Source organism: Serratia sp. 121840015-1 (assembly GCF_053627655.1).
On the sequence record NZ_JBSEYF010000005.1, the window covers coordinates 171,329 to 227,883 of the forward strand.

Genomic DNA, 56,555 nt, shown 5'->3' on the forward strand with positions numbered 1-56,555 from the left:
AAGGCATCTGCGTGGTGTTCGTCAGCCACCGGCTGGACGAGGTGCTGGAAATTTCGGATCGCGTCACGGTGATCCGCGACGGCAACAAGATCGGCACCTGGCCGGCGGCGGAGATCACCGGCGATCGTCTGACCGAGTTGATGACCGGTCTGAAGCTGGACTATCGCCTGAAGTCACCGAGCATGAATAAGGATCGGGTGATGTTGGAGGCGGATCGCCTCAGCCGCACCGGGCAGTATCAGGACGTGAGCTTCCGGCTGCATCAGGGCGAGGTGCTCGGTCTATGCGGCCTGCTCGGCTCCGGGCGCACCGAGCTGGCGCTGAGCCTGTTCGGCATGACCCGGCCGGACAGCGGCAAGCTCTACCTCGACAGCAAACCGGTGCGCTTTCGCGGCCATGAGGACGCGATCAAGGCCGGTATCGGCTACGTCTCGGAGGATCGCCTGACGCTCGGCCTGGTGCAGCAACAGTCGGTGGCGGACAACGCGGTGCTGACCATTCTCGATAAGCTGCGCGGGCGTTTTCGCCTGATTGACGACTACCGCAAGAATCGCATCGTCGCGGAGTGGATCGCCAAGCTTGGCGTGCGGGTGGCGGATCCGGAGCAGGCGGTTTCGACGCTGTCCGGCGGCAATCAGCAAAAGATCGTGTTGGCCAAGTGGGTGCTGACCCAGCCGCGGATCTTGATCCTCGACTCGCCGACCGTCGGCGTCGACGTTGGCGCCAAGGCCAGCATCTATCAACTGATCCATCTGCTGGCGCAGGAGGGGATCGCCATTTTACTGATCTCCGACGAGGTGCCGGAGGTGTATTACAACTGCGATCGGGTGCTGCACTTCAGCGGCGGCAGCGTGATCGGCGAATACCTGCCGGGGCAGGTGAGCCAGCAACAGCTGGCGGAGGCGGTCAATGCGTAGATTCAGCCTGAAACCGCGCGGCAACGAAGGCTACCTGGCCTGGGTACTGCTGCTGACGGTCATCGTTTTTTCGCTGCTCAGCGATCGGTTTTTGACGGTGCAAAACCTGCTCGATCTCAGCGAAAGCTATGCGGTGAGCGGCATTTTCGCCCTCGGCCTGTTCGTGGTGCTGGTGACCGGCGGTATCGATATCTCCTTCGCGGCGGTGGCCTCGGTGGTGCAGTACCTGATCGCCACGCTGGCGACCCACTACGGGCTGGCCAGCCCGGTGGGCAGCATTCTGCTGGCGTTGGCGATCGGCGCCGCGCTGGGCATGGTCAACGCGCTGTTGATCTACTGCCTGCGCATCGTCTCGATCATCGTCACCATCAGTATGCAGGCGTTGTTGTTCGGCATGCTGATGTGGCTGACCAACGGCCGCAGCCTGTACGCGCTGCCGGACTGGTGGACGCTGCCGCGCAGCGTGCTGCCGTTTCAGCTGGGTGAGCAGAGCTATCAGCTCGGTTTGCCGACGCTGGTGATGCTGGCGGTGGCGCTGTTGACCTGGCTGCTGCTGAACAAGACGCACCTCGGGCGTCAGCTGTTTGCCGTCGGCGGCGATGCGGAGTCGGCGCGGCGCATCGGCATCCGCGTCGGCCTGCTGCACCTGTTCGCCTATGGCTATCTGGGCGTGATGGCGGCGATCGGCGGCCTGGTGCAGGTGTACCGCATGGGGGAGGTGGTGCCCAATGCGCTGGTGGGCGGTGAGCTAGATGTACTGGCGGCGGCGGTGCTGGGCGGCGCCAGCCTGAACGGCGGCAAGGGTAGCGTGATCGGCACGCTGATGGGCGTATTCCTGATCGGTGTGCTGAAAAACGGTCTCAACCTGATCGGCGTGTCCAGCTACTTCATGAACGTGGTGATCGGCCTGGTGATCGTCGCGGCGATTACCGTCACCCACTACAAGAAACGCAAAGAAACCGACGTCGGTTTCGCCTGAGGAGCGCCTGATGGGCAACTACCTGAAATTTCGTCCGGACGGCACTGCCGTCGGCCTGTTGGCGCTGCTGGTGGCGGTGGTGCTGGCCTTCAGCCTGCTGATGCCGGGGCGCTTCTTCAGCGGCGCCACCTTCACCAGCGTGGCGTTCCAGCTGCCGGAGCTGGGCCTGCTGACCCTGGCGATGTTCATCCCGATCCTCAGCGGCGGCCTGAACCTGTGCATTATCGCCAGCGCCAACCTGACCAGCCTGCTGATGGCCTGGCTGTTCATCAGCTATCTGCCGCCGGACGCCGGGCTGGGGCTACAGGCGCTGTGGCTGGTGTTGGCGCTGGCGGCGGCGATGCTGCTGGCCGTGATGATCGGCGCGGCGACCGGCGCGTTGGTGGCCTACGTCGGCGCGCATCCGATTCTGGTGACGCTGGCCACCATGACCACGGTCAACGGCATCGGTATCTATCTGACGCGCGGTGCGGCCCTGAGCGGCATGCCGGAGATCGTGCGGTTTATCGGCGCCGAGCGCGTGCTGGGCGTACCGGTACCGCTGTGGATCTTCCTGGCGGTTGCCGTGCTGCTGGCGCTGTTCTTGCAGAAAACCCGGCTCGGCAAATGCATCTACATGAGTGGCAGCAACATCAACGCCACCCACTTCAGCGGCGTGAATACCCATCGGGTGTTGATCGCCATTTACACCCTCTCCAGCCTGCTGTGCGTGATCGCCGGGCTGGTGATGATGGCGCGCTTCAACTCGGCGCGCATGGGCTACGGCGACTCTTATCTGCTGCTGACGGTACTGGCGATCATTTTGGGCGGCACCGATCCGTTCGGCGGTTTTGGTCGGGTCAGCGGCGTGGTCCTGGCGCTGGTGGTGTTGCAAGTGATCGCCACCGGTTTGAACCTGATGAACGTCAGCCCGCATTTCAGCCTGGCGATGTGGGGCGCGGTGCTGATCGCAGTGCTGGCGCTGAAGTTTTTCCGCCATCGCTATCGGCAGCGGCGGGCGATGCGCCGCAGCGCGGCCCAGGCCAGAGCCGCAGCGGGCCACTGATCCTTTTCCCTTTTGCGCAGGATAACGCTAATGAAATACCAGATTTCACCTTCACTGATGTGCATGAACCTGATGGATATCCGCCAGCAATTGGCGGTGCTGAACCGCCGCGCCGATATGCTACATATCGACATCATGGACGGGCACTACGTTAAAAACATCACGCTGTCGCCGTTCTTTATCGAACAGATCCGCCCGCACACCTCGTTGCTGCTGGACGTGCATCTGATGGTGGAGAACCCGACCGATTTTATCGACCCGATCGCCCGTGCCGGCGCGGACTTTATCTGCCCGCACGCCGAAACCATCAACCGCGATGCGTTCCGGGTGATCAACCAGATCCGCGCGCTGGGTAAAAAAGTGGGGGTAGTGCTGAACCCGGCTACGCCGGTGGAGTTTATCCGCCACTACCTTCATCTGCTGGACAAGATCACCGTGATGACCGTCGATCCGGGCTATGCCGGGCAGCCGTTCATTCCCGAAATGCTGGAAAAGATCCGCCAGTTGCGCGATCTGAAACGCCAACAAAACCTGAGCTATCTGATCGAGATCGACGGATCTTGTAATCAGCGCACCTACCGCGATCTGATGGGCGCCGGCGCGGAAGTCTTGATCGTCGGCAGCTCCGGGCTGTTCAACCTCGATCCGGATCTGGAGACGGCATGGGAAAAAATGCTGGATCAGATGCGGCAGGCGGCCTGAGGCGGGGGACATGATGCGGCATTTTCTTGGCGTAGACGTCGGCGGCACCAATACCCGCCTGCTGTTGATGGATGATGACGGCGAGTTCAGCGGGTACCGCAAGATAGCGACCGCCGATTGGGCACGGCAGGCCGATCCGCTGGTGGCGTTGGGCCGCCTGATCGCCGGGCATTGCAAAGATCGTCAGGTGGCGCAGGTGATGCTCGGGCTGCCGGGGATCCTCAGCCGGGATCGCTCGCGGGTGCTGTCGCTGCCGTTCATTCCGGCGCTGGACGCCCAGCCGGTGGCGGCGCTGTTGGCCGATGCGCTGGCGCTGCCGGTGCGGATGGATAAAGACGTCAATCACCTGCTGTGGTGGGACTTGCAGCAGCTGCCGGCGCTGCCGCAGGTGGCGGTGGGGCTGTATCTGGGCACCGGCATGGGCAACAGCCTGTGGCTGAACGGCGACTTTTATCACGGGGCGCACGGCGCCGCCGGTGAGCTGGGGCACATTCCCTGGCCGGGCCATCAGGGTGAGTGCCCGTGCGGTAAACGGGGCTGCGTCGAGAGCCTGACCTCGGGCCACTGGCTGACCGGCTGGGCGCGCGCCAACACGGCGCAAACGCCGTTCGAACGGCTGTTCGAACGCCACGGCGAACATCCGGATCTGCGGCGCTTCGTCGAACGATTGGCGCAGACCATCGCCATCGAAATGAACGTGCTCGATCCCCAGCAGTTGATCCTGGGCGGCGGCGTGATCGCCATGAGCGGTTTCCCGTTGGCGCGCCTTGAGCAGGAGATCCGCCGCCATTTGCGCGGGCCGCAGCCGGCGCAGGGGCTGGCGATCTCCATCAGCCGCCTGACCGATGAAACCGGCAGCAAAGGCGCCTGCCTGGCCGCCCGGCGCCACCTCCAATTGAGCAGGGAGTACCCGCAATGAAAGGCAAAGTCTGCGTGTTCGGTTCGTTCAACCTGGATATCGTCGCCGGCATGGCGCGCTTTCCGCAGCCCGGCGAATCGCTGATCGCCCGCAACAGCATGATGGGCGCGGGCGGTAAGGGGGCCAACCAGGCCACCGCTGCGCTGCGCGCTGGGGCAAGGGTGCATTATATCGGCAAGGTGGGGCGCGATGACTTCGGCACCTTCGCCCGGCGCCACCTCGCCGCCGCTGGTTTCGATGCGGTGACGCTGTTCTCGACCGGCGATTGCCCGACCGGCAATGCGCTTATCTACGTTGCCGGTGAGGAGGCGGAGAACATGATCGCCGTCGATCCCGGCGCCAACCTGACGGTCAGCGAAGACGAGGTGCGCCAGTGTCGGCCGGCGATCGCCGCGGCGGACATTCTGTTGACCCAGCTGGAGAACAATCTGCCGGCGATTGAGCAGGTGATCGCCATCGCCCGTGAGGCGCAGACGTTCATCATTCTCAACCCGGCGCCGTTTCAGCCGGTGCCGGACAGCCTGCTGGCACAGGTCGATATGCTGACGCCCAACGCCACCGAGTGTACGTTGCTGACCGGCGTGCCGGTGCGGGATGTGGCTTCGGCGCGCCAGGCGGCGCAGGTGCTGCATGCCAAAGGCATTCGCTTACTGATCGTGACCTTGGGCACGCAGGGGGCGTTGTTCTCGGACGGGGAAAACAGCGAGCTGATCCCGGCGTTTCCAGCGCAGCCGAAAGACACCACCGGCGCGGGCGATGCGTTTAACGGCGCCCTGGCGGCGCAGCTGGCGAATCAGGTGCCGCTAGCCGATGCGGTGCGCTTTGCCGCCGCCTACGCGGCGGTCTGCGTGGAGCGCGCCGGGGCGGCGGGGTCGATGCCGAGCTATGAGGAGGCATTGGAACGCCAACGGGCGTTCGCTTGACGTTGAAGGGCTGCGGCGGCAGCCCGGTTCACTTACTTCAACCAGCCTTTACGCTGCGCATCCCGCAGGTGTTGCTCCATGTGGTGCCACAGCTCGGGGTGCACGTCGGCGATCGATGCATTGCGCGCCAGCACCTGCTCCAGGCTGATGCCGTTCTCTACCCAGCTCTGGCCTTCATTGTGCAGGTTCATCAGCATCGGCATGGTGCGATCCAGCAGCAAAGCGAAGCGTGCATCGGCGCTTTCGCCATCTTCATATTCCTGCCATAAAGCGGTGAAATACTCGCGCTGAGCCTCCGGCAACATGCCGAACAGACGGCGCGCCGCCGCCACTTCCTGATCGTGGATCGCCGCGCGGGCCGCCAGATCGTAGACCAGCACGTCGCCGGCGTCGATTTCCACGATGTCATGCAGCAGCGCCATCTGGATCACGCGCTGAATGTCTACGTCATCACCGGCGTAGGGCGCCAGGCTCATGGCGGCGATGGCGAAATGCCAACTGTGTTCGGCGGAGTTTTCCTGGCGCTGGGTGCCCAGCACTTTGGTGCGGCGTTGCACGCCTTTCAACTTATCGATTTCCATCAGGAACTGGATGACCTGGGTCATTGAGCCGAAATCTAACGCGGGTACAGCGGATGACATGGTGTAAACCTCAAGGTGGGTGGGTTGAAGCCTGACGATTGTAGACCACCGGACGGGCGATTTCGATGGTTACACGCGTTCACATTTTTATTTTAGCGTACACGTGTACACTGGAATTATTCTCAGTTAAGCTGCTTTGCGTTAATTTCGCACAAAGTAGGGCATTTTGAGGGGTTGCGCGTTATGGGGAAAACGGACGTAGTGAAAGCCGGAAACAATAAGATTGTCGCCGCGGCTTATCCGTGGGCGGAAGAGATCGCCAACAGCATCAGCCACGGCATCGGGCTGGTGTTCGGTATCGTCGGCCTGGTGTTGCTGTTGGTGCAGGCGGTGAATACCGGCGCGGATGCGACGGCCATCACCAGTTACAGTCTGTACGGCGGCAGCATGATCCTGCTGTTTCTCGCTTCCACGCTGTACCATGCGATCCCGCATCAGAAGGCCAAGCATTGGCTGAAAAAATTTGACCACTGCGCCATTTATCTCCTGATTGCCGGGACTTACACCCCGTTTTTGCTGGTGGGGCTGGATTCGCCGCTGGCGAAGGGCCTGATGGCGGTAATCTGGGGGTTGGCGCTGCTCGGCGTGCTGTTCAAGCTGGCCTTCGCCCACCGTTTTGAAGCCCTGTCGCTGGTGACCTACCTGACGATGGGCTGGCTGTCGCTGATCGTGATTTATCAGCTGGTTACGCGGCTGGAGGCCGGCGGTGTCACGCTGCTGGCGATAGGCGGGGTGGTCTATACCCTCGGCGTGATTTTCTACGCCTCCAAGCGCATCCGCTTTGGCCACGCCATCTGGCACGCCTTCGTGCTCGGCGGCAGCGCCTGCCATTTCATGGCGATCTATCTCTACGTCTAAACGTTATCGCTACGTCTGAATGCGTATTGAACAGGCGCCTCTTTTGTTTTAAAAAAGAGGCGCTTGCTTCTTTCGGGTATCCAGCAAGCCCGTTCTTTCATTTCTGAGCCCGCATACTCTTTCTCTTAACTTTGTTCAGGACTCATCACGATGATCGTTCGCTTATCCAAAGCGCTGCTGGTCTGCGCTATCGCTTTGTTCGCTTCGCTGGTGGCCTTCGGCAATATCACCGATTACGGCTCCAACTTCGCCTTTGTGCGCCACGTCTTTATGATGGACACCATTTTTCCCGACGCCACCATTGGCTACCGTTCGATACAGACGCCGTGGCTGCATCACGCCGGCTATATCTTCATCATCGCGCTGGAGAGCCTGACCGCGCTGCTGTGCTGGATCGGCGGCCTGCGCCTGCTGTGCGGCCTGAAACTGCCCGCTAAAACCTTCAACGGCCGGAAAAAACTGGCGGTAGTGGGGCTGACGCTGGGCTTCCTCACCTGGCAGGTCGGCTTTATGTCGATTGGGGGAGAGTGGTTTGGCATGTGGATGTCGAAACAATGGAACGGCGTGCCCGATGCGTTTCGCTTCTTCGTCACCATCATCCTGGTGCTGATCTATCTGGTGCAGCGCGACGGGGAATTGGACGAGTAACGAAGACGGCCGCAGGCAGGGCGCCTGCGGCCGATGGATTATTTCTCTTCGGCCAGCGAGTACGGCAAAGGTTTGATCGCCAGCTGGCTGGCGGCATCGTCGCGCACCCGCAGCTTGCTGTCGGCGTCCAAATCGTTGTTCATCACCACCTGTACCCACAGCGTGCCGTCGGCCAGTTGGCTCGACGCCAGTACGGTGCCGGTGCGGCGCCAGTTTTCACCCAGCTGCAGCTCCAGATCTTCCGCCGCCTGCGGGGCGCGGGCCGCCTTACCTTCCAGCCAGTAGAGCGCACGCTTGTTGGCACCGCGGAATTTGGCGCGCGCCACCATCTCCTGACCGGTATAGCAGCCCTTGCTGAAGCTGATGCCTTCCAGCGCCTGCAGGTTGGTGGCCTGCGGGATCAGCTGCGCGCTGTTGGCGGCGTCGATAACCGGATAGCCGGCTTCGATCTCCAGCGCCAGCCACTGGCCGCTGTCATTCAGTTCCGCCTGGTCATGCAGTTTGCCGATCAGCTGTTCGGCCACGGCGGGGCGGGTCACCAGCAGAAAACGTTCCGCCGGTGCACTGAAGTGCAGAATCGTAGTCTCGCTGTCCTGCACCACCGGGTGTTCGGCATCCGGCAGCGTAGCGAACAGGCCCGCCAACGCAGCGCGCGCCTGGAAACCGGCGACGCCCAGCAACACCGCATCGTTATCGGCGGCGATGGTGACTTTGGAGAATACCGCGTATTTTTTGATTTCAGCCAGCTGTCTGTCCAGCACGCTGCGGCGTTCCAGATAGGCGAAGCCTTCGCCACGGTGGAACAGGCGCAGGTTGCTCCACATTTTGCCTTTGGCGTCGCAGTGGGCGCACAGCACGTGCCGATCGGCCGCCAGCGCGTCGATGTCCGCCGTCACCTGGCCCTGGAGATACTTCACCGTGTCCGGCCCGTTCAGCGTCACCAGCGCCCAATCTTCCAGCGAGATCAGCGTCAGGGGCAGATGGGTGGAAGCGGAGGGCTGACGGGGTGGGAATGGAATGTTATGCGCCATAGTAAGTTCCTGCTCAACGTTTAGCTTACCTGAAGGGTATTGAACCCATGGTAAAAGAGGCGGCGGGCTTTGCAAACTGTTATTCGCGCCGTGGGGCCGGGGTGCGCTTTTTTTGGCATTTTGCGCTTTATTACGTTTTCCGCAGCAAAGCGCCTTCCCGGCGTGTATGTCAAATTGTTACTCTATAGGCTTGCGGCCTGGGCACCCTTGCAGACAGATCCCCGGCTGATGGAATTATATTGCGACGGCGTTGCCATACAGTGTGTCATTTGAACCCTGCGCTGGCGCTGCCGCGCTGAAAAGAGGTGAGTCATAACAACATGGATATTAACAACAAAGCACGTATTCACTGGGCTTGCCGCCGTGGCATGCGCGAGCTGGACATCTCCATCATGCCGTTCTTCGAATACGAATACGACAGCCTGAATGACGCGGACAAGGCGTTGTTCATCCGCCTGCTGGAGTGCGACGATCCCGATTTGTTCAACTGGCTGATGAATCATGGCGCGCCGCAGGACAGCGAGCTGCAGAGAATGGTGACCCTGATCCAAACGCGAAATAAAGACCGTGGCCCAGTGGCGATGTGATATCCGCATTTCCTGGCGCACTCAGCTGTTTTCCCTGTTGACCCACGGCGTTCTGATCCTGCTGATCCTGATTTCGCCCTGGCCGGAAGGCTTGGGCCCGCTCTGGCTGGTGTTGCTGACGCTGGTGGTGTTTCAGTGCATTCGCAGCCAGAAGCGCATCGCCGCGGTGCAGGGCGAGCTGCGGCTGCTGGCGGACCGGCGCTTCAGCTGGCACGGCCGCGAGTGGCGGCTGGCGAAAAAACCGTGGATGCCGGGTTACGGCATGCTGCTGACGCTGCAGCCGACGGAGGGCAAAAAGCGCCGCCGGCTGTGGCTGGCTTCCGACTGCATGAGCAAAGAGGAGTGGCGCCACCTGCGGCAGCTGTTGCTGTATCCGCCGGCGGGTGACGGCGAGGAGGCCTGATGAAACCCGTACTCTGGTTGGTGGAGGATGAACCCAGCATTGCCGATACGCTGGTTTACACGCTGGAGAGCGAAGGCTTCGAGGTGCGCTGGTTCGAACGCGCGGAACCGGCGTTGCAGGCGCTGGCGCAAGGCGCGCCCGCGCTCGCTATCCTCGATGTCGGTTTGCCGGATATCAACGGCTTTGAATTGTGTCGCCGCCTGCTGGCTCAGGCGGCCGATCTGCCGATTCTGTTTCTTACCGCCCGCAGTGATGAAGTAGATCGCCTGATCGGGCTGGAGATCGGCGCCGACGACTATGTCGCCAAGCCGTTCTCCCCTCGCGAGGTTAGCGCACGGGTGCGCACCATTTTGCGCCGCCTGTATAAGCAGCAGCGCTTGCAACAGAGCGCGCGCTACCATTTCGGCGCTTTCACGCTCGACGAAGACGCGGCCACCATCTCCTACCATCAGCGGCCGCTGCCGCTGACCCGTTACGAATACCTGCTGCTGAAGACTCTGCTGTTGGCGCCCGGACGGGTGTTCTCGCGGCAGCAACTGATGGAAAGCGTTTGGGCGCAGGCGGAAGAAAGCCTGGATCGCACCGTCGACACCCACATCAAAACGCTGCGCGCCAAGCTGCGTGCGGTGGAACCCGGTGAGCCGCCCATCCACACCCACCGCGGATTGGGCTACAGCGTGAGCCGCCAGCCATGAAAATTGGCCTGCGCCTGCTGCTGGGATATTTTCTGATCGTGGCGGTAGCCGGGTACTTCGTGTTGAGCATTTTCGTCCAGGAAGTGAAGCCCGGCGTGCGGCGCGCTACCGAAGGCACGCTGGTGGACACCGCTAACCTGCTGGCGCAGATCGCCCGTCAGGACATGCAGCGCGGCGATGCGGCGCATGGTCAACTGGCGCAGGCGTTTACGCAGCTGAACCAGCGCCCGATCGGCGCCAATATCTCCGGCATCCGCAAGGATCGCAGCGAATACCACGTCTATCTTACCGATACCCAGGGGCGAGTTATCTTCGATTCTGCCGGCCGTGCGCAGGGGCAGGACTATTCGCGCTGGAATGACGTTTATCGGACGCTGCGCGGCCAGTACGGCGCCCGCAGTACCCGCAGCGACCCGCAGGATGAAAACAGTTCGGTGATGTATGTGGCTGCGCCGGTGATAGAACAAGGGCGTATTATCGGCGTGCTCACCGTGGGCAAACCCAACAGCACCATGGCGCCGGTGATCAAACGCAGCGAACGGCGCATTCTGTGGGCCGGCGCATTGCTGCTGGGGATCGCGTTGCTGATCGGGGCGGTATTCGTCTGGTGGATCACCCGTTCGATAGGCCGGCTGGTGCGCTATGCCGACGGGGTGGCGCAGGGAGAAAACGCGCCGCTGCCCAAAGTGGGCGGCCGGGAACTGACGCAGCTGGCGCAGGCGCTGGAGAGCATGCGACTGAAGCTGGAAGGCAAAGCATATATCGAACAGTATGCACATACCCTGACGCATGAGCTGAAAAGCCCGCTGGCGGCGATCAGGGGCGCGGCAGAGCTGTTGCAAGAGTTGCCGCCGCCGGAGACCGCCCGGCGTTTTCTCACCAATATCGAGCAGCAAAGCGCACGCATCCAGCAGCTGGTGGACAAACTGCTGGTGCAGGCGCGGCTGGAGAGTCGGCCAGACATGGAGACCGCGCCCATCGCGATCGCGGCGCTGGTCAGCCAGACGGTGGCGGGCAAAGAGGCGCAGGCGACGCAGCGCGGCGTCAGGTTACAATTGGAGGCGCTGGCAGAGGTGACGCTGAACGGCGATGCGTTGCTGATCAGCCAGGCGCTGACCAACCTGCTGGACAACGCGATCGACTTTACCCCGCCGGGTGGTTGCGTCAGCGTACGAGGCGAACGGCGGGAACAGCACTACTGCATCAGCGTTTGCGATGACGGCAGCGGCATTCCGGACTATGCGCTCGATAAGGTGTTCGAACGTTTTTATTCGCTGCCGCGCGCCGAACGGCCAAAAAGCAGCGGGCTGGGGCTGAACTTCGTGCAGGAGGTCGCCCGCCTGCATCATGGCGGCATTCACCTGCGCAACCGCCGGCCGCACGGGGTGGAAGCGACTTTCAGGTTATCGCTGTGACTTCACCTTCCCTTCACATAACCACATTCTGATTTCACCTGCGGGTTTTATCGTGGCCTCATTACCCATGAGGAGCGAGCATGATGAAATCGGTACTTTTCTGGAAAATAACCACGCTGCTGGGATTGATGGTGGTGATGTTGATCCCCATCGCCCAACTGATGAGCGTGATCGACGAACGCAGCGGCTATCGGCAAAGCGTGGTCGGGCAGGTAAGCGAAAGCACCAGCGGGGCACAGCGCGTGCTCGGCCCGTTGATTGTCATTCCCTACGTCGAACGAGAAGAGAAGAAAGACGAGAAAGGACAAACGGTAGTGCAGCGAGTGCAGCATTACCGCTATTTGCTGCCGGAGTCGCTTCAGGTGCTGGGGGCGCCGAAAGTAGAGGTGCGTAAACTGGGCATTTATCAGACGCAGGTTTACCAGGGGCCGCTGAACTTCAAGGTGCGTTTCGGCCAGCCGGAACTGGCGGATTTGCAACGTGCCAACGTGACCCTCGGCCAGCCGTTCCTGCTGGTGGCGCTGAGCGACTCTCGCGGCATCAAGAGCATTTCTCCTCTGGAAATACCGCAGCCGGTGGCGTTTGAACCGGGCACCGGCGTGGGATCGTTGCGTCAGGGGATCCACGCACCGTTGACGCTGGCGGCGCTGCAACAAAAAGAGGGGCTGAACGCCGACTTCACCCTGACGCTGGCGGGCACCAGCAGTCTGTCGCTGGTGCCGCTGGGGCGCAGCAGCGAGCTGCAGCTGCAAAGCAACTGGCCGCACCCGAATTTCCTCGGCAACTTCCTGCCGGATGAACGCAAGGTGACGGAGCAAGGGTTTAGCGCTCGCTGGCGCAGCACCTGGTTCGCCAACAATATCAACAGTGCGTTCCATTACGACGATGGCATTATCGACGAGGACAAGCTGCCGGCCTTCAGCGCCAGCCTGGTCGAACCGGTCGATCACTATCAGCTGGCCGAGCGCGCGGTCAAATACGCGCTGCTGTTTATCGGGCTGACGTTTATGGCGTTTTTCCTGTTCGAAACCCTGACCGGGCTGCGGGTGCACCCGATTCAGTACCTGTTGGTGGGCGCGGCGCTGGTGTTGTTCTACCTGATTCTGCTCGCCTTCTCCGAACACCTGGGATTCGCTCTCGCTTACCTGGCGGCCAGCATCGCCTGCAGCGGTCTGATCGGCTTCTATCTGAGCGCCGTACTGCGCGGCAAGCTGCGCGGTGCGCTGTTCGCCGCGAGCCTGTTGCTGTTGTACGGCGTGCTCTATTTGCTGTTGCAGTCGGAGGACAATGCGTTGGTGCTGGGGGCAGGGCTGCTGTTCACCATTCTGGCGGGCATTATGCTGTTGACGCGCAAACTGGACTGGTATCAGGTAGCCGATCCGGCGCGGTTGACCAAGGAAACGCCGGCCGGGGAAGAGGAGCCACGCTTCCGTCTGTGGAAATAAGCGGGGAAATCGGGCGCGTTCAGCGCCCGACAGCGGCTACAGCAGCGGTTCCATCTCCAACAGGATCTGCTCGCACCATTGCTGCAGGCGCTCTTCGCTCAGATCGTATTGGTTGACCTCATCGAGCGCCAGGCCAACGAAGTGTTTGCCGTCGGCGCTCAGCGGTTTGGGGCTGGTGAACTCGAAGCCGTCGGTCGGCCAGAAGCCGACGAACTGCACGCCCAGCGGCGCGATCTGATCGTGCAGCATACCCAGCGCGTCGAGGAACCACTCACCGTAACCGAGCTGATCGCCCATGCCGTACATGGCGACGATCTTGCCTTTCAGGTCCAGCGCAGGCAGCTGCGGCCAGATCGCTTCCCAGTCTTCCTGCAGTTCGCCGAAATCCCAGGTCGGGATACCGAGGATCAGAATGGAATAGTCCTCCATCAGCTTGGGAGAGACGTCTTTCAGGTTGTGCAGGTCGACCAGGTCTTCACCCAGAATCTCACGGATTTTTTCTGCCGCCATCTCGGTGTAGCAGGTGCTGGAGCCGTAAAACAGACCAATCTTCATGTGTAAACCGTTACGTTGCTGTTTAGAGAATTGCAGCGAGTATACCTGATTTGCGTCGGCTTAAGGCATAATGGCGCGGGTGGAAATGCAACAAAGAGAGGACCGCGTGCAACAGCAAGACAATGCGCTGATTGAACAATTCCTGGATGCGCTGTGGCTTGAGCGCAATCTGGCGGAAAATACGCTGGCCTCCTACCGGCTGGATTTGCAGGCCCTGGGCACCTGGCTTGGCCATCAAAACACCGCCTTGCTGCAGGCGCAGGCGTTGGATCTGCAGGCCTTTCTCGCCGAGCGGGTGGACGGCGGCTACAAGGCCACCAGCTCCGCGCGTTTGCTGAGCGCCATGCGCCGCCTGTTTCAGTACCTGTATCGCGAAAAACTGCGCGCCGACGATCCCACCGCGCAGCTGGCGTCTCCCAAACTGCCGCAGCGTTTGCCGAAGGATCTGAGCGAGGCGCAGGTCGATGCGCTGCTGCAGGCGCCCTGCGTCGATCAACCGCTGGAACTGCGCGACAAGGCGATGCTCGAAGTGTTGTACGCCACCGGGCTGCGGGTTTCCGAACTGGTGGGGCTGAGCATCAGCGACGTCAGCCTGCGCCAGGGCGTAGTGCGGGTGATCGGCAAGGGCAACAAGGAGCGGCTGGTGCCGCTGGGCGAAGAGGCGGTCTACTGGATCGAAAATTATCTGGAACACGGCCGTCCGTGGCTGGTCAACGGCCAGACGCTGGATGTGTTGTTCCCCAGCACCCGTTGCCAGCAAATGACCCGACAGACGTTCTGGCATCGCATCAAACACTATGCCATCCTTGCGGGCATCGACAGCGAACGTCTGTCGCCGCACGTGTTGCGGCACGCGTTCGCCACCCATTTGCTGAACCATGGGGCCGATCTCCGTGTCGTACAGATGTTGTTAGGGCACAGCGATCTCTCGACCACGCAAATTTATACTCATGTAGCGACCGAACGACTGAAACAGCTACATCAACAGCATCACCCGCGCGCCTGAGCGGCGGGTTCGAAAGGATTGGAACAATGAAAAAAGGTTTAATGCTGCTCTCTCTGCTGGTGGCTTCGGTGACCGGTGCCGCCCATGCCGATGATGCGGCGATCAAAAAAGCGCTCGCCAGCCTGGGCATCCAGCAGGCGGACGTGCAGCCTTCGCCGGTTAACGGCCTGAAAACCGTGCTGACCGACAGCGGCGTGCTGTACGCCTCCGAAGACGGCAAGCACATCCTGCAGGGCCCGCTGTTCGACGTCAGCGGCAAAGAGCCGGTCAACGTGACCAACCAACTACTGAGCAGCAAGATGGACGCGCTGAAAGATCAAATGATCGTCTACAAAGCGCCGAAAGAGAAACACGTGATCACCGTGTTCACCGATATCACCTGCGGTTACTGCCATAAGCTGCACCAGCAGATGAAAGAGTACAACGATCTGGGCATCACCGTGCGTTATCTGGCGTTCCCGCGTCAGGGGCTGGCTTCCCAGGCTGAGAAAGACATGAAGTCTATCTGGTGTACCGCCGACAAGGCCAAGGCGTTCGACGCCGCCATGAAGGGCGACGCCATCTCTCCGGCCACCTGCAAAACTGACATCAGCAAGCATTACGAGCTGGGCGTGCAGTTCGGCATTCAGGGCACGCCGGCGATCATTCTGGAAAACGGCATGATGATCCCGGGCTATCAGGGGCCAAAAGAAATGGCCGCCATGCTGGATGCGCACCAGGCCGCCACCAAAGCCGGTGGTTAATCGCCGGTGAGTATTAAAACGCAACTACGCCGCCGTCCGGCGGCGGACGACACGCATCTGCCCGCCAGTTTGCCGCCGCTGCTGCGCCGGCTTTACGCCCTGCGCGGCGTGCAGGGTGAGCAGGAGCTGGAGCGCGGCGTCAAGGGCATGCTACCCTGGCAACAGCTGGACGGCATCGACGACGCCGTCAGCCTGCTGCAACAGGCGCTGGCCGACGGTCGCCGCATCATGGTGGTGGGCGATTTCGACGCCGACGGCGCCACCAGCACCGCGCTGACGGTGCTGGCGCTGCGCAGCATGGGCGGCGCAGCCGTCGACTACCTGGTGCCGAACCGCTTTGAAGACGGCTACGGCCTGAGCCCCGAAGTAGTGGAGCAGGCGGCGGCGCGCGGCGCGGAGCTGATCGTCACCGTCGATAACGGCATCTCCTCGCACGCCGGCGTCGACGTGGCGCACGCCAAGGGCATGCAGGTGCTGGTGACCGATCACCACCTGCCGGGCGAGACCCTGCCGGCGGCCGAAGCGATCGTCAATCCCAACCTGCGCGGCTGCGCCTTCCCGTCCAAATCGCTGGCCGGAGTGGGCGTCGCGTTCTACCTGATGCTGGCGCTGCGCGCCCGACTGCGGGACAGCGGCTGGTTCGAGCAGCGCGCGCTGGCGATGCCCAATCTGGCGGAACTGCTGGATCTGGTGGCGCTCGGCACCGTGGCCGACGTGGTGCCGCTGGACGCCAACAACCGCATTCTGGTGTATCAGGGGTTAAACCGCATCCGCGCCGGCAAATGCCGTCCGGGCATCCGCGCGCTGCTTGAGGTGGCCAACCGCGATGCCCGCCAGCTGGCGGCCAACGATCTCGGTTTCGCCCTCGGCCCGCGTCTCAATGCCGCCGGCAGGCTGGACGACATGTCGATCGGCGTGGCGCTGCTGCTGAGCGACGACATCGCGCAGGCGCGTATGCTGGCCAACGATCTCGACGCGTTGAACCAGACGCGGCGCGAGATTGAGCAGGGCATGCAGGTGGAAGCCCTGCAGCTGTGCGATCAGCTGGAGCGCACCAGCACCGAGCTGCCTTACGGGCTGGCGATGTATCACCCGGAATGGCACCAGGGCGTGGTGGGTATCCTCGCCTCGCGTATCAAAGAGCGTTTCCACCGCCCGGTGATCGCGTTCGCGCCGGCGGGTGACGGCATCCTGAAAGGCTCCGGCCGTTCGGTGCCCGGCCTGCACATGCGCGACGCGCTGGAGCGGCTGGATATGCTGAACCCCGGCCTGATGATGAAGTTCGGCGGCCACGCGATGGCGGCCGGGCTGTCGCTGGAAGAGGCCAGGTTCGACGAGTTCCGCCAGCGCTTCGGCGAGCTGGTGGGAGAATGGCTCGATCCGGCGATGCTGGAAGGGGTGATCTGGTCCGACGGCGAACTGGCGATGCAGGAGCTGTCGCTGACGACGGCGGAGCTGCTGCGCGAGGGCGGCCCGTGGGGCCAGGCGTTCCCGGAACCGACCTTTGACGGCAAATTCCGCATCCTGCAGCAGCGGCTGGTGGGCGAGAAACACCTGAAGCTGATGGTGGAACCGCTCGGCGGCGGCCCGCTGCTCGACGGCATCGCGTTCAACGTGGACACCACGCTGTGGCCGGACAGCAGCGTGCGCGAGGTCGAACTGGCCTACAAGCTCGACGTCAACGAGTTTCGCGGCAACCGCAACGTGCAGCTGCTGATCCAGCATCTTTGGCCGCGCTGAGGCGAAATTGAACACAATTCGGGGATTGGGCTCTCCAATCCCCTGCATCCTTCCCGATCGCCACAAAAACTGACCAACTCGCTATAAACTGCCGCCCGGATCCGTTAGAATTAGCGGTTCCAATGGCATTCCGCCATCGACGACATCAACGTAAAAGAACGAAACCATGTTTGAAATTAACCCGGTAAAAAACCGAATTCAGGACCTGTCCGAGCGGACTGCGGTTCTTAGGGGGTATCTTTGACTATGATGCCAAGAAGGAACGCCTAGAAGAGGTCAACGCCGAGCTGGAGCAGCCGGACGTTTGGAACGAGCCGGAGCGCGCACAGGCGCTCGGCAAAGAGCGCGCCGCGCTGGAAGCCATCGTTGAAACCATCGATCAGCTGGAGCAGGGCGGCGAAGACGTCGGCGGGCTGCTGGAACTGGCGGTGGAAGCCGACGATGAAGAGACCTTCAACGAAGCGGTCGCCGAGCTGGATCAACTGATGAGCAAGCTGGATCAGTTGGAATTCCGCCGCATGTTCTCCGGCGAATACGACAGCGCCGACTGCTACCTGGATATCCAGGCCGGCTCCGGCGGCACCGAAGCGCAGGACTGGGCCAGCATGCTGCTGCGCATGTACCTGCGCTGGGCTGAAGCCAAGGGCTTCAAGACCGAAGTGATCGAAGAGTCCGACGGCGACGTCGCGGGCCTGAAGTCTGCCACCATCAAGATCATCGGCGACTACGCGTTCGGCTGGTTGCGCACTGAAACCGGCGTTCACCGCCTGGTGCGCAAGAGCCCGTTCGACTCCGGCGGCCGTCGCCACACCTCGTTCAGCTCGGTGTTCATCTACCCGGAAGTCGACGACGATATCGATATCGAAATCAACCCGGCGGATCTGCGTATCGACGTGTACCGCGCCTCCGGTGCGGGCGGTCAGCACGTCAACAAAACCGAATCCGCCGTACGTATTACTCACCTGCCAACCAACATCGTGGTGCAGTGCCAGAACGATCGTTCTCAGCATAAGAACAAGGATCAAGCGTTTAAACAGCTGCGAGCCAAGCTGTACGAGTTTGAGATGCAAAAGAAAAATGCTGATAAGCAGACGATGGAAGACAACAAGTCCGACATCGGCTGGGGCAGCCAAATCCGTTCTTACGTGCTGGATGACTCCCGCATCAAGGATTTGCGCACCAACGTCGAAACGCGTAACACGCAGGCCGTACTGGATGGCGACCTGGATAAATTCATTGAGGCAAGTTTGAAAGCCGGGTTATGAGGAATAGAAATGTCTGAACAACAAGTACAGGGCGCCGATCAGGCGCTGGATCTCAATAACGAACTGCAGTCCCGCCGCGAGAAACTGGCCGGCCTGCGCGAGAACGGCATTGCGTTCCCGAACGACTTCCGTCGTGACTCCACCTCCGACAAACTGCACGCCGCGTACGGCGATAAAGACAACGAAGAGCTGGAAGCGCTGGGCGTAGAAGTGACCGTCGCCGGCCGCATGATGACCCGCCGTATTATGGGCAAGGCATCCTTCGTCACGCTGCAGGACGTGGGCGGCCGCATTCAGCTGTACGTCGCGCGCGACGATCTGGCTGAAGGCGTGTACAACGACCAGTTCAAGAAGTGGGACCTGGGCGATATCCTCGGCGCACGCGGCAAGCTGTTCAAAACCAAGACCGGCGAACTGTCGATCCACTGCACCGAGCTGCGTCTGCTGACCAAAGCGCTGCGCCCGCTGCCGGACAAATTCCACGGCCTGGCGGATCAGGAAACCCGTTACCGCCAGCGTTACCTGGACCTGATCGCCAACGAAGAATCGCGCAACACCTTCAAGGTGCGTTCTCAGGTGATGTCTGCTATCCGCAACTTCATGGTGGAACGCGGCTTCATGGAAGTCGAAACCCCGATGATGCAGGTGATCCCGGGCGGCGCGTCCGCGCGTCCGTTCATCACGCACCACAATGCGCTGGATATCGACATGTACCTGCGCATCGCGCCGGAACTGTATCTGAAGCGTCTGGTGGTCGGCGGCTTTGAGCGCGTGTTCGAAATCAACCGCAACTTCCGTAACGAAGGCGTTTCTCCGCGTCACAACCCAGAGTTCACCATGATGGAACTCTACATGGCTTACGCGGATTACAAAGACCTGATCGAGCTGACCGAGACGCTGTTCCGCACCCTGACCGAGAAAGTGCTGGGCACCTCTCAGGTACAGTACGGCGACGAAGTGTTCGACTTCGGCAAGCCGTTCGAGAAGCTGACCATGACCGAGGCGATCAAGAAATACCGCCCGGAAACCGATCTGGCTGACCTGGCCGACATGGGCAAAGCGGTGGCCATCGCCGAATCCATCGGCATCAAGGTTGAGAAAAGCTGGGGCCTGGGCCGCGTCGTGACCGAGATCTTCGAAGAAGTGGCGGAAAGCCATCTGATTCAGCCGACCTTCATCACCGAGTACCCGGCTGAAGTGTCGCCGCTGGCGCGCCGTAACGACGTTAACCCGGAAATCACCGACCGCTTCGAGTTCTTCATCGGCGGCCGTGAAATCGGCAACGGCTTCTCCGAGCTGAACGACGCCGAAGACCAGGCTCAGCGCTTTGCCGATCAGGTGAACGCCAAAGACGCCGGCGACGACGAAGCGATGTTCTACGACGAAGACTACGTCACCGCGCTGGAGCACGGCCTGCCGCCGACCGCCGGTCTGGGCATCGGTATCGACCGTATGGTGATGCTGTTCACTAACAGCCATACCATCCGCGACGTGATTCTGTTCCCGGCGATGCGCCCACAGAAATAATTCCGTTTAGCGTGAAACCACCGGTGCAGGCAACTGCGCCGGTTTTTTTTCGCCCACCGGACTTAACCGCTTAAAACATCGACAGTTACGTGCCATCTCCGCTTGCCCGCCGCCGATAACCGGTTATAATGCCTGTCGCACACCGATGCGGGTGTAGTTCAATGGTAGAACGGCAGCTTCCCAAGCTGCATACGAGGGTTCGATTCCCTTCACCCGCTCCAGTACTCCCTCCTGAAAATATCCTGATTCTCCGAAAGATTACCCCAACCCAATCCTTTGCCCCTGTAAGCGTTATCACTGGTTGTCCGCCATCCCACCAGCATCATCAGCGCCGTGGTGAGGAAAGCAGGGCAAAAAAATGCCGCCCCGGGGGACGGCATGTTGGCCTTCAGCGCACCAGATGCAAGAAATGCAGGTGTTTTTCGTACTGGTCGAGAATATCGTTGATCAACTGCTCCTGATTCCAGCCCATGACATCGTAGTTTTGGCCGCCTTCTTTCAGGTAGATCTCCGCGCGATAATACTTGTGCTGCTCGGCTTGCTGTTCATCGTTATCCAGCCCGGCCAGAGCGAACGTCGGCGAACTGTAGCCGCGCAGTCTGACTTCATAGATAAAGTTAAGCTCATCGCCCAAATCGACCTCGAAACGAATGCGGTCTTCCGCAGTGGCGTTGATACTGCTGAGCGTGTTTTGTTTACTCAGCTCTTCCTGCACCAGCGTCATGGCCGGTTGGATAACCTCATCCATAAAGCGCTTAACCAGCGAGCGTTTTGGCAGATAGGCGATATTGCGCAGCCTGCGCTGCCAGGGAATGGGATTGCGGGCGGCGGTGGGGGCGATGGTGGCCATATTTTGGCTGTCGCGCTTGGTCAGGTCGCGGCGCAGCGCTTTAAGCAAACCGTAAATGGATATCAGCAAGATGGCCGAGAACGGCAATGCGCTGGCGATGGTGACGGTTTGCAGCGCGCTGAGCCCCCCGGCGATCAGCAAGGCGATGGCGACGATGCCCATCAGCGACGCCCAGAAAATGCGTTGCCAAACCGGCGTGTTGCTGGAGCCGCCCGAAGCCAGCGTATCTACGACCATGGCGCCGGAATCGGCGGACGTGACAAAAAAGACGATCACCATCGCCATGGCGATAAACGAAAGCACGCTGGAGAACGGGAAATGCTCCAGGAAGTTAAACAACGCCAACGCCACGTCTTGCTGTACCGTAGTGGCGAGGTCTGTCGCGCCCTGTTCCATGATGAGGTAAATGGCGCTGTTGCCGAACACCGTCATCCACATGAGGGTGAAGCCTGCCGGGACGAACAGCACGCCCGTGACAAATTCGCGGATGGTTCGGCCGCGGGAAACCCGAGCGATGAACATACCGACGAAAGGCGACCAGGAGAGCCACCACCCCCAGTAGAGCAGCGTCCATCCGCCTAACCAGTTGCTGGATTTTGGCTCGTAGGCATACAGATTGAACGTCTTGCTGACCAGCTCGGACAGATAGCCGCCGGTATTTTCCACAAAGGATTTCAACAGCAGGACGGTTGGCCCCAACAGCAAGACCAGGGCCAGGAGCAACAGCGCCAGGCCAAGGTTCAGCTCTGACAGAAAGCGTATGCCTTTCTCCAGCCCTGAAACCACGGAAATGGTGGCCAGCCCGGTAATCACCACGATCAAGATCACCTGAACGGTTTCGTTGATCGGCACGCCAAACAGGTGGTTAAGCCCGGCGTTGACCTGCAACACGCCATAACCCAGCGAGGTTGCGACCCCGAATACGGTGCCGATGACGGCGAAGATATCGACGGCATGGCCGATAGGGCCATAAATACGTTCGCCGATGATCGGATAAAGCGCAGAGCGCAGAGTCAACGGCAGGCCATGCCGATAGCTGAAGAAGGCCAGAATCAACGCCACGATGGCGTAGATCGCCCAGGCGTGCAGCCCCCAGTGGAAAAAGGTCAGGCGCATGGCCTGTTTGGCCGCCTCGACGCTCTCGGGCGTGCCGACCGGTGGCGAGAGATAGTGCATAACCGGTTCTGCCACGCCGAAGAACATCAGGCCGATGCCCATCCCCGCTGAAAACAGCATGGCAAACCATGAGTGGTAGCGAAAATCGGGTTGCGCATGATCGGGGCCAAGTTTGATGTCGCCGTAGCGGGAAAGCCCCAGAAACGTCACGCTGAGCAAAATCAGCGCCACGGCCAAAATATAAAACCAGCTGGCGTTGGTGAAAATTTGTTGCTGCAGAAGCTTGAAGTTCTTGTCAGCGACGTCGGGGAAAAAAGCGGCGAACGCGACCAGAAGAAAAATGAGGACTGCAGAGGTGAAGAATACCGCTTTGTTGATATGGCTCTGCGGCTTTTTTAGGGGGGTGTCTTTCTCACTCATAAATTGATTTATTCCATTTGTTTGATTATCGCCCTGAATGGAGGAGAGGTGTAACCTGTTATATCGTAGCAAAATAGTCAGGCTGTCGGTGTCGATCAATAGGGCGGAATTACCGCTGCCTGAGTGCGGTAATTTCGAGTTATTCCGTGTTGCCGTTAGTTAAATAAAAATGCCAATAATCCCGTCACCTTATTTTTATTTTCCCATCCTTCCAATTTCATGCAGGCATTAACGAATTCTGTTCTGCGCATTTCATTGCTGTCCGAGGGGAAAGCGCCGCCACCGGCGTTGGGGATCTCCGTGCCGTTGATCGTCATGGAGGAGAAGGTCGGCGAGCTGGCGTGCAAAGACAGGTTCACGGGATAGCGCTGTTCGGCTTCTTGCCGGCAGTGGGTTCTGGCCGCGTCAAGGGGCGTTGGGGTTGCCGTTTGCGCTTCCCATTTCTCCGGCGTGGCACAGGAAGACATCATCAATGCGGCGGCGATAACTGCATATTTTCGCAAAATAAAAATCCATTTCTAAAATAAAATCCCCTTGATTCTACCCCCAGCGTGCCGCGATGGCCCGCTCAATAAGGTAAGCGGGCCGATGTGGCGAGTTAACTGAGGATATCTTCGGCGATCACCTTAAACAGCGTGTCTATTTCGCCTTGGGTGTTGTAGTGCATCATGCCGATGCGCAGCACGCCGCCGTCTTGCAACCCCAACTGCTGGATCAGGCCCAGCGCATAGAAATGCCCGCTGCCGGCGCAGATGTTGTGCTGCCCCAGGCGGCGGGCGATCGCGTCAGGCGTCTGGCCGCTGAAGGTCAGGGCGAAGGTTGGCGTGCGGCGCGTGCTGTCCGCCTGTGAATGGCCGTAGAGCCGCACGCCGTCGAGTTGCTTCAGCCGTTGCAAAAAGTGGCGGCACAGCGCCTCTTCATGCCGGTGGTAGGCGGCGAAACTCTCCTGCAAACGCTGCCTTAACGGCGCGCCCGGCGTCCCCCACTGCGCCAGATAGTCGATCGCCGCCGCGACGCCGGCCAGCGCCTCGAAGCTTTGCGTGCCGGTCTCGAAACGGCCGGGGCCGACATCGGTGGCCGGCTCGACTTTGTACGGCCGCAGGCGTTGCAGCCACTGCGGCGCGATATAGGCCATGCCGACGTGCGGGCCAAAGAACTTGTAGGCGGAGCACACCAGGAAATCACAGCCCAGCGCCTGCACGTCAATCAGGTTATGCGGCGCATAGTGCACGGCGTCGACATACACCTGCGCGCCGACCCGATGCGCAGCTTCGACGATGGTTTTGATATCGACGATGCTGCCGGTGACGTTGGAAGCGTAGCTGACCGCCACCAGGCGGGTATTGGCGTTGATGCGCTCACACACCTTTGCGGCGTCCAATGCGCAGCCGGCGCTCTCCAGCGGTATCTGATGCACCACGGCCCCTTGGTCTGCGGCGGCCTGCTGCCAGCTGGAGACGTTGGCGTAGTGATCGAGCGCGGTGACGATGACCTTATCGCCGGCTTGCCAGTCGCGGCTGATGATGCGACTGAGATGGAAAGTCAGCGTGGTCATATTCATGCCGAAAACGATGTTGTCGGGCGAAGGCGCATTTAACAAGGCGCGCACCGATTCTCGCGCCTGGCCCATCACTTCGCCGGTGACTCGGCTGGAGAAGTAGTGGCCGCCCAGGTTGGCGTTGTATTTCCCCAGGTAGTCCGTCATCTTTTCCAGCACGCCCCGTGAAACCTGTGCGCCGCCGGGGCCGTCGAAAAAGATCGCCGGCTTGCCGTCGATGTGCTGGGACAGGGCGCTGAACTGGGCGCGGGCGAGCTCGGGCGTAAAGGTCATGCTTTCTCTCCCCGCGCGGTGAGGACGAAGAGATCCAGATAGCCTTCTTCTTTCGGGCTTACGGCGTTGATCGGCGTGGCGTTGTGCCACAGTTTGCTGTCTGCCAGCAGCACGGCCTCACCGTCTGCCAGCGCTTTTTTAAAGAAGGGATCGTGGTGGCTGTCGTCGTACAGCATGATTTCACCGCCGACGATGTTGTGCCGGTGAATGGCGATCATGGCGATATGGTCGAAACCGTCCTGGTGAATGCCTTCCGGCGCCACCAGCGTATCTTTCTGGATGGCGACCACGCGCATTTGGTGGATCTCTATCTCGGCACCCTCCGGCAGTTCGTTATTTTCGGCAAACAGGTTGCACATCTCCGCCATGCCGGCGCTCTGCAGCACGGCACTGTCGATAGGCTCGAAGCGGCGCACCACGTTGCCTTGGAAGTGGTTGATCTGATCGGACTGCATGAAGGTGCGCGGCCCCACTTCGGCGACGTTGGGGTTGAGGTATTTGACGACCGAATAACGGCGCAGGCGATATTTGCCGTCGGCGTGTTGCGTGTGGGGCAAGGAGGAAAACGAAGGCATCAGTTGTTGGGTGGCTTGCGGGCTTAGCACAGTCATACTTATTACGTTTTCGTGTTTCTGTAACATAATCACCTCTAATAATAATAATTTCTGATGTTGTAGGGGGTAATTCGATTGAATTGTAGACGACTCTATAACCAACGCAATTTGGCGGTGGTGAGGTGTGACGGCGGTCGTAAAGTGGGGTGAACAGTGGGAGCGTTGTATGCCGGCGGCGATGCGTTAAAGTAGCGAGCTGACTGCAGAGCAATGGTTAGCGCCAGGGTGAATGCTGGAGTTCGCCGCTTACTTCTACTGGGATACCGTTATGATTGAAATACGCGAGATTAACCGCGATAACCTGTTTGACGTGTGCGAACTGACGTCGAATCAAGACGGCGTTGGCACCGTGTTCGAGGCGTTTATTTGCTGTAACGCCATCTCTATTTCCGAGGCGGCGTTTTTTCCGGAATGCCAGCCCCGCGCGCTTTACCGCGACGGCGAGCTCATCGGTTTTTTCATGTACAAGTGCTGGCCGCATAACCCACATGAGGCCGAGCTGTGTCGCTATATGCTTGACCATAAGTTTATGGGGCAGGGATTGGGGCGTGAGAGCTTCGCCGCGATACTCGCGGATTTTAGGTTGCACGGCATAGAGCAGGTGACGCTAATGATTGATGAACATAATCTCGTCGCCAAAAGCCTGTATCTCACCTTCGGCTTTCGCTTTACCGGCAAGATTGAAAAGGAAGAACATTACTACAGTCTGGCGCTTTAGCTGCCCCGACAAAGGCGGGGTCAGAACGTCTCGAAATACAGCTCGCGCAACAGCCAGGATATTTCGTTGTTGGTGCGATTAAGCGTCTCGATTCGGCGAACCCCTTTCGCTTCGGCGCGCAGATCGAGCAGCAAGTTGCGAATCTGCTGGAATAACGGGGTTTGCGGGCTGGGTTTGGCTAACTGTTGCCCGCATAGTTTGATACCGGCGTCGCAGCCGGTGGCAATGTCCGTCAGGCAGCATGGGCAGGTGGTTTTTTGGCGCGCCATATTGCGGCATTGTTGCCCGATTACCTGATTGAAGTGGCGTAATTGCAGGCAGACTTCCCGCGAGTTCAACGGGTTGGAATGGGTTGTCATCGGTTTCAGCTCCCTTGTCTGCGCCTATATTGGCACTTACCGATGAAGATAACCACGGACAAGCAGAGGGGGTATCGCCTTGTTTTGTCTGGAAACAACGAAAGCGATGAGGCCCGCGGCGGCGGGCCGGTAGCGTCAGGCGCGTTTAAACAGATTCGCCGCCTGGAACAGCGCAAAGGAGCTGACCAGCATCTCGATGCCGACGATGGCCGTCACCAGCGTGACCGATGCCGCCGGGCCTGAGCCGATCAGCATCCAGGCGATGATCAAGTCGAGCACGCCGATAACGAACTGCAGCCAGTTGCCCGGCAGCCCGCGGCGCATGTAGCCCGCTGCCAGGCGAGCGATGCCGCCAAGCGCGAACAGCACGGCGAGGTACACCGCCAGCGCCAGAATGCCCGCCAGCGGACTGGTGATGAACACATAGCCGATAATCAGGTAGGCCACGCCCAGCAAAATGCCGCCGATCATCGGCCAGGTATTCTGTGCCCGGTTAGCGATCATGGCGATAATCAGCCCGGCGCCGCTCAACAGCAGCAGGATGCCGACCACGATGCTCAGCGCTGCGCCGGAGGCGAAAGGATTGACCAGGCACAGTATCCCGCCCGCCAGCAGCAGGAAGGCGATGATCAGCAGGGTGGTGCGTTGCTTTTTGAGCAGTTCTTCGCTCAGGAGGGGCAGATTATTGCGGTCGAGGTTCAACATGACAGTACTCCATTTCGTCGTTGGGTAATTAATCAGTCATCCTTACCTGTTTAGCATAGACCGTCTGGGGGTTTTTGACTGACCCGGCGCAAATGTTACACTGTGCGGCTGACGCGTATCAGAACCGAAACGACGACTGAGGACTGGATTTGAGCACAGGAAGCAAATGGGCTGGGTGGCGCCGCATCGCGGTGTGTCTGACATTGGGGCTGTTGTTGGCCGGGTGTTCGGGTAAAAACACCTACAACCGCGATTACGACAAACTGCCGAAGGGCAGCTACACCGGCAAGTCCTACACCGTCAAACGGGGCGATACGCTGTACTACATTGCCTGGATCACCGACAGCGAAGTCAGCGATCTCGCCAGAATCAACAAGATACGCCCGCCCTATAGCCTGGAAGTGGGGCAGAAACTGCGGCTGAGCGGCAGCGCACCGACCAAAACCGCCGCAACGCGCCGTAAAACCTCTTCGTCTTCCGCCGCGATCGCCAAGCAAACGCCGCCGCCGGGCGCTGCCCGCTGTTGGCGTTGGCCGACCAGCGGCCGGATCGTGCAGGCCTACTCCAATTCAGATGGCGGCAACAAGGGCATCGACATCGCCGGCAAACGCGGCCAGCCGATCTACGCTTCCGCCAAGGGCAAAGTGGTGTACGTCGGCAACCAGCTGCGCGGCTACGGCAACCTGATCATGATTAAGCACGGCGAAGACTTCATTACCGCCTATGCGCACAACGACACCACGCTGGTGCGCAACGGCCAGGATGTGAAGGCGGGGCAGAAGATCGGCACCATGGGCAGCACCGGCACCGATTCGGTGTTCCTGCATTTCCAGATCCGCTACCGCGCCACCGCACTCGATCCGCAGCGCTATCTGCCGCCGCAAGGTTCGTCGCCGTCCTGTTAACGTCAATCTGGCTCCTTGCGGAGCCAGATGTCAGTTACTTCAGCGGCAGGTAAAGATCGGTCACCAGTTCATATTCCGCCACTTCGTGCACGAAGTTGTGGTAGTGGAAATAGAGCGGAAAATCGCGCAGCTCCTCGCCGCTGGCCGGCAACCACTCGCGGTACAGATAATGGGCACTTTCCGAGAGCCCATCCAGCGAGCCGTGATGGCGCAGCAGCGCGCAGCGCCCGGCTGGCAGCGTACTGTTCACCACGCCGAAGGCATTGTCCTCGGGGATCGGCGCAGTAACCTCGCCGCAAATGAAGAAGCGGAAGTCCTGCGCTTCGGTGGTGGCCGGATCGTGCGGTGCGATGCCGAAAGTACGGCTGCTTCTGACCGGCGACAGGCCGCTGGTTTTGCGCCACTCGATAAAGCGCGCGGCGGTTTCGTTGACCAGCGCGGACGGGCCGCGATGTTCGATCATCGCCACCGGCGTGGCCGGGAAGTCGACAATGTCTACCTTCATGGGTTGTTTCCTTTTGTGTTTCGGCTCGGGAAAGCGCTGCTGCCAATCGATCCAGGCCGGCCGTTTGCGAAACTGGCTTGGCGTTTGGCTGAACGCCTGTTTGAAGGCGCGGCTGAAGGACTCCGGGTTTTGAAAACCGGCGTCCAGCGCGATGTCAATCACCGGCTCCAGCGGGTTATACGCCAGGCGGTACGAGGCGCGTTTGAGCCTCATCCACTGGATATAACGCCACACCGAGATGCCGCAATACGCGCTAAACTGGCGTTGAAAGTGAAAGCGCGAAAAGTGGGCCACTTCGCTCAGTTTTTCGACGGTGAGCGCCTCGTCCAGGTGGCGATCGATATAGTCAAAGACCTGCGCAAAGCGCTTTGCATACGTCTGGGTCATGTGATTGTCTCCTCCATGCCTGAACTTTGCCCGAGCCGCCGCCGCTTCTCCTGACGGATGATGCTGAGTTGCCGCCGCAGGACAACGGGATGGCTGCGGCGTTTGCCGCCGGCCAGGCCAAACTCATAACCCCCGCGCGGCCGTGTGCCGCGATCCCGACCGAGAAGATGAATATTACATGATGGATCGTTCCCGTTTGCTGAAATTCCTGCTGCCCTACCTGTGGCCGAAAGACAACCCGCGCCTGCGGGGGTATCTGGTGGTGGCCTTCGTGTTCATGGTGGCGGCCAAGGTCAGCACCACGCTGGTGCCGCTGGCCTACAAAGCGATGGTCGATGCGCTGAGCGGCGAGACGGCGAAAATGCTGGCGGTGCCGCTGGGGCTGATCGTCGCCTACGGCGTGGCGCGGGTGGGCGGCGCGCTGTTTGAGGAACTGCGCAACGTGATGTTCATCCACGTCAGCCAGAACGCCACGCGCCTGCTGGGCGTGCGGGTGTTTCGCCAGCTGCATGCGCTGAGTCTGCGCTTCCATCTGGAGCGCCAGACCGGCGGGCTGTCGTTGTCCATCGAGCGCGGCACCCAGGCGGTGTCCACGGTGCTGTCGCGGCTGCTGTTCTCCATCGTGCCGATCCTGTTCGAGCTCTCGCTGGTCACGGCGATCATGTGGCATATGCTGAACGGCTGGTTCGCGCTGGCTATCCTGACGACGGTCGGCTGCTACATCCTGTTTACCGTGCTGGCGGTCAGCTGGCGCACCCGCTTTCGCCGCGAGCTCAACAAGGCCAACGCCGACGCCAACAGCAAATCCATCGACAGCCTGCTGAACTATGAGACCGTAAAGTACTTCGGCAATGAAGAGTTCGAGGCCGAGCGTTTCGACCTGTCGCGCCGGCTGTACGAATACGCGGCCATCAAGAACCAATTCAGTTTTACGGCGATCAACCTGGGGCAAACCGCCATTATTTCGATCGGACTGATCGTGATGATGGCCATGGCGGCGCAGGGCATTACGCAGGGGACGATGACGGTCGGCGACTTCGTGCTGGTCAACGCCTACCTGCTGCAGCTGTATCAGCCGCTGAACTTCTTCGGCTTTATTTATTCCGAGGTGCGCCAGGCGCTGATCGACATGGAGAACATGTTCGATCTGCTGCAGGAAAAGCGTGAAATCGTCGATAGCCCGGATGCGCAGCCGCTGCGCCTCGATCGCGGCGAAGTGCGGTTCGATGCGGTCAGCTTCGGTTACGACACGCGCCGGCCGATCCTCAAGCAGGTGAGTTTTACCATTCCGGCGGGCCACACGGTGGCGGTGGTCGGCGCCTCCGGCGCGGGCAAGTCCACGCTGTCGCGCCTGCTGTTTCGCTTCTACGACGTGCAGAGCGGCGCCATTACCCTCGACGGCCAGGACATTCGCCAGCTGACCCAGGCCAGCCTGCGGCAGGCGATCGGCATCGTGCCGCAGGATACGGTGCTGTTCAACGATACGCTGCGCTACAACATCGGCTACGGCAAAACCGGCTCCAGCGATGAAGAAATCGAGCGGGCGGCGCGGTTGGCGCATATCCATGATTTTATCGTCGGTCTGCCCGACGGTTACGACACCCGGGTGGGTGAGCGCGGGCTGAAGCTGTCGGGCGGTGAAAAGCAGCGGGTGGCGATCGCGCGCACCATTCTGAAAAATCCGGCCATCCTGGTGTTTGACGAGGCGACCAGCGCGCTGGATACCCAGACCGAACGCGAAATCCAGGGGCACCTGCGCGAGGTGAGCCGCAACCACACCACGCTGGTGATCGCCCACCGGCTATCCACCGTGGTGGACGCCGATGAGATCATCGTGCTGGAAGCAGGGGCGATCGTCGAGCGCGGGGGGCACGAGGCGCTGCTGGCCGCGAACGGCCGCTACGCCGCGATGTGGCAAACCCAGTACAGCGAAGAGCAGGAATCGCGCTGACGAGGGCGTTCACCCCAGCGGCTGCGCGGCATTGAGCCGCTGTGCCACGTAGTCGCAGGCGATGCGGCAGTCCTGCTTCAGGTCTGTCTCGTCGCCGGCCAGGCTGCCGCGCAGCCAGAGCCCATCGATCATGGCCGCCAGCCCGCGCGCGGCATCACGCGCCTGCCGCAGCGGCAGCTCGCGGCGGAACTGGCAGCAAATGTTGGAATAGAGTCGCCGATCGTTGGCGCGCTGCAGGCGGCGCAGCACCGGCTGGTGCATGCTGGCGGCCCAGAAGTCGAGCCAGGCGCGCATGGACACGGCGTTGGTTTGGCTGGGATGGAAGTTGCCCTGGATAATGGCGAACAGCTGTGACTGGCTGTCGCTCGCCGCCTGCGCGCGGCATTCGGCCACTGCGTCGCGCAGATCGCGCAGGATTTTGCGCATGGTGGCGCTCAGCAACCCCTCTTTATCGCCAAAATAGTGGCTGACGATGCCGGTCGACAGCCCGGCTTCTTTCGCCACCTGAGACAGGGTGACGCCGGCCAGCCCGACGACGTTAATGGTCTCGAAGGCGGCGTTAATCAGCTGCTCCTTACGCTGCTCCGGAATATCTCTGCGGTACATATTTTCCCCAACTGATAGGCCAATCACACTTTGGATTTGATTGATTGAACGGTCAATCAATACTCTATATGCTGCAAAAATGTCAAATAAATGACGATAAAATGTTAACTGAAGGTTGCATTGAAATCGTCTGTCTTTCGCACCATGGAAGCCTGCCAATGACAACAAAAACTCCTCCATCGCTTGACGAAGAACCTGTCAGATTGAATGCTCCGGTATTTTTCGGCTCGGCGGCGGTGATCCTGCTGCTGGGATCGCTGGTCGTGCTGTTTCCCTCCGCCAGCAAACTGTGGCTGAACGCCGCGCAAAGCTGGGTCGCCGACGTGTTCGGTTGGTACTACATGCTGTTGATGGTCGCCTGTATGGCATTCGTCTTCTGGCTGGCGCTGTCGCGCTTCGGCCATATTCGCCTCAGCCAGGATGACGAGCCGCCGCAGTTCAGCTATCCCTCGTGGGTGGCGATGCTGTTCTCGTCGGGCATCGGCATTGCGCTGGTGTACTACGGCGCTTATGAACCGCTGGATCATTTCCTGTCGCCACCGGAAGGCAGCGGCGGTACCGTGCAGGCGGCGCGACAGGCGATGGCGCTGACCTTTTTGCACTGGGGGCTGCACGGCTGGGCGCTGTATGCGCTGATCGCCACCGCGCTGGCCTATTTCGCCTATTGCCGCGGCCTGCCGCTGGCGCTGCGCTCTGCGTTATACCCGATCTTCGGCGAGCGCACCCACGGCGGCGTCGGCCATCTGGTGGACAGTTTCGGCATTCTGGTGACGGTGATCTCGATGGTAACTAACCTGGGGATCGGCGCGCTGCTGGTGAACTCTGGACTGTTTTATCTGTTCGATATTCCGCAAAGCACCGGCGTGCTGCTGGCCCTGATCGTGGTGATGATGGTGGTGGCCACGCTGGCGGCGGTCACCGGCGTCGAGAAGGGCATCGCCATGTTGTCGAACATCAACGTCGGCTTCCTGTGCCTGCTGCTGCTGTTCGTGTTTCTGGCCGGGCCGACGCTGAATCTGCTGAACGGCATGTTGCAGAACCTCGGCGATTATCTGACCTCGCTGGTCAGCCGCAGCTTCGATATGTATCTGTACGGCAAGGCGCGCCAGTGGCAGGGCGCCTGGACGCTGTTCTACTGGGCCTGGTGGGTGGCGTGGGCGCCGTTCGTCGGGCTGTTCATCGCGCGCATTTCCAAAGGACGCACCATTCGCGAACTGATTTTCGGCGTGCTGCTGATCCCGCTGGGCTTCACGCTGGCGTGGCTGTCCATCTTCGGCAATACCGCCATCAGCCTGGTGCTGGAAGGCGGACAGGCGATCCTGGGGCAGGTGGCGCAAAGCGATCCGCCGATGGCGGTGTTCAAGCTGTTCGAATACTTGCCCTATACCCAGCTGACCGCCGGCTTTGTGGTGGTGATAAGCTTCGTGCTGTTCCTGACGCCGGTCGATTCCGGCACGCTGATGATAGCGAACCTCTCCTGCCAGGGCGGTTCCGCCCATGATGACGCGCCGGCCTGGCTGCGGGTATTCTGGGCGGCGGTGACTACGCTGGTATGCGCCGGCCTGCTGTATGCCGGCAGTTTCAGCGCGATGCAGACGGCGGTGGTGCTGTGCGGCCTGCCGTTCTCGGCGGTGATCGTGCTGTACATGGTCAGCCTGCGCAAGGATCTGTGTCGTTACGCCATGAAGCCGGTGCTGCCCTGAGGCGGTTTATTCGTCTGCACGCGGCCGGTGATGCACGTACTCGACAGTCGTGCCGTCCGGCAGGCGCGCATTGAAACAGGCGCCGGTGGGCACCTCCACCGGGCCGAAGAAAATCTCTGCTCCGGCGGCCAGCAGCCGCTGGTGGTAGGGATAAATGTCATCGACCAGCAGCGTGCCGACGGTGCTGCGGAAAGGGCGCAATTGCTCTTCCGCCCCCTCCAGGATCAGAAACGGCCCCACCGCCGCCAATACCAGCCGATGCTCGGGAAAATCGAAGCGCATGTCCGCCGTTACGCCGTGCAGCTGCTCGTAAAACGCGATGGTGCGATCGATTTCGCCTTCGCCAACGTAGACCCGAATCAGCACGCGTGGCTCACGCAGCGATGAAGAGTCGGCGGTTTTGCGCCAGAAACCGGCTTTTGTCAGTGCTGTCGTCATGTTCATCTCCTTGCTGGTTACCTGCCGCTTATCATGCCGCCGTTTTTTCATCCGGGGTTGGATCGAGTTGGCATAAGCTAGCCGCGCCGGTAATAACCCATTCACAGGGCGTTAAAGGGCGTTCTGTTTGTGATTCCTGTCACGGCCTACGCTTTTATTATTATTCAGCATTGATAATGTCATGACGTGATTATTGATTAACACAATGGAGTTAATCATTCGCGCCATAACCGCGATAAAGCAAACGGATTCAAATAATAAAGCGGGTGGGGTAATACGACCGATGAAAAGGGAAATAGCGTCAATTTATAAGGTAAGGTTAAGTTTTATTTATTAACCTGTTTATAAATCACGGCATTTTGGCTTTTTCAATAAAAGTAAAAAGTGCCGGGTAATTTTATTTAAATCAGTAAAAACATAATGTTGATTTATTTTCATGTCATTCGCGCTCTGTGAAAAATACCTGATTTGCCACCCGGTCGTCGTTTTCAACGGCCGTTTGACATGCCCGTTACTTGAGATAAGTTTATATCGTTAACATGTTAATGAGTTGTTATCGTGACCGATGGCCAATGCTTCTCTTGGCTGCGCGCTTAACCGACTTATGCCATGGCCGCTCGCCATTCATAAGTTAACTTATGGACCAATGACGCTATGAATAACTCGCCAGGGCAGCGCTCGCGATTGAGCGAAGAGAACCGATTGTTGATTATTTTATTCTTCGTGTTCGGCTGCGTGTTCGTCGATCGCCTGACTATCTCTTTCCTGTTTCCGATGATCGCCGCCGATTTGAAGCTGAGCAACGTGCATCTTGGCACGCTGTCGGCGGTGCTGGCATTGACCTGGGCGCTGTCCGGGGCGGGGCTGGGGGCGATTGCCGATCGCTTCAATATCCGTAAACCGATGCTGATCCTGTCGATCCTGGTGTTTTCGCTGTTCTCCGCGCTGTCGGGGCTGGTCAGCGGCTTTGCCATGTTATTGATCTTCCGCGCGCTGATGGGGATCGCCGAAGGGCCGGTGCTGCCGATCGCGCAATCGCTGATGGTGGAAAAATCGCAGCCGCAGCGCCGTGGCTTCAACATGGGGCTGATCCAGGGGGCGGCGCCGGGGCTGCTGGGCGGCATTATCGCGCCGCCGTTGATCATCTATCTGGCGCAGAAATGGGGCTGGAGCATGGCGTTTCATCTGACCGCCGTGCCGGGCATCATTCTGGCGTGGCTGATCTATCGCTATGTGAACGGCAAGAAGGATCCCGCTTTCAGCGCCGCGCCGGCGGCCGGCAAGGCGGCGAACAAAGCCGCTTACGGCGAGCTGTTTAAAATCAAGAATGTGGCGCTGTGCATTCTGATCTCCTGCGTGTTCGTCACCTGGTTCATGATCATCATTACCTTCACCCCCAACTTTTTGGTGACCGACCGCGGCTTCGGCGAAGGCACGATGGGCGGCATCATGAGCGCCATCGGCGCCGCCTGGGTGTTCTGGGGCGTGGCGGTGCCGGCGATTTCCGATCGCCTCGGCCGCAAGCCGACGCTGATCTTCTTTTCGCTGCTGGCGGTGTGCTGCCCGCTGTTCCTGAGCTACGTCGATAACCCGTGGCTGCTGGGCGTGCTGGTGTTCCTGTCTTATACCGGCCTTGGCTGCTTCACGCTGTTTATGGCCACCATCCCGTCGGAAACGGTATCGCCGGCCCGTATCGCCACCGCGTTGGGGCTGGTGATGGGGATTGGCGAGGTGATTGGCGGCTGTCTGGCGCCGTTTATCGCCGGGCTGATCGCCGATCGCTACGGGCTGGTCAGCGTGATGTGGCTGGCGGCCGCGGGCGCCGTGTGCGCCGGCGTACTGAGTTGTTTTCTCGATGAAACCGCCCCCGCGGTGGTGAGCCGCAGAGCGGTGAAACCGGCGAGCGTCGCCGACGTTTGAGGCGGTTTTCATCCCATTCAATCAAGGAGAGCGAAGATGTCAGCAGAACAATCCGTACTGAATCAAAATGCCGAGCCGGACTGGAAGAATTACGACGATTTCGCGCGCGGTATCGACACTAACCGCCTGCCGGGCACCCAGGACTGGCGGGGCAAAACGCTGCAGATCGCCTTTGACAACGACGGGGAAATCACGCTGCGCTTCAGTGCCGATCGGCAACGGGTGCTGTGGGCCTGGGGAGGGGAGAGCGGTGAGGACGCTTACGAAGAGGTGCAAACCTCCGCCGCACGCTATTTCTTCAATATTCCGCTGCAGTCACCGGGCAACGAGTGCCTGACGCTGGTACTCAATCGTGACAGCGGCCGGGCGCTGCTGGTGCGCAGCACGCTGTTGCCGGAACAGACGGTGGAAAAGGGCTCGCGCCTCAAGCAAAGCTTCCACGTCGGCCGGATTGTCGGCGTCACGCCGAGTGGCGTCGCGCCGCATCTGACCCGCGAGCTGATCGGCTATCGTACGCTGAATGTCTACAGCCCCAACCACTATTACGAACACTTCTACGTCAATACCGAGCGCTATGCCTGGCAAAACCTGCGCGGCGAGCAATTCGGCCACGGCGATATGGACTACGCCACCTACTACAAGTTTGAGGACGAGATGTTCCTGTTCACCTTCCGGGAAAAGATTATCCCGGTGTGCTCGGTGTTCTTCTTCGACTTTATTTCCGGGCGCTGCACCGGTACCTTCCTCGGGCTGGACGCCGCCGGCCGGGTGTTGGTGTCACCGGCCGGGGCCTTCATCAGCAAGATGAGCTACAACGCCTACCCAGAAGGCGTGCAGCCGCTTTGATTCAGGCGTTTCTGACCAGCGATCCGGCGTTGATCTCCGCGATGGTTTTCGCGCCGGTGAGCGTCATGGCGACGCGCATTTCCTTGTCGATCAGATCCAGCAAGTTAGCCACCCCGGCTTCGCCGGCCGCCGCCAGCGCATAGACGAAGGCGCGCCCCAGCAGCACGCTGTCGGCCCCCAGGGCGATCATGCGCACCACGTCCAGACCGCTGCGGATGCCGGAGTCGGCCAACAGGGTGATGTCGCCTTTCACCGCGTCGGCGATCGCCGGCATGGCGCGCGCGGTCGACAGCACGCCGTCCAGCTGGCGGCCGCCGTGGTTGGAGACGATGATGCCGTCGGCGCCGAAGCGCACCGCGTCTTTGGCGTCCTCCGGATCCAGAATGCCTTTGATGATCATCGGGCCGTCCCAGAATTCGCGGATCCACTCCAGATCTTTCCAGGAAATCGACGGATCGAAGTTGGCACCCAGCCAGCCGATGTAGTCTTCCAGGCTGGTGGGTTTGCCGCGGTAGGCCGAGACGTTGCCCAGATCGTGCGGCTTGCCGAGCAGGCCGACATCCCAGGCCCACTGCGGATGGGCAAACGCCTGCAGCACGCGGCGCAGCGCGGCGTTAGGGCCGCTCATCCCTGAGTGGGCGTCGCGGTAACGGGCGCCCGGCACCGGCATGTCGACGGTAAACACCAGCGTTTTCACGCCGGCGGCCTTGGCGCGCTCCAGCGCATTGCGCATAAAGCCGCGATCTTTCAGCACGTAAAGCTGGAACCACATCGGCCGATCGATCGCCGGCGCCACCTCTTCGATCGGGCAGACCGACACGGTGGACAGCGTGAACGGAATGCCTTTTTTAGCCGCGGCGCGCGCGGCCTGCACTTCGCCGCGGCGGGCGTACATGCCGGTCAACCCCACCGGCCCCAGCGCCACTGGCATCGCCAGCTGCTCGCCGAACAGCGTGGTCTCCAGGCTGAGTTCGGACATATTGCGCAGCACGCGCTGGCGCAAGGCAATATCGGCCAGATCTGCGGTATTGCGCTTCAGCGTATGCTCCGCGTAGGCCCCGCCGTCGATGTAGTGAAACAGAAACGGTGGCAGTTTGGCCTGGGCGGCGGCCCGGTAGTCGGTTGACGCGGAGATGATCATAGTGTTTACCTTCTTGTCTTGCTTGCGATAACGAGTGTTCAGTCAGAGCGTGAGGATCGCTGCCATACCGGCCGCAATCCCGCCGTACGCCAGCATCGGCAGCACGGTCTTTCTGATGATTTTGCCTTCGGCGTTGCCGATCCCGAGGATCGAACAGACGGCGATAATGTTGTTCAGGCACACCATGTTGCCCATGGCGCCGCCGACGGACTGCAAGGCCAGCGTCAGATTGACGTCAAGGCCGCTGCTCTGGGCGATCGACTGCTGAATGCCGCCGAAGGTCAGGTTCGAGACGGTATTGGAACCGGAGAAGAACGAGCCCAGCGCGCCGAGGAACGACGAGAACAGCAGCCAGCTCTCGCCGGTCAGCGCCGCCAACGCTTTGCCGATCAGGATCACCGGCGCGTTGTCGCCGCCCTGCATCATCAGGTTGACCATCACCAGCGCGCCGAACAGGGCGATAAAGGGCCGTGCGACGCGCCCGCCGGTTTCGCTGAACATTTGCCGCACCTGGTCGCCATTCAGGCGGAACAGAGGAATACACAGCAGCACCACCAGCAGGAACGGGATCAGCGCCGGGACATACAGCGTTTTGTAGCCGGCAGCGGCGGAGGTACCCAGCACCTGCTGCAGTTCGACGATCAGCGCCCGGCTGATGCGCAGTTCCCCGAGCCAGCCGAGGTTTTCCTGCCACAGCAGCGCGGTGTTGTTGAGCAGCGCTTTAAGGCCCAGCTGGTGGACGCGTGTCACTATCAGAATAGCAATCAGCAGCAGGGTCGGGGTCATGGCCTTGACCACCTGTAAGAACGGCACCGCCTGCCCGGCGCTCTGCGATTTGTCGCTGCGGGTGAGGCCGATGCCGCAGCGTGCCAACAGTACCGAGAGCGCCAGGCCGATCGCGCCGCCGACCAGCGCCGGGAATTCATAGTTCACCTGAGCCAGCAGCAGATAGGGCACGGTGCAACTCAGCACGCTGAGCAGGATAAACGGTAGGTTGCGGCGGATATCCTGCCAGGAAACGATAAAGCGCAGCGCCAGCAGAGGAATGACGAAGCCGGCGACAAAGTGGATCAGCGCGGTCTGCCGGCCGATCTCCAGCAGGCTGGCGTCCGACAGACCGAGGTTGGCAAAGCCGAACCAGGTGGGGGTGCCCACGGCGCCGAAGGAGACCGGTACCGAGTTCATCACCAGCGTCAGCAGGGCGACGCGCAGCGGGTTGAAGCCCAGCCCGACCAGAATCGGCGCGGCGATGGCGGCCGGTGTGCCAAAGCCGCTGGCGCCCTCAATCATAAAGGCGAAGGCCCAGCCGATAATCATCAGCTGGGCCACGGGATTGGGGCTGATGGTTTCCAGCCAGCGCCGCACCACGTTTTCCGCGCCGCTTATCTGCATCAGTTTGTTGAGCAGGATGGCGCCGGCGATGATGGTGATCGGCGTCAGCGTCGACACCAGCGCGGTGATGATATTGGCATGCAGCAGCCGCAGCGAGGCATCGAACCACAGGAGCTGTACGGCATACACCACGGCGGCCGTCAGCGGCAGGGCGAGGTAAGAGGGCACGCCATTCCTTTTGGTCATCATCCAAATCAGCAGGACGATGGGCGCAATACTGAAAAGCAGGGGCATAAGATCCTCAGGGTTATTATTTTTATGGGCAGAGATATGTAGCTGAAAGGTTAATTACCGCAACATTTTCATTCTAATCACAACGTTGGTGACGATGCCATGCGGTATTTTTTTAACATCGGCGAACGGCGGCGGCGGTGGGAAACTGGCCGGCAGAAGGGGTTAAATTAACTGCTTTAAAATCAGTTTGATAGGAAGCGATTTTGTGTGATAAATGCGTGGATTCACATTAATTAAGCGGTAATGTTCAATAGATTATGTCCAAAAATGCGGTAATCCCTGCGGCTTTTTGCGGCTGCGGGGAAATAATCAGAGCAGGGAACTCAAAAATAATGGCTGATATTTTGGTAGGAACCGATGATATGTTCGATCAGCAGACGGGTTTTTAACGGCAGATTGCGGGTGTAAGGATAGACGGCGTAAATGCCCAATACTTTGCCGCAGTGGCCGGCCAGGATCTCGGTCAGCTTGCCGTCCTGCAAATCTTCATACACCATGCAGCGCGGCACCATGGCGATACCGTGGCCGCCGATCACCGCTTTGCGGATCGCTCGCGCATTGTTGGCCGACAGGTTGCCGTTAACCTGCAGCTCGTAGATTTCGTTGCGTCCCGGTCGTTTCATCAGCCAGTTGGCGGTGCCGCTCTCCTGGTAGGTGTAGGTCAGGCAGTTGTGGCCAAGCAGGTCTTCGGCGCTACGCGGTTCCGGGTGGCTTTCCAGGTACCCCGGCGAGCAGACGATCACCCAGCGGGAATCGAAGATCGGCCGGGCAATCAGGCTCGAATCCGGCATGGTGCCGGTGCGGATCGCCAGATCGATACCTTCTTCCACCAGATCGACAAAGCGGTTTTCCAGCCGCATCTCGACCTTCAGGCTGGGGTGCAGAGCGCAAAATTCCGCCACGCTCTCGCTCAGCAGCAGCTCGCCGGAAATGGTCGGCACCGACATGCGAATGGTGCCGGTCAACTCTTCGCTCTTTTCGCTGACGGCGTACAGCGCCTCCTGCACTTTGGCGCCGATCTCTTTGGCCTGCTGGTAGAGCGCCTGGCCGCTTTCGGTCAGCGTCAGGCTGCGGGTGGTGCGGTATAACAGCCGGGCACCCAGCGATTTTTCCAGCCGCCCGATGCGTTTACTGATCACCGAGCTGGTGATGCCGGCGCTCTCTGCGGCCTTGCTGAACGAGCCGCAGTCGACAATCAGGGCGAACAGAATCAGGTCGTTGGCGTATTCGTGAGTGGCGAGCATGGGCATCCTGTAGAGTGAGAGTCCTGCTGCACAGTGTAAATCCGGCGCGGCAGGAAGCAATCTTTTCAGCGTGTTGCACGTCGTCGCCAACTGGTCAGATCTGAATTTTTCTTATTTGTTTTTTCATTTTATTGAGAATTATCCTTTTATGTTTTTCTTGCTTTAATAGGCTTTGATCTACTTTTCTTGTTTTTAGACTAATTTAAATTGGAATAGTCCCGCATTCACGGCTTACTTATTCGATTAACTTTCTCTTGCAGTGTAAATAATTGTATTGATCTGCTCGTTTGGGATGGCTATGCTTTTTCCCGAAGCGCTCTCATTGTTATTAATTAGATGGTTTTAAAATGTATTGAAGAATTGCTCTGTCTGCCGACAGAGTAATGGGTAGTGTGTTTATATTTTAATATATATAAGGATATTGTAATGAAGAAAATCAATCTGTCAGAAGCGGGAAACATCGTCGGCGGTACTTTTGTTTGTACCAAGGAGTTTGCTTGGGTGGGCAGCGGCAATAACCGCACCTGCCAGCTGGTCACCACCTGCGCCGATAAGTTTGGCGGTGTGAGAAAGACTTATCACCCGGCGCCGGTAGCAAGCTGCCCGTCTAACCCAACCACGCCAAGCTGAGGCGGGTTAATCCCCTGCATTTAGATTAGCGGTGGGCAGGCGGGCAGCGTTCGCGCTGGCCCGCCTGATACCGGGCGAAAAGTCATCTTTACGTTCTCATTATTTACGGTATTAACTCTTTTTCATGTATTCACCCTGCCGGGTGAGTATTAATATATGCGCAGGATGCGTCCGTTATGTATAAACGTCCCTTGCTTTTCATTAGCTACACGCTTGTCATTATTTTTGCCTCTTCTTTTCTGACCGCCTTTTATTTTAAACATTACGTCATGCAACCGCCGGAGGCAGAAAGCCTGAGCTTTATCGCCCCGGAAAAAATCGAGCAAAGCCCGTTGCAAGACGATAATACCATTGTCGAAGTCTTCTCCTATGCCTGCCACTATTGTGAAGTCAACGAAAGCGGCGTGGCCGAGCTGGAAAAAAGTTTACCGGCGGGGGCCAAATTGGTGCGCTTGCACCTTAGCGACGACAGTCAAGCCGGCATGGCGGCCTTTGCGCCCCTGTTCGCCACGCTGACGATCATGGGGATCGAAGCGCAGCATCGCCCCGCCGCTTACCGCGCCATTATCAAAGAAAACCTCAACCTGGCGGACGACAAACAGCTCAGCGCCTGGCTGACGGCCAACGGTATCGATGAGGCTGCCTATCAGCAGGCCAGAGGGTCAGAGCGGGTCAAAGAGCTGTTGGCGTATATGACGGCAGTGAGCCGCTATTACCAGATCAACGCGACCCCCAGTTTTATCGTCAATCGCAAATGGCTGGCGCTGCAAGATCGTGAGTTTTCTGCTTTCAGCCGGCAGCTGCTGTCGCTGCTGCAGCACGATAAGCCGCTGGCCCCGTGATGCGCCTGCTCGCGGTTCGTGGGTATTTGGCCTGGCGCAACGGTCTGGACGCGATGGCCCGCTTATCGGCAACGGGTGCCGGGATGGGCAACCGCATGACGTGTGCTGTGCTGCGGCGCGTGGATTATCGCCTGTGGCTGGAAGTGCGCCGGCGGTTGAGGGGAAGCAGACCGCAGCGTCGCTTTCGCCACCGGCATGCGGTAGCGCTGGCGAACCGCCAGAGCCTGTTGGGGGAGGGCAAGCTGGACTTCGCCTGGCTGATGCAGCGGCGGCAGTGGCTGGATCTCGCGGCGGTCTATGCTCGCAATGCGGCGCTGATGAAGCATTTGGCGCACTGTTCCGCGCAGCTCGATCGGGTCGTGGAACCGCTGCATCGCGCGGGCGTGCCGGTGCTGCTGGCGCCGATGCATACGGTCTCCGACGTGTTGGCGACGCTGGTCGGTGCGAATGTTTATCCCAGACGAGCCACGGTGATCGTTTCCGGCGATGTGCAGGCGTTTGCGCGGCGAGCACCGGAAGACGAATGGCGGCAGCGGCTCGACTATTGCTCGATTCACGACGATCCGCGGCACATCGCCGGTACCTTATCGCAGGCGATGCTGGAAGCGGCGGAACATCGGCGCAACATCATCCTCTTCCCGGACATCACGCCGGATTACACCCTGCACAGCAATCAGGATGTTGCGGCCAAACTGGCCTGTCATCTGTTCGGCCGGCCGGCGCATTTGCACAGCGGCCTCGTTCGGCTGTCCCGGGCGCTACGGGCTCAGGTGGTGTTCTATTCGCTTTATTTCGATCGCGGCATCCGCATTCACATCGAAGAGCCGGTCGCTGCAGACCGGATCGGCCGCGCCATGCCGGCGATCGTCGAGCGAACCCTCCGGCGGCATGCGGATGATTGGCTGTTATGGCATTCGCACTCTTTATTTTTCATCAACGAATAAGTCAGGGATATCACTACGTATGGAAAACATCCTTCCTACGCCGGTCTTGCAGAGCGAAATCAATGAGTGCGGGCTGGCCTGTATCGCCATGCTGGCGGAAACTCAGGGCATTCGCGCACCGTTGACGGAACTGCGGGAGCGTTATCCCGCTTCGCAGCACGGCACTTCGCTGGCGACGCTGTGCGCCATTTTGGGAGAGCTGGCGCTACCGGCTTATCCGGTGGCGTTTGAGCATCAGGATCTGGCGGCGCTGCCTTTACCGGCCATTTTGCATTACGGCGCAGGCCACTATGTGTTGCTGGCGTATCGCCAGGGGGGATACGTATGCGTAATGAATCCGGCATTGGGGCAGCAACTGCTGCCGTACGCTGCCCTGAAAGCGGAAATCAGCGGTTATGCGTTGGTGCTGGATCGCGATGAGATACCGGCTGGTGCACCGGCCCCGCGCAGCGGCCGCTGGCGCGCTTTCGCCAGCTTAAGCCTGAAGGATACCGCCGGCATCGCCGGCATTTATCGCTTGGCGGCGATGACGTTTTTTATCTCGCTGACGCTGTTCATCATGCCGATGATGGTCGCCAGCGCGATCAATCAGGTGTTCGCCATGGCCGGCGAGGTCGCGTTCCCCTATGCCTACTATCTATTGGCGTTCGTGGCGTCCACGGCGTTGGCGCTGGTTGCTCGCATCTTTACCGAACGCTTCATCAAAAATTTCGTGTTGTTGCACGGCGCCGCCGGTTTTTCTCGCCTGCTGGAAAACTCGCTCAATTTCTTCAGCAAACGCGCCCCCGGCGAGATCTTCAGCCGTTTCACCAGTTGGCAGATGGCCGCCGGCCAGAAAATCGAACTGGATAACGGCCTGCGCACCGACTGGATCATTGGGGCCATCGCGCTGGCGGTGATGGGGTATCTGAGCCCGATGCTGGCACTGGTGCCGGTTGTCGGCGTGCTGCTGATGGGGGCGGTCAGCGTGTGGGCCATCTACCGCGATCGGCATTACACCCAGCAGCTGCAGGTACGAGGCGCGGTGCAAAATGACTTCATCCTGGAAACCATCCAGGGGTTTTCGACCATCAAGTCCGCTGGCCTGGCCGGCCAGCGGCAGGAAGGGTTCGCCGAACATGCCCGCTCGCTGTTCAACTGCCTGCAGCAGCAAAAGATCTATGAGCAGATAAAGGGCAGCATTTACCAGCTGATCGGCAGTCTGGAGATGGTGTTGTTCATGCTGCTGGCGTTGCCGCTGCTCAAGGAGGGCGAGCTCAGCCTGGGGGCATTCTTCGCCTACAGCTTTCTGCGCGAAATCTTTACCTCGTACAGCAGCAAGATCTTTTTCGCCGTTTTGCAGAAAAACCAGCTGCACGTCATCGATGAACGCGCGCGGGACCTGTTTCCTGCGGTATCCGTTCGGGCACCGTCTGAGGACGAAAGCGTGAGCCATTTTGACGCGCAGCTGGCGTATCGGGGGGTGACCTTCGCTTACGACGCCGGCCAACCGGTGTTGCGCGATTTGTCTCTGACGCTGGAACGGGGAGAGTGTATTGCCATTTGCGGCGGTTCCGGCGCGGGTAAAAGCACGTTGCTGAAGGTGCTCGCCTGTCTGCTGACGCCGCAGCAGGGGGCGCTGGCGCTGGATGGACGCGTACTGGCAAGCGCCGCCGCGCAGCGGCTGTTTTTCCTGCAAAGCCAGGAGGACATTCTGTTCAATGCCTCGGTGTTGCAGAACATCACACTGTTCGCGCCGTCGGCGCCGGGCCAGCAACGGCAGGTGGAGCAGGCGCTGCGCAGCCTGGGGTTGGCGGACGCGGTGGCGCAGCTGCCGGGGGGCGTGAATGCCCTGGTGCGGGAGAGCCATGCCGGGCTGTCGCTGGGGCAACGCCAGCGTCTGTTGCTGGCGCGCGCCATGTACAGCCGTTGCCCGGTGTTGGTGCTGGACGAGCCGACGGCGAATCTGGATGAAAAGACCGCGGCGACGGTGATGTCGGCTCTGGTGGCGCATTGCCGTGAAAATCGTAAAACCCTGGTGACGGTCACCCATAATCCGCGGCTGCTGCCGTTGTTCGATCGGGTCTTGCGCATGTCCCAGGGGCGGTTGGTGCCTGAATTCCCCCATGACGTCAGGATGAATGATTGTGCTGCGGTGGAGTGACGAGTCCGGGAAGAGACGCTGGCGGCGAGTGGCGCTGGCGCTGTGCGTTTTGGTGGCGGTGGTTGGCGGGCTGTCGTTGATGAATCGGTCTCCTGACATGCAACCACCGCAAACGGCGCGCGTCGAGCGCGGGGACATCGAAAAAAGCGTGTTGGCGACCGGTATTCTAAAACCGATCCGGCAGGTGAACGTTGGCGCACAGGTCAACGGGCAGTTGAAAAAACTGTATGTCAAACAGGGGGACAGGGTGACCCAGGGGCAGCTGTTGGCCGAGATAGATCCGACGCTGCAGCTTAACGAGCTGCGCAAGTCACAGGCCGAATTACGCAGCGCACAGGCACAGAAACTGGCGAGCCAGGCGCAGCTGAAGCAGTACCAGCTGGAACTGACGCGGCAAAGGGCGCTGGCGCGTGACCGCGCCGGCGTGGCCAGCGATTTGGAAAAAGCGCAGGCGCAGCGCGACGCGCAACTGGCGCAGTTGAAAGTGAACGAGTCGCAGATCGTCCAGGCCGAAGTGGCGCAGGAAACCGCCAGGGCCAATCTGGCTTTTACCCGTATTACCGCCCCTATCGACGGCGAGGTGCTGGGCATTGTCACCCAGGAAGGGCAGACCATCGTCTCGTCGCAAAGCGCGCCGACCATTTTGGTGATGGCAGACGTGGATACCATGATGGTGCACACCCGCATATCGGAAAATGACATCTTGCAGGTGAAGACGGGGCAGCCGCTGTGGTTTTACGTCGCCGCCGATCCCAGCCGCCGATATGAGGGGGCCATGGGTGCGATACAGCAGGCGCCGGCGGAGGCGCTGGAAACCGACCCGCTGGGCAGGAATTCAAGCCAGCAAACGGCGGCGGTGTATTACAACGGCGTGTTTGCCGTCGCCAACGACGAACGCCGATTGCGCACCTCGATGACGGCGCAGGTATTTATCATTACCGAACGCGCGCAGGGCGTGGTGCGGGTGCCGATGGCTGCGCTGGGCGAGGCATTGGATGAAGGGGATTACCAGGTCAAGGTGTTGGATGGCGAGCAGACCGTGGTACGCCGAGTGCGTATCGGTACCCGCGATCGTCGCTATGCCGAAGTGCTGGAAGGGCTGAGCGCAGGGGAACGGGTGCTGCTGGATCAGCAGCCTGATGCGGAGGAAGGCCATGTCAGCTAACGCCGAGCCCATTATTGCGTTGGAAAACGTCTCGCGCGAGTTTCAGGCCGGGGAGCAGAAAATTGCGGTCCTCAAGCGCGTATCCCTGAGCATTCAGCGGGGGGAATTGGTCGCTATCGTTGGCGCCTCCGGTTCTGGAAAATCGACGCTGATGAACATCATCGGCTGTCTGGACAAGCCTTCTCAGGGCAATGTGTACATCAACGGGGTGGCTATTGGGCAAGCCGACGGCGATCGCCTGGCGCAGCTTCGCAGCCGGCATATCGGCTTTATCTTCCAGCGCTATCATCTGATGCCCTATCTGACCGCCGGCGAGAATGTGGCGATCCCGGCGTTGTATACCGCCATGCCGGCCGCAGAGCGCCGCCAGCGGGCAGCGTATTTGTTGGCTCGGCTCGGGTTGGCGCAGCGCGGCGGTCATCGCCCGGCGCAGCTTTCCGGTGGGCAACAGCAGCGGGTCAGTATTGCCCGTGCCCTGATGAACGGTGCGGAAATCATTTTGGCCGATGAACCGACCGGCGCGCTGGATAGCGCCAGCGGTCAGGCGTTGATGGCCATTTTGCACGAGCTGAACGCGGTCGGGCACACCGTCGTTATCGTGACGCACGATCGGCGGATCGCCGAGCAGGCACGGCGGATCATTGAGATCGGCGACGGCGAGATCGTGGCGGATCGTCGCCATGAGGCCTCCCGACAGCCTGCTACGTTCGAACGGCCGCTATCGCCGGTAGCCCCCCTGAAGCGCATGGCACCGGGTGTGGCGCTGAAAGAGGCTGTCGGTATGGCCTGGCGAGCATTGCTGGGGCATCGGGTCCGGGCCGTGTTGTCGATGCTCGGCATCATTATCGGCATTGCGGCGGTGGTCTCCGCCATCGCCATCGGGGAGGGCACACGGCGTAATATTCTCAAGGAAATCAGCCAGCTTGGCACCAGCACGTTGGAGATTCGCCCTGGCCTCGGGTGGGAAAAATCGCGCCCTGATTTCGCGCGTTCGCTGAGCGCGCGCGATGCTGCATTGTTGGCGGCGCTGCCTTACGTCGACAGCGTCTCGCCGGTGATCGGCACCCAACTGCTGGCCGTTCGCGAAGGCAAACAGGTGCCACTCGCCGTGATGGGCGTCGGCGATGGGTATTTCCGCACGCAGGGCATTCGCCTGCTTTCCGGCGGCCTGTTAACCGCGCAGGATCTGAGTGAGCGTGCACCGGTAGCGGTGATTGATCCCTTGCTAAAGCAGGCGCTGTTTTCTTCCCGGCAAGGCCCGGTAGGCGCGGTATTGCTGATAGCGGGCGTGCCTTATCGGGTGATTGGCGTCGCGCAGCGTCGCGGCGCCCAATACGCCGGCTCTCAACCGCTTGCCTGGCTGCCCTATACCTCCCTCACCGGCCGCATCGCCGGCGATATGCCGCTGGAATCCATTGTGATGCGAGTGAATGAAAAACTGACGCTGGAAGAGGCGGGGCGGGATGCGACCCGGCGTTTGATCGTAGAACACGGGCGGCGGGATTTCTTCACCCTGACCGACGATCAGCTGACGCAATCCATTCAGCGCGCCTCAGACTCCATGCAGCTGCTGATTACCGCGATTGCCGCCATCTCGCTGCTGGTGGGCGGTGTGGGGGTAATGAACATCATGCTGGTCTCGGTGACGGAACGGACACATGAGATCGGCATTCGATTGGCGGTGGGCGCCGCTGAGAGGGACATTATGCGGCAGTTTCTGATCGAGGCGGTGGTGATCTGCAGCCTGGGGGGCGTGTTGGGGATCGCCTGCGCCGCGTTGGTTAAAGGGGCTCTGAGCGGATTGGCGCCGCAGGTGACGATGATCTTTACCTGGCCGCCGCTGTTGCTGGCCTGCGGATTCTCGGCGTTGATCGGTGTCGGGTTCGGGTTCTTTCCCGCCCGCACCGCCGCGCGCCTGCAGCCGGTGGAGGCGCTGGCGCGAGAATGAGCCGACTTTGGGTTTGTGGGCTGGTGATGCTGTCGCTGAGCGCCTGCGGATGGCGGCCGATCGACGCCACGGCGCCACCGTCGTTGCCGCCGCAGTGGCGCGTGGTCGATGAGCGCTCCGGTTCACTGCGCGCGGGCATCGCCTGGTGGGAAAACTTCAACGATCCGCAACTGTCGGCGCTGATCGACGGCGTGCTGATCGCGAATCAGGATCTGGCGCTGGCCGGATTGCAGTGGCGTGAGGCCATGTTGGAGGCCGGGTTAGCGCAGGGCAATTTGACGCCGGATCTGGCCGCCAGCCTGAGTGGCCGCAATACCCGAGCGCTGCGGGGCACGACTACGCCGCAGGAAAGCTACCGTGCAGGGCTTTCTCTGAGCTATGAACTGGATTTATGGGGCAAGCTGGCGCGCATTCGCGAACAGGCAGAATGGCAGGCCGTCGCCTCGGCGTTGGACCGGCGCAATACCGCGTTGACCTTGATAGGGGCTACCGCGCGCGGGTATTGGCAGATTGCCGATTTGAATCAGCAAGTTATCCATCAGCAACGGATGGTGACGATCGCGCGTGAAACTTTGCGGCTGGTGGCGGCACGTCACACCGCGGGCGACGTTGGCCGATTCGAGCTGTTGCAGGCGGAACAGAACCTGTTGGCGAGAGAGAATCAGCTGCATGAGCTGGAGCGGCAGCGGGAAGACGCGCGTAACTCGCTGGCGTTATTGTTTGGGCGATCGCCGCTGCTGCGCTATAGCGAACGACGTTCGTTGCCGCTTGAAGAGGTGGCTATCGCGCAGCGCCTGCCGGCGGCGGTGATTGCACGCAGGCCGGATGTTCAGGCGGCAGAGCGCCGCCTGAGAGCGGCGCTGGCCGGTGCCGAGGCGGCCAGGTTGAGTTTTTATCCGACGCTGAGCCTGGAAGCCGGGTTGGATGCCGGCAGTGGGCTTTTCCGCCGGTGGTTCAGTGAACCTTCGCGTTCGCTGGGGGCCACGTTGACGCTGCCGTTTATCGAATGGCGCAAGATGCGCTTGTCCAGTGACAAAGCGGCGTTGCAGGCGCAGCGGGCGGAGATTCAATTTCGCGATGCGGTCTACCGCGCGCTGGCCGATGTGGACAACGCCATGCGACAACGCCTGGAAGCACAGCGGCAAATCGGCAACCAGCGGCGGCATCTGGCGATGAGCCGGCAAGCCGTGGCGTTGGCGCGGCATCAATATCAGGCTGGTTCCGTCGCGCTGCAAACGCTGCTGGATGCGCAAGAGGCGGTGTTGACCAGCGAAAACTCGCTGTCGGCGCTGCAATACCGCTACCTGAACGCCACGATGCAGCTCTGGCTGGCGCTGGGCGGCAACGAGGCTTTCGCATCGGGGCAAGGAGAATAAGCATGGAGAAAATAAGACGAGTGGTGGTCACCGGTTACGGTGCCGTCACCGCGCTGGGCGGCAATGCGCAGCAAAACTGGCAGGCTATCATGGCCAGCCGCCTGGCCTATCGCTATCACGATAAATCGGCGGCAGGGATCCACGCGCGCTTTTTTGCTTTGCTGGAGTCTGAACCGCCGCTGGAGGGCGTTGCTGCGCGGGTAAGTCGCCGGCTACCCAGATTCGCCAGGTTGGCGCTTGCCGCCGCCGCAGAGGCGATCGAAATGGCGTTTTCATCCTCTTACAGGGGGCCTGCGCACTTTTATTCGTCGTTGGAGTGCGGGGCGATTATCGGCAGCGGCTGGGGAGGGCAGGATGAGATCATGCAAAACAATGCGGACTATCTGCAATCCGGATTGGGGCAGTTGTTTGGCTGTTTTCACGCGATGCCCAATATCGCGACCGCCATATGCGGCCAGCATTGGCTGCTACGGGGTTATCAAGGCTCGCCGGCGGCGGCCTGTGCGACTGGCGGCATCGCGATTGGCGATGCGTTTGAAGTGATTCGCAGCGGCCGCGCCGCAATGATGCTGGCCGGCGCGTCGGAATCGCTGAGCGGCAACGGTGCGATCTGGAATATGGATGCGTTGCGTTTGTTGAGCCGGGAGCAGAAAGATATCACCAAAGCCAGCTGCCCGTTCAGCCGGGATCGCAACGGTTTCGTCCTGGCGGAGGGGGCCGCCGTGTTATGCCTTGAGGAACGGGAAGCGGCTTTAGCGCGTGGTGCGACGATCCTGGGGGAGATCAAAGGGTACGGCAATTTTTCAGACGCTTTCGATCTTACCGCCCCGGCGGAGGATCAGCAGGCGAAAGTGAAAACCATACGACGGGCTTTAGAGCAGGCGCAGCTCGACAGTCATAAAATCGACTATATCAATGCGCATGGCACCTCTACGCTGCAAAACGATGTGAGCGAAACCGAGGCGATCAAGGCGGCTCTGGGGCGCGATGCTTACCGCACGCCGATTTCCAGCACGAAATCCTATACTGGGCACCTGCTTGGCGCATCCGGCAGTTTTGAGGCCATCGTCTGCCTGCAAGCGTTACAGCAACAAATGATGCCGGCAACCTGCCATTTGCACGAGACCGATCCCGAATGCGATCTTGATTATATTCGCGAGGGGCATCGGCATGGCCGTCTGCGTAATGTCATGAGCCTCAGCTTCGGTTTCGGCGGCGCCAATGCGGCGCTGGTATTTGGTTATCACAATGAATAGCGATAGGGCCTATGGAAAAGTATCATCGGTTATATGAGACGATTTGCGGCATGTTGTACGAAGCCAGAGGGCTGGAGAGAGCGCAGCTGTCGGCAGATATGCCGCTGCAACAGCTTGGGCTGGACAGCCTGGATTATATGGAGCTGATGCTGGTGGTTCGGCGAGAATTTGGCATTACGCTCACTGCGGAAATGCTTATCGAACACCCTGAGTTGACGCTCGGTGAATTGTGCCACGTGATAATCCGTCAATAATTTCATCCCCCCAGGCGATCGCTTGTTGAGGTCAGGCCTGGGTTTTTCGTCTGTTGTGACTGCCATTTCATCTCTTACCCTTCCAGTTTCACTCTGTTATCGATATCCATAATTATTAATGCTTATCCGTCAGGTTAATATGAACCCGTGGTGGCGGTTTTTCATTCTCATTTTGGCGGTGTTATTAATGGCGTGTGTTAATGACATGGCAATATTTTTTAGGAATATTCTTTGTTTTGCCGGTTAATTTATCAATCTTACGCCACATCGTGCCAGGCAGTGATAACGCAAGCTAAAGCAAACAGGAAGCCGTGTGGTGATAATGCCGGGAATCTGCGGAACCCATTCGCAAGAGCGACTCACAAGGGTGGTTTATGCCCGTGATAATAACGCCTGTCGCGCTGTTCGCATTCGGCAAATCCGCTATACTCCGCGCTGGATGCAGGAACCTATCCATAAGCCAGGGGCTACCCTGAGTGTCCATTGTGGTGACGTAAAAGGAAAATGACAGCCACATTTTTCCGAGCAAAGTAATGAGGTTGTATGTCTAATCGTAAACATCTGACGCCTTCCGAAGTGGAGAGACTGCTTGAGGTCACGCTGCAGGGAAAGAATCCAGAACGCGATTATTGTTTGATTTATATGTGTTTTATTCATGGGTGTCGCGCCAGCGAAATAGGGGGGTGGCGCTTATCGGATATCGATCTGGAAGGCGGTAATATCTATGTACATCGGTTGAAAAATGGCTTTTCCACCGTCCATCCGCTCTATCTGCGCGAAAGGCAATGTCTGCGGCGCTGGTTGGATAAGCGTCAACGGCACCGCTGGGCCGATCAAGAGTGGCTGTTCCTGTCCAACCGCGGTGGCCGTCTGTCGCGCCAACGTATTTACGGGTTGATTCGCCATTACAGCAAGGTGGCCAAATTGGAGGTCAACGCTCATCCACATATGCTGCGGCATGGCTGCGGATTTGCATTGGCGGACCGCGGTATCGACACCCGTTTAATTCAGGATTACCTCGGGCACCGAAATATCCAGAATACGGTGATTTATACCGCCAGCAATGCACAGCGCTTTAAGGAAATTTGGTAAGTGTGATTTAAGTTAATAACGATAAGGAGTCACTTTGAACTAAACTGAAACATACTGTAAGGACGCGTAAAAACAATGTCAATATTCCCATGCCCTCTTTCCTGCTTAAAGCTTAATTCTTTTTGAAAACAGTGTGTTGTGATTTTTTCTCGTATCCCCTACCTCCTCTTAATCTAAGCAAAATCCTAATCAAAAATCCGCGGATTTAAATCATTGAGTTTACGCCTTGGTTTTTTAGTCTGATTTAATATCACTTTGTTACTCAGCTGGTTTTAAATCCTGTTAAATGGGTTTTTATTGGTTTTAAAAACCAAAGGAGTCACTTTAGTTCAAAATGAATCGTTTGGGTGAATAAGCCCGAAGCCATTAATCAGTCTGGCTACGGCCCTTCACATTCATGGAACTAAATAAAAGGAATGACATTAAGGATATGTCGGAAATAAACCCCATGCATATTTTGCATAATTTTAAGGAAAGTAGGATGAAAAAGAATCTGTTGGCTGTAGCTGTATTGACCGCGTCCGCATTTATCCCCTCTGCATTTGCTGCTGACGGCGCGCTGAATATCACTGGCACCATTACCGATCAGTCTTGCACCGTCGATCCGGACTCCCAGAACAAGCAGGTCGCTCTGGGTAAGATTGCCAAAGACGCATTCACCCTGTCTAAAACCGCTGGCGCCAAAGCCTTCAACCTGGTGCTGAAAAACTGCCCGAAAACTGTGACCGGCGCCACCGTGCGTTTTGACGGTACTCAGGTGCAGGGGCAGTCCGGGCTGTTGCAACTGACCGGCGCCGGCACCGCTGGGGTCGCGGGCGGTATTGGCGTACAGCTGCTGGACGACGGCAGCAACGTGCTCAATATCGGCAACGATTCCCGCGTGTATGCGCTGGAAGAAAACAAAGACAACACCCTGGGCTTTGTCGCGCGCTATTTCGCTTATGACGACGTTTCCGTCGGTAGCGCTAACGCTACGGCCAACTTCACCATCGTTTATCAGTAAGGCTATGCCGTCACGGCGGCGAAACAGTTAGAAAAATGAGCCAGAGGGCGTGTTCTCTGGCTCTTGTTCATCGGTGATGGGAACGGGAAGAAAGAGATGAAAGCTGGATACTTTGCGCTGACGGCGGCGTTGTTGATGACGCTTTGGGCTCCGGTACAGGCCGGCGTGGTAGTGGGTGGAACGCGCCTCATCTATGACGGCGGTAAAAAAGAGTCTGCTCTGAATATCAACAATCCGGATGCGGTGCCTTATCTGATCCAATCCTGGGTCGATGCGCAAGAGGGCGATAGCGCGAAAGCACCTTTTATTATCACGCCGCCGCTATTTCGTTTAGACGGGGGCCAAAATAACCTGCTGCGCGTGGTACGTGCGGGCGGCAATTTACCGACGGACAGAGAGTCGCTGTATTGGCTGAATGTGAAGGCTATTCCTTCGGTGGAAAAGAAAGAGAACACGCTGCAAATTGCGATCAAGACCCGCATCAAGCTGATTTATCGCCCGCAGGGGCTCGTCGGCAATCTGGAAGAGGCGGCCGGTAAAGTGACGTGGCGGCGCAGCGGCGATCGTTTGCAGGTGACCAACCCTTCTCCCTACTACCTCACCTTTTTCAATTTGAAGCTGAATGGCCGCGCCATTACCGGCAACACCATGGTGGCGCCGCAGGCGAGCGCCAGTTTCCCGTTGCCGGCGGCAAGTGGCGCAGGTGGCAGCCTGAGCTGGCAAATCATCAACGACTATGGCGGCACCGGCCAGACCTTCACCAGCACGTTATAACCGGGCCGCGGTGCGTGTTTTTTTGCTCTGGGATAACGCTGGAGCAGGCGTTCGGCTTACCTGATTCTTCGTCGGGCCGAGCCAATCGGGACAGGGAGTTAAAAGGATGAATAACCCGAATTGCATTGGTTTACCAGGGGCGCGATCGGTTCTGGCCGGCCTGATATCTTGCCAAATGGCGCTGCTGAGCTCGATCGGCACGGCTCATGCGCGCGATTATTTCAACCCGGCGCTGCTGGAAATTGATAATCCGGCGCTGCGCGGCGCCGATCTCTCGGTGTTTGAGGAGAACAGCAGCCAGGCGCCCGGGAACTACCGGGTCGATCTTTACCTTAACGGCGAACAGATCGACAGCCTTGACGTCGAGTTTCGGCTTATGCCGGGAGCCGACGGGAAGCAAGCGCTGCAGCCTTGTTTCAGCACGGAAAAATTGGCGGAACTGGGCGTGAGGGTGGCCATGTTTCCGGCGATGGTGCCCGGGGATAGCTGCGTCAACCTGGCACAGACCATTCCACAGGCCTCTGCGGTATTCCTGTTCAATCAGCTGAGGCTGAATTTGAGCATCCCGCAAGCGGCACTGCGCTTGAATGCGCGCGACTACGTTTCCCCGGATAAATGGGACTCCGGCATACCGGCGCTGTTGGTCAATTACAACTTCAGCGGCGCCAATAACCAGATGCGCGACAGCGAACGGCAAAACAACAATAACTATTACCTCAATCTGCGCTCGGGCATCAACTGGGGCGCCTGGCGCCTGCGTAACTATTCGATCTGGAACCATTACACCGGCGGTTCTTCTTCCTGGCGCTCAATCAACACCTACCTGCAGCGCGATATCGTTGCGTTGCAAAGCCGCCTGACCCTGGGGGACAGCACAACGCCCAGCGATGTGTTCGATAGCGTGCAGTTCCGTGGGGGGCAATTGGCCTCTGAGGACGACATCCTGCCGGACAGCATGAAAGGGTACTCGCCGGTGGTGCGCGGGATCGCGCGTACTAATGCGCAAATCGTAATCCGGCAAAACGGCTATGTGATTTATCAAAGCTATGTGCCGCCGGGGGCATTTGAAATTACCGATCTGTATCCCACGGGCGGCAGCGGCGACTTGAATGTGAACGTGCGTGAGGCTGACGGCCAGGAGCAGCATTTTGTGGTGCCGTACGCCGTGGTGCCGGTATTGCAGCGCGAAGGGCGTTTTAAATACAGCCTGACCAGCGGGAAATACCGTTCATACGGCGGTGGCGTTGATGAACGCCCGTTCAGCCAGGCGACCGGGATCTACGGTCTTCCGTGGGGGGCCACGCTGTATGGCGGCGTGCAGGCGGCCAGTAAGTATCAGTCCCTGGCGCTGGGTTGGGGGCAGAACCTGGGGGCGGTGGGCGCGCTGTCTGCCGATGTCACCCAGGCCTGGACCAAGCAGGAAACCCGGCCGAAGGAGCAGGGGCAGTCATGGCGTTTGCGTTACGGCAAGAACTTCATTGAAACCGGCACCAACTTTAGTCTGGCCAGCTACCGCTATTCCACGCGCGGTTTTTATAACCTGCAAGAGGCGCTGGAGAGCTACGGCGGCAACAGCGCTATCTATAACGATCACAAGAAGAGTCGCGCCGAGCTGACGATGAGCCAAAGCCTGTGGGAGCAGGGGGGAACGTTGTCGCTCAGCTTGTTTAACGAAGACTACTGGGACGATAACCGCCGTTCGCAGTCTGTCAGCCTCAGCTACAACAACAGCTGGGAGGCCGTCAGTTACGGGCTGAATTACACCTTCAACCAGAACGGCTACGACAGTAACGGCAATCGCAGCAGTATTCGTGACCATATCGTAGCGTTCAACGTCAGCGTACCGCTCAGCAAATGGCTGCCGGGCAGCTATGCCACCTACAGCATGAACGCCAGCCGCAATGGCGCTACCAGCAATAACCTTGGGTTGAGCGGTACCGCCTTGCCGGGCAATAACCTCAACTACAGCATCAACCAGGGCTATACCGGCAGGGGCGTGGGGGCGAACGGCAATATTCAGGCGGACTACAAAGGCGCCCTCGCCGAGTGGAACCTGGGGTATGGCTACGATCGCCATCGCCGGCAGGTGAACTACGGCGTACAGGGGGGCGTTCTGGTGCACCAAAACGGCGTCACGCTGTCGCAGCCGCTGGGCGATACGGTGGCGTTGGTGCAGGCGCCCGGCGCGTCAGGGGTGGATGTCCTGAACCAAACCGGGGTGAGCACCGATTGGCGCGGCTATGCGGTCGTGCCTTACCTGACGCCTTACCGGCGCAATATCGTCGGATTGGACGGTGAATCTTTTGCTGAAGATGTCGACATGACGCTGAGCAGCCAAACGGTGATCCCAACCCGCGGCGCCGTGGTGCGTGCCCGCTTCAATCCGGACGTCGGTGCCCGCGTGTTGCTGACCTTGCTGACGCGCAGCGGTGACCCGGTGCCGTTCGGCGCCACCGTCAGCAATCTCAACAGCCCCTCTGACAATGCCGGCATCGTCGGCGACGGTGGCCAGGTTTATCTGGCCGGCCTGGCGGAGAGTGGGCAGCTGCGGGTGAAGTGGGGCAATGACGCGGCTCAGCAATGTCAGGTCAACTATCAATTGGCTAATCAGCTCGAGAGCGGTGGGATTCGTCTCGTTAACGGGCAGTGTTTATAAGGTACATATGATGGCGACAGGAATATCGATTCAACGAGGGATCATCGTCGGCGGGCTATTGGCGTGCGCAACGTTCAGCGCACCACAAGTACAGGCGGCTTTCGGGCAGTGTGCTCCTATTTCGGGGACTCATGGGTTTTCATTCCTCTTTTCCCCGGTTTTAACCGACCCGTCGCAAAACGTGGTGGGGCGGATTATTAAGAATGCTGACGGCGGCAACTGGAATTTGCCCGGTTCTTATCGGGTGAAGTGCGAATGCCAGACGCGTACGGCGTCTTATGTCACCGCCAAAATGCTGCTGAGCGAGCCGGTATTCAGCAGCGGGGGGTTAACGTATTACGCGTTGAATGAATACCTGGGGGTCGCGAGCGAAGTTTTCGTGGCGGGATATCGCAATGAGTTTATTGCCGCACCGTTCACCAATGAGTCTAACTTTAAGACCGATATGGATGGCGATGACGAATCCTGTGCCAGCACGCCCTACAACAGCGGCGCTCGCGGGCGAATTCATCTGTATTTCCGCCGCCCTTTCGTTGGCGTGAC

The 56,555-nt window shown here is 59.7% G+C and carries 53 protein-coding genes and 1 tRNA gene (2 of these 54 running past the window's edge); 39 read left to right on the forward strand and 15 right to left on the reverse strand.

The genetic code is table 11. From position 1 onward, the window contains the following. The 6 genes in view from ACUXAC_RS20855 to rbsK are tightly spaced (at most 30 nt apart) and all read left to right on the forward strand, a layout consistent with a single transcriptional unit that may run on beyond the window. Positions 1-917 carry the 3' portion of a sugar ABC transporter ATP-binding protein gene (locus ACUXAC_RS20855; protein ID WP_060441311.1) on the forward strand. The gene continues 601 nt to the left of window position 1, outside the view, so the window shows 917 of its 1,518 coding nt (coding positions 602-1,518); the start codon falls outside the window, past its left edge; it ends in the stop codon at positions 915-917. Next, positions 910-1,896 carry an ABC transporter permease gene (locus ACUXAC_RS20860; protein ID WP_060441312.1) on the forward strand — a complete coding sequence of 329 codons (987 nt, stop codon included), beginning with the start codon at positions 910-912 and terminating at the stop codon, positions 1,894-1,896. Before ACUXAC_RS20855 ends, ACUXAC_RS20860 begins: the two co-directional genes overlap by 8 nt. 10 nt (positions 1,897-1,906) lie before the next feature. After that, a complete protein-coding gene (locus ACUXAC_RS20865) occupies positions 1,907-2,941 on the forward strand; it encodes an ABC transporter permease (RefSeq protein ID WP_038871213.1) in 1,035 nt (344 codons plus the stop codon). 30 nt (positions 2,942-2,971) lie between these two features. Next, on the forward strand, positions 2,972-3,643 hold the full coding sequence (alsE, locus tag ACUXAC_RS20870; RefSeq protein ID WP_033635837.1) for a D-allulose 6-phosphate 3-epimerase: 672 nt from the start codon (positions 2,972-2,974) through the stop codon (positions 3,641-3,643). A gap of 10 nt (positions 3,644-3,653) precedes the next feature. Further along, complete coding sequence (alsK, locus tag ACUXAC_RS20875) at positions 3,654-4,562, forward strand: allose kinase (RefSeq protein WP_203088653.1); 909 nt, start codon at positions 3,654-3,656, stop codon at positions 4,560-4,562. Beyond that, complete coding sequence (gene rbsK / locus ACUXAC_RS20880; RefSeq protein WP_038871218.1) at positions 4,559-5,485, forward strand: ribokinase; 927 nt, start codon at positions 4,559-4,561, stop codon at positions 5,483-5,485. The genes alsK and rbsK overlap by 4 nt, the downstream gene beginning before the upstream one ends. A 32-nt stretch (positions 5,486-5,517) precedes the next feature. Here the strand turns inward: rbsK and ACUXAC_RS20885 are convergent, their stop codons facing one another. Beyond that, entirely contained in the window at positions 5,518-6,126 is a 609-nt protein-coding gene (locus ACUXAC_RS20885; protein WP_025304127.1) for an HD domain-containing protein, read from the reverse strand. Positions 6,127-6,309: 183 nt separating this feature from the next. On the opposite strand from ACUXAC_RS20885, the gene trhA reads away from it, so the two are divergent. Further along, the gene (trhA, locus tag ACUXAC_RS20890) at positions 6,310-6,984 is read left to right on the forward strand and encodes a PAQR family membrane homeostasis protein TrhA (RefSeq protein WP_038871224.1); all 675 of its coding nucleotides are present in this window, start codon (positions 6,310-6,312) and stop codon (positions 6,982-6,984) included. A 150-nt stretch (positions 6,985-7,134) separates the two neighbouring features. After that, positions 7,135-7,632, forward strand: coding sequence for a DUF2165 family protein (locus ACUXAC_RS20895; RefSeq protein WP_060422863.1), 498 nt, complete (start codon positions 7,135-7,137; stop codon positions 7,630-7,632). A 38-nt stretch (positions 7,633-7,670) separates the two neighbouring features. On the opposite strand, the gene ygfZ is transcribed toward ACUXAC_RS20895, so the two are convergent. Further along, positions 7,671-8,663, reverse strand: coding sequence for a tRNA-modifying protein YgfZ (ygfZ, locus tag ACUXAC_RS20900; protein ID WP_387445284.1), 993 nt, complete (start codon positions 8,661-8,663; stop codon positions 7,671-7,673). Between the two features lie 320 nt (positions 8,664-8,983). Between ygfZ and sdhE the strand changes: the two genes are divergently transcribed. The 5 genes from sdhE to creD all read left to right on the forward strand — a co-directional run bounded on the left by sdhE (position 8,984) and on the right by creD (position 13,208). Beyond that, positions 8,984-9,250: an FAD assembly factor SdhE gene (sdhE, locus tag ACUXAC_RS20905; RefSeq protein WP_019455657.1), complete on the forward strand. Its 267-nt coding sequence runs from the start codon at positions 8,984-8,986 to the stop codon at positions 9,248-9,250. Beyond that, positions 9,231-9,653 carry a protein YgfX gene (locus ACUXAC_RS20910; protein ID WP_060422869.1) on the forward strand — a complete coding sequence of 141 codons (423 nt, stop codon included), beginning with the start codon at positions 9,231-9,233 and terminating at the stop codon, positions 9,651-9,653. Before sdhE ends, ACUXAC_RS20910 begins: the two co-directional genes overlap by 20 nt. Then, positions 9,653-10,348, forward strand: coding sequence for a two-component system response regulator CreB (creB, locus tag ACUXAC_RS20915; protein WP_033644777.1), 696 nt, complete (start codon positions 9,653-9,655; stop codon positions 10,346-10,348). The genes ACUXAC_RS20910 and creB overlap by 1 nt, the downstream gene beginning before the upstream one ends. Further along, positions 10,345-11,763: a two-component system sensor histidine kinase CreC gene (gene creC / locus ACUXAC_RS20920; protein ID WP_060441315.1), complete on the forward strand. Its 1,419-nt coding sequence runs from the start codon at positions 10,345-10,347 to the stop codon at positions 11,761-11,763. Before creB ends, creC begins: the two co-directional genes overlap by 4 nt. A gap of 80 nt (positions 11,764-11,843) precedes the next feature. After that, positions 11,844-13,208: a cell envelope integrity protein CreD gene (gene creD / locus ACUXAC_RS20925; protein WP_387445281.1), complete on the forward strand. Its 1,365-nt coding sequence runs from the start codon at positions 11,844-11,846 to the stop codon at positions 13,206-13,208. A 36-nt stretch (positions 13,209-13,244) separates the two neighbouring features. On the opposite strand, the gene fldB is transcribed toward creD, so the two are convergent. Continuing rightward, positions 13,245-13,763 carry a flavodoxin FldB gene (fldB, locus tag ACUXAC_RS20930; RefSeq protein ID WP_038871234.1) on the reverse strand — a complete coding sequence of 173 codons (519 nt, stop codon included), beginning with the start codon at positions 13,761-13,763 and terminating at the stop codon, positions 13,245-13,247. Between the two features lie 106 nt (positions 13,764-13,869). Here fldB and xerD point away from each other — a divergent pair, with 106 nt between their 5' ends. The 6 genes from xerD (at position 13,870) to ACUXAC_RS20960 (ending at position 20,265) form a co-directional block, all read left to right on the forward strand. Continuing rightward, on the forward strand, positions 13,870-14,769 hold the full coding sequence (xerD, locus tag ACUXAC_RS20935; RefSeq protein ID WP_060441367.1) for a site-specific tyrosine recombinase XerD: 900 nt from the start codon (positions 13,870-13,872) through the stop codon (positions 14,767-14,769). A gap of 26 nt (positions 14,770-14,795) precedes the next feature. Then, complete coding sequence (dsbC, locus tag ACUXAC_RS20940) at positions 14,796-15,512, forward strand: bifunctional protein-disulfide isomerase/oxidoreductase DsbC (RefSeq protein WP_038871236.1); 717 nt, start codon at positions 14,796-14,798, stop codon at positions 15,510-15,512. 6 nt (positions 15,513-15,518) lie between these two features. Beyond that, positions 15,519-17,252: a single-stranded-DNA-specific exonuclease RecJ gene (gene recJ, locus ACUXAC_RS20945; RefSeq protein WP_049199214.1), complete on the forward strand. Its 1,734-nt coding sequence runs from the start codon at positions 15,519-15,521 to the stop codon at positions 17,250-17,252. Positions 17,253-17,418: 166 nt separating this feature from the next. Beyond that, positions 17,419-18,517, forward strand: a protein-coding gene (gene prfB / locus ACUXAC_RS20950) for a peptide chain release factor 2 (RefSeq protein WP_096242572.1) whose coding sequence is annotated in 2 segments (ribosomal slippage) — positions 17,419-17,493 and positions 17,495-18,517 — 1,098 coding nt in all. Because the reading frame shifts where the segments join, the coding sequence is not laid out codon by codon here. Positions 18,518-18,526: 9 nt separating this feature from the next. Further along, the gene (lysS, locus tag ACUXAC_RS20955) at positions 18,527-20,044 is read left to right on the forward strand and encodes a lysine--tRNA ligase (protein WP_033649459.1); all 1,518 of its coding nucleotides are present in this window, start codon (positions 18,527-18,529) and stop codon (positions 20,042-20,044) included. A gap of 147 nt (positions 20,045-20,191) precedes the next feature. Next, a tRNA-Gly gene (locus ACUXAC_RS20960) sits at positions 20,192-20,265 on the forward strand. Between the two features lie 167 nt (positions 20,266-20,432). Here the strand turns inward: ACUXAC_RS20960 and ACUXAC_RS20965 are convergent. The 4 genes from ACUXAC_RS20965 to ACUXAC_RS20980 form a co-directional block, all read right to left on the reverse strand. Then, positions 20,433-22,430, reverse strand: a complete 1,998-nt coding sequence (locus ACUXAC_RS20965) for a BCCT family transporter (protein ID WP_047729946.1) — start codon at positions 22,428-22,430, stop codon at positions 20,433-20,435. A gap of 155 nt (positions 22,431-22,585) precedes the next feature. Further along, entirely contained in the window at positions 22,586-22,933 is a 348-nt protein-coding gene (locus ACUXAC_RS20970; protein ID WP_227818442.1) for a hypothetical protein, read from the reverse strand. 95 nt (positions 22,934-23,028) lie between these two features. Continuing rightward, positions 23,029-24,261, reverse strand: a complete 1,233-nt coding sequence (locus ACUXAC_RS20975; RefSeq protein ID WP_342121491.1) for a cysteine desulfurase-like protein — start codon at positions 24,259-24,261, stop codon at positions 23,029-23,031. Further along, positions 24,258-24,872 carry a 2OG-Fe dioxygenase family protein gene (locus ACUXAC_RS20980; protein ID WP_224217742.1) on the reverse strand — a complete coding sequence of 205 codons (615 nt, stop codon included), beginning with the start codon at positions 24,870-24,872 and terminating at the stop codon, positions 24,258-24,260. The genes ACUXAC_RS20975 and ACUXAC_RS20980 overlap by 4 nt, the downstream gene beginning before the upstream one ends. 271 nt (positions 24,873-25,143) lie before the next feature. On the opposite strand from ACUXAC_RS20980, the gene ACUXAC_RS20985 reads away from it, so the two are divergent. Next, positions 25,144-25,593, forward strand: coding sequence for a GNAT family N-acetyltransferase (locus ACUXAC_RS20985; RefSeq protein WP_185741753.1), 450 nt, complete (start codon positions 25,144-25,146; stop codon positions 25,591-25,593). 20 nt (positions 25,594-25,613) lie between these two features. Here the strand turns inward: ACUXAC_RS20985 and ACUXAC_RS20990 are convergent, their stop codons facing one another. Together ACUXAC_RS20990 and ACUXAC_RS20995 are read right to left on the reverse strand one after the other, a co-directional pair. Continuing rightward, the gene (locus ACUXAC_RS20990; RefSeq protein ID WP_049194795.1) at positions 25,614-25,952 is read right to left on the reverse strand and encodes a hypothetical protein; all 339 of its coding nucleotides are present in this window, start codon (positions 25,950-25,952) and stop codon (positions 25,614-25,616) included. Between the two features lie 135 nt (positions 25,953-26,087). Beyond that, positions 26,088-26,657 (reverse strand): HdeD family acid-resistance protein, encoded by a 570-nt coding sequence (locus tag ACUXAC_RS20995; protein ID WP_033644791.1) that lies wholly within the window; start codon positions 26,655-26,657, stop codon positions 26,088-26,090. A 149-nt stretch (positions 26,658-26,806) separates the two neighbouring features. Here ACUXAC_RS20995 and actS point away from each other — a divergent pair, with 149 nt between their 5' ends. Then, positions 26,807-27,562: an amidase activator ActS gene (gene actS, locus ACUXAC_RS21000; RefSeq protein WP_048234629.1), complete on the forward strand. Its 756-nt coding sequence runs from the start codon at positions 26,807-26,809 to the stop codon at positions 27,560-27,562. Between the two features lie 34 nt (positions 27,563-27,596). Here actS and ACUXAC_RS21005 read toward each other — a convergent pair whose 3' ends face one another. Next, on the reverse strand, positions 27,597-28,454 hold the full coding sequence (locus tag ACUXAC_RS21005) for an AraC family transcriptional regulator (protein WP_047729951.1): 858 nt from the start codon (positions 28,452-28,454) through the stop codon (positions 27,597-27,599). A gap of 181 nt (positions 28,455-28,635) precedes the next feature. Here ACUXAC_RS21005 and ACUXAC_RS21010 point away from each other — a divergent pair, with 181 nt between their 5' ends. Then, a complete protein-coding gene (locus ACUXAC_RS21010; protein WP_060441369.1) occupies positions 28,636-30,405 on the forward strand; it encodes an ABCB family ABC transporter ATP-binding protein/permease in 1,770 nt (589 codons plus the stop codon). A 9-nt stretch (positions 30,406-30,414) separates the two neighbouring features. Here ACUXAC_RS21010 and betI read toward each other — a convergent pair whose 3' ends face one another. Next, a complete protein-coding gene (gene betI, locus ACUXAC_RS21015) occupies positions 30,415-31,011 on the reverse strand; it encodes a transcriptional regulator BetI (protein ID WP_060441322.1) in 597 nt (198 codons plus the stop codon). Positions 31,012-31,169: 158 nt separating this feature from the next. Between betI and ACUXAC_RS21020 the strand changes: the two genes are divergently transcribed. After that, positions 31,170-32,714: a BCCT family transporter gene (locus ACUXAC_RS21020; RefSeq protein ID WP_100396834.1), complete on the forward strand. Its 1,545-nt coding sequence runs from the start codon at positions 31,170-31,172 to the stop codon at positions 32,712-32,714. Between the two features lie 6 nt (positions 32,715-32,720). On the opposite strand, the gene ACUXAC_RS21025 is transcribed toward ACUXAC_RS21020, so the two are convergent. Continuing rightward, complete coding sequence (locus tag ACUXAC_RS21025) at positions 32,721-33,152, reverse strand: VOC family protein (RefSeq protein ID WP_048234779.1); 432 nt, start codon at positions 33,150-33,152, stop codon at positions 32,721-32,723. A 654-nt stretch (positions 33,153-33,806) separates the two neighbouring features. Between ACUXAC_RS21025 and ACUXAC_RS21030 the strand changes: the two genes are divergently transcribed. Beyond that, positions 33,807-35,072, forward strand: coding sequence for an MFS transporter (locus ACUXAC_RS21030; protein ID WP_047729954.1), 1,266 nt, complete (start codon positions 33,807-33,809; stop codon positions 35,070-35,072). Positions 35,073-35,108: 36 nt separating this feature from the next. Beyond that, positions 35,109-35,918, forward strand: a complete 810-nt coding sequence (locus ACUXAC_RS21035) for a MoaF C-terminal domain-containing protein (RefSeq protein ID WP_049273488.1) — start codon at positions 35,109-35,111, stop codon at positions 35,916-35,918. A 1-nt stretch (position 35,919) separates the two neighbouring features. Here ACUXAC_RS21035 and lldD read toward each other — a convergent pair whose 3' ends face one another. The 3 genes from lldD to ACUXAC_RS21050 form a co-directional block, all read right to left on the reverse strand. Then, positions 35,920-37,059 carry an FMN-dependent L-lactate dehydrogenase LldD gene (gene lldD, locus ACUXAC_RS21040; RefSeq protein WP_047570674.1) on the reverse strand — a complete coding sequence of 380 codons (1,140 nt, stop codon included), beginning with the start codon at positions 37,057-37,059 and terminating at the stop codon, positions 35,920-35,922. Positions 37,060-37,101: 42 nt separating this feature from the next. Beyond that, complete coding sequence (locus ACUXAC_RS21045) at positions 37,102-38,685, reverse strand: L-lactate permease (RefSeq protein WP_141960112.1); 1,584 nt, start codon at positions 38,683-38,685, stop codon at positions 37,102-37,104. A 323-nt stretch (positions 38,686-39,008) separates the two neighbouring features. After that, positions 39,009-39,929, reverse strand: a complete 921-nt coding sequence (locus ACUXAC_RS21050) for a LysR family transcriptional regulator (protein WP_033649471.1) — start codon at positions 39,927-39,929, stop codon at positions 39,009-39,011. 426 nt (positions 39,930-40,355) lie between these two features. Here ACUXAC_RS21050 and ACUXAC_RS21055 point away from each other — a divergent pair, with 426 nt between their 5' ends. From ACUXAC_RS21055 to ACUXAC_RS21120, 14 genes are all read left to right on the forward strand, one after another. After that, positions 40,356-40,559 carry a DUF4762 family protein gene (locus tag ACUXAC_RS21055; protein ID WP_087763657.1) on the forward strand — a complete coding sequence of 68 codons (204 nt, stop codon included), beginning with the start codon at positions 40,356-40,358 and terminating at the stop codon, positions 40,557-40,559. Positions 40,560-40,735: 176 nt separating this feature from the next. Continuing rightward, positions 40,736-41,401, forward strand: coding sequence for a DsbA family protein (locus ACUXAC_RS21060; RefSeq protein WP_070913813.1), 666 nt, complete (start codon positions 40,736-40,738; stop codon positions 41,399-41,401). Further along, the gene (locus ACUXAC_RS21065; RefSeq protein ID WP_225529539.1) at positions 41,401-42,345 is read left to right on the forward strand and encodes a lysophospholipid acyltransferase family protein; all 945 of its coding nucleotides are present in this window, start codon (positions 41,401-41,403) and stop codon (positions 42,343-42,345) included. The genes ACUXAC_RS21060 and ACUXAC_RS21065 overlap by 1 nt, the downstream gene beginning before the upstream one ends. A gap of 19 nt (positions 42,346-42,364) precedes the next feature. After that, entirely contained in the window at positions 42,365-44,488 is a 2,124-nt protein-coding gene (locus ACUXAC_RS21070) for a peptidase domain-containing ABC transporter (protein WP_454266863.1), read from the forward strand. A gap of 79 nt (positions 44,489-44,567) precedes the next feature. Then, the gene (locus ACUXAC_RS21075) at positions 44,568-45,653 is read left to right on the forward strand and encodes an efflux RND transporter periplasmic adaptor subunit (RefSeq protein ID WP_060441370.1); all 1,086 of its coding nucleotides are present in this window, start codon (positions 44,568-44,570) and stop codon (positions 45,651-45,653) included. Beyond that, positions 45,643-47,601, forward strand: coding sequence for an ABC transporter permease (locus ACUXAC_RS21080; RefSeq protein ID WP_454266864.1), 1,959 nt, complete (start codon positions 45,643-45,645; stop codon positions 47,599-47,601). The genes ACUXAC_RS21075 and ACUXAC_RS21080 overlap by 11 nt, the downstream gene beginning before the upstream one ends. Then, entirely contained in the window at positions 47,598-48,977 is a 1,380-nt protein-coding gene (locus ACUXAC_RS21085; protein ID WP_070913809.1) for an efflux transporter outer membrane subunit, read from the forward strand. Before ACUXAC_RS21080 ends, ACUXAC_RS21085 begins: the two co-directional genes overlap by 4 nt. A 2-nt stretch (positions 48,978-48,979) precedes the next feature. After that, the gene (locus ACUXAC_RS21090; RefSeq protein WP_060441331.1) at positions 48,980-50,233 is read left to right on the forward strand and encodes a beta-ketoacyl-[acyl-carrier-protein] synthase family protein; all 1,254 of its coding nucleotides are present in this window, start codon (positions 48,980-48,982) and stop codon (positions 50,231-50,233) included. An 11-nt stretch (positions 50,234-50,244) separates the two neighbouring features. Next, positions 50,245-50,487 (forward strand): acyl carrier protein, encoded by a 243-nt coding sequence (locus ACUXAC_RS21095; protein WP_308342861.1) that lies wholly within the window; start codon positions 50,245-50,247, stop codon positions 50,485-50,487. A gap of 543 nt (positions 50,488-51,030) precedes the next feature. Continuing rightward, positions 51,031-51,579: a tyrosine-type DNA invertase gene (locus tag ACUXAC_RS21100; RefSeq protein ID WP_044030581.1), complete on the forward strand. Its 549-nt coding sequence runs from the start codon at positions 51,031-51,033 to the stop codon at positions 51,577-51,579. A gap of 481 nt (positions 51,580-52,060) precedes the next feature. Continuing rightward, the gene (locus tag ACUXAC_RS21105; RefSeq protein ID WP_060441332.1) at positions 52,061-52,582 is read left to right on the forward strand and encodes a fimbrial protein; all 522 of its coding nucleotides are present in this window, start codon (positions 52,061-52,063) and stop codon (positions 52,580-52,582) included. A 96-nt stretch (positions 52,583-52,678) separates the two neighbouring features. Beyond that, complete coding sequence (locus tag ACUXAC_RS21110; protein ID WP_087763664.1) at positions 52,679-53,356, forward strand: fimbrial biogenesis chaperone; 678 nt, start codon at positions 52,679-52,681, stop codon at positions 53,354-53,356. A gap of 106 nt (positions 53,357-53,462) precedes the next feature. Beyond that, entirely contained in the window at positions 53,463-56,012 is a 2,550-nt protein-coding gene (locus ACUXAC_RS21115) for a fimbria/pilus outer membrane usher protein (RefSeq protein WP_055315562.1), read from the forward strand. A 7-nt stretch (positions 56,013-56,019) separates the two neighbouring features. Further along, positions 56,020-56,555: the 5' portion of a fimbrial protein gene (locus tag ACUXAC_RS21120; protein ID WP_080432965.1), read on the forward strand. The gene runs 526 nt beyond the window's last position; only the first 536 of its 1,062 coding nucleotides appear in the window; the start codon lies at positions 56,020-56,022; its stop codon lies beyond the right edge, outside the window.

What these genes read in the sequence shown, in the direction of transcription:
- ACUXAC_RS20860 (WP_060441312.1), top strand. Translation starts at nt 910, where the DNA reads ATGCGTAGATTCAGCCTGAAACCGCGCGGCAACGAAGGCTACCTGGCC.
- ACUXAC_RS20865 (WP_038871213.1), top strand. Translation starts at nt 1,907, where the DNA reads ATGGGCAACTACCTGAAATTTCGTCCGGACGGCACTGCCGTCGGCCTG.
- alsE (WP_033635837.1), top strand. Translation starts at nt 2,972, where the DNA reads ATGAAATACCAGATTTCACCTTCACTGATGTGCATGAACCTGATGGAT.
- alsK (WP_203088653.1), top strand. Translation starts at nt 3,654, where the DNA reads ATGATGCGGCATTTTCTTGGCGTAGACGTCGGCGGCACCAATACCCGC.
- rbsK (WP_038871218.1), top strand. Translation starts at nt 4,559, where the DNA reads ATGAAAGGCAAAGTCTGCGTGTTCGGTTCGTTCAACCTGGATATCGTC.
- ACUXAC_RS20885 (WP_025304127.1), bottom strand. Translation starts at nt 6,126, where the DNA reads ATGTCATCCGCTGTACCCGCGTTAGATTTCGGCTCAATGACCCAGGTC.
- trhA (WP_038871224.1), top strand. Translation starts at nt 6,310, where the DNA reads ATGGGGAAAACGGACGTAGTGAAAGCCGGAAACAATAAGATTGTCGCC.
- ACUXAC_RS20895 (WP_060422863.1), top strand. Translation starts at nt 7,135, where the DNA reads ATGATCGTTCGCTTATCCAAAGCGCTGCTGGTCTGCGCTATCGCTTTG.
- ygfZ (WP_387445284.1), bottom strand. Translation starts at nt 8,663, where the DNA reads ATGGCGCATAACATTCCATTCCCACCCCGTCAGCCCTCCGCTTCCACC.
- sdhE (WP_019455657.1), top strand. Translation starts at nt 8,984, where the DNA reads ATGGATATTAACAACAAAGCACGTATTCACTGGGCTTGCCGCCGTGGC.
- creB (WP_033644777.1), top strand. Translation starts at nt 9,653, where the DNA reads ATGAAACCCGTACTCTGGTTGGTGGAGGATGAACCCAGCATTGCCGAT.
- creC (WP_060441315.1), top strand. Translation starts at nt 10,345, where the DNA reads ATGAAAATTGGCCTGCGCCTGCTGCTGGGATATTTTCTGATCGTGGCG.
- creD (WP_387445281.1), top strand. Translation starts at nt 11,844, where the DNA reads ATGATGAAATCGGTACTTTTCTGGAAAATAACCACGCTGCTGGGATTG.
- fldB (WP_038871234.1), bottom strand. Translation starts at nt 13,763, where the DNA reads ATGAAGATTGGTCTGTTTTACGGCTCCAGCACCTGCTACACCGAGATG.
- dsbC (WP_038871236.1), top strand. Translation starts at nt 14,796, where the DNA reads ATGAAAAAAGGTTTAATGCTGCTCTCTCTGCTGGTGGCTTCGGTGACC.
- lysS (WP_033649459.1), top strand. Translation starts at nt 18,527, where the DNA reads ATGTCTGAACAACAAGTACAGGGCGCCGATCAGGCGCTGGATCTCAAT.
- ACUXAC_RS20965 (WP_047729946.1), bottom strand. Translation starts at nt 22,430, where the DNA reads ATGAGTGAGAAAGACACCCCCCTAAAAAAGCCGCAGAGCCATATCAAC.
- ACUXAC_RS20975 (WP_342121491.1), bottom strand. Translation starts at nt 24,261, where the DNA reads ATGACCTTTACGCCCGAGCTCGCCCGCGCCCAGTTCAGCGCCCTGTCC.
- ACUXAC_RS20980 (WP_224217742.1), bottom strand. Translation starts at nt 24,872, where the DNA reads ATGACTGTGCTAAGCCCGCAAGCCACCCAACAACTGATGCCTTCGTTT.
- ACUXAC_RS20985 (WP_185741753.1), top strand. Translation starts at nt 25,144, where the DNA reads ATGATTGAAATACGCGAGATTAACCGCGATAACCTGTTTGACGTGTGC.
- ACUXAC_RS20990 (WP_049194795.1), bottom strand. Translation starts at nt 25,952, where the DNA reads ATGACAACCCATTCCAACCCGTTGAACTCGCGGGAAGTCTGCCTGCAA.
- ACUXAC_RS20995 (WP_033644791.1), bottom strand. Translation starts at nt 26,657, where the DNA reads ATGTTGAACCTCGACCGCAATAATCTGCCCCTCCTGAGCGAAGAACTG.
- ACUXAC_RS21005 (WP_047729951.1), bottom strand. Translation starts at nt 28,454, where the DNA reads ATGACCCAGACGTATGCAAAGCGCTTTGCGCAGGTCTTTGACTATATC.
- ACUXAC_RS21010 (WP_060441369.1), top strand. Translation starts at nt 28,636, where the DNA reads ATGGATCGTTCCCGTTTGCTGAAATTCCTGCTGCCCTACCTGTGGCCG.
- betI (WP_060441322.1), bottom strand. Translation starts at nt 31,011, where the DNA reads ATGTACCGCAGAGATATTCCGGAGCAGCGTAAGGAGCAGCTGATTAAC.
- ACUXAC_RS21020 (WP_100396834.1), top strand. Translation starts at nt 31,170, where the DNA reads ATGACAACAAAAACTCCTCCATCGCTTGACGAAGAACCTGTCAGATTG.
- ACUXAC_RS21025 (WP_048234779.1), bottom strand. Translation starts at nt 33,152, where the DNA reads ATGACGACAGCACTGACAAAAGCCGGTTTCTGGCGCAAAACCGCCGAC.
- ACUXAC_RS21030 (WP_047729954.1), top strand. Translation starts at nt 33,807, where the DNA reads ATGAATAACTCGCCAGGGCAGCGCTCGCGATTGAGCGAAGAGAACCGA.
- ACUXAC_RS21035 (WP_049273488.1), top strand. Translation starts at nt 35,109, where the DNA reads ATGTCAGCAGAACAATCCGTACTGAATCAAAATGCCGAGCCGGACTGG.
- lldD (WP_047570674.1), bottom strand. Translation starts at nt 37,059, where the DNA reads ATGATCATCTCCGCGTCAACCGACTACCGGGCCGCCGCCCAGGCCAAA.
- ACUXAC_RS21045 (WP_141960112.1), bottom strand. Translation starts at nt 38,685, where the DNA reads ATGCCCCTGCTTTTCAGTATTGCGCCCATCGTCCTGCTGATTTGGATG.
- ACUXAC_RS21050 (WP_033649471.1), bottom strand. Translation starts at nt 39,929, where the DNA reads ATGCTCGCCACTCACGAATACGCCAACGACCTGATTCTGTTCGCCCTG.
- ACUXAC_RS21055 (WP_087763657.1), top strand. Translation starts at nt 40,356, where the DNA reads ATGAAGAAAATCAATCTGTCAGAAGCGGGAAACATCGTCGGCGGTACT.
- ACUXAC_RS21060 (WP_070913813.1), top strand. Translation starts at nt 40,736, where the DNA reads ATGTATAAACGTCCCTTGCTTTTCATTAGCTACACGCTTGTCATTATT.
- ACUXAC_RS21065 (WP_225529539.1), top strand. Translation starts at nt 41,401, where the DNA reads ATGCGCCTGCTCGCGGTTCGTGGGTATTTGGCCTGGCGCAACGGTCTG.
- ACUXAC_RS21070 (WP_454266863.1), top strand. Translation starts at nt 42,365, where the DNA reads ATGGAAAACATCCTTCCTACGCCGGTCTTGCAGAGCGAAATCAATGAG.
- ACUXAC_RS21075 (WP_060441370.1), top strand. Translation starts at nt 44,568, where the DNA reads ATGAATCGGTCTCCTGACATGCAACCACCGCAAACGGCGCGCGTCGAG.
- ACUXAC_RS21080 (WP_454266864.1), top strand. Translation starts at nt 45,643, where the DNA reads ATGTCAGCTAACGCCGAGCCCATTATTGCGTTGGAAAACGTCTCGCGC.
- ACUXAC_RS21085 (WP_070913809.1), top strand. Translation starts at nt 47,598, where the DNA reads ATGAGCCGACTTTGGGTTTGTGGGCTGGTGATGCTGTCGCTGAGCGCC.
- ACUXAC_RS21090 (WP_060441331.1), top strand. Translation starts at nt 48,980, where the DNA reads ATGGAGAAAATAAGACGAGTGGTGGTCACCGGTTACGGTGCCGTCACC.
- ACUXAC_RS21095 (WP_308342861.1), top strand. Translation starts at nt 50,245, where the DNA reads ATGGAAAAGTATCATCGGTTATATGAGACGATTTGCGGCATGTTGTAC.
- ACUXAC_RS21100 (WP_044030581.1), top strand. Translation starts at nt 51,031, where the DNA reads ATGTCTAATCGTAAACATCTGACGCCTTCCGAAGTGGAGAGACTGCTT.
- ACUXAC_RS21105 (WP_060441332.1), top strand. Translation starts at nt 52,061, where the DNA reads ATGAAAAAGAATCTGTTGGCTGTAGCTGTATTGACCGCGTCCGCATTT.
- ACUXAC_RS21110 (WP_087763664.1), top strand. Translation starts at nt 52,679, where the DNA reads ATGAAAGCTGGATACTTTGCGCTGACGGCGGCGTTGTTGATGACGCTT.
- ACUXAC_RS21115 (WP_055315562.1), top strand. Translation starts at nt 53,463, where the DNA reads ATGAATAACCCGAATTGCATTGGTTTACCAGGGGCGCGATCGGTTCTG.